At 68.7% G+C, this 57671-nt stretch carries 44 protein-coding genes and 1 pseudogene (2 of these 45 cut by a window edge); 22 read left to right on the forward strand and 23 right to left on the reverse strand.

Annotation, left to right across the window (positions count from 1 at the left end; genetic code table 11):
- The 5 genes from K8640_RS35060 to K8640_RS35080 form a co-directional block, all read right to left on the reverse strand.
- Nucleotide 1 carries a 1-nt sliver of a WD40 repeat domain-containing protein gene (locus K8640_RS35060; RefSeq protein ID WP_223751057.1) on the reverse strand. The gene continues 965 nt to the left of window position 1, outside the view, so only 1 of the gene's 966 nt is visible here; its start codon straddles the left edge of the window (only 1 of its three bases is visible, at nt 1); its stop codon lies off the left edge, out of view.
- A 60-nt stretch (nt 2-61) separates the two neighbouring features.
- Nucleotides 62-2470: a hypothetical protein gene (locus K8640_RS35065; RefSeq protein ID WP_223751058.1), complete on the reverse strand. Its 2409-nt coding sequence runs from the start codon at nt 2468-2470 to the stop codon at nt 62-64.
- Between the two features lie 41 nt (nt 2471-2511).
- Nucleotides 2512-4059, reverse strand: a complete 1548-nt coding sequence (locus K8640_RS35070; RefSeq protein WP_223751059.1) for a hypothetical protein — start codon at nt 4057-4059, stop codon at nt 2512-2514.
- 84 nt (nt 4060-4143) lie between these two features.
- Nucleotides 4144-4971, reverse strand: a complete 828-nt coding sequence (locus tag K8640_RS35075) for a hypothetical protein (RefSeq protein WP_223751060.1) — start codon at nt 4969-4971, stop codon at nt 4144-4146.
- Nucleotides 4972-5997: 1026 nt separating this feature from the next.
- A complete protein-coding gene (locus K8640_RS35080) occupies nt 5998-7740 on the reverse strand; it encodes an amidohydrolase family protein (RefSeq protein ID WP_223751061.1) in 1743 nt (580 codons plus the stop codon).
- A gap of 207 nt (nt 7741-7947) precedes the next feature.
- Here K8640_RS35080 and K8640_RS35085 point away from each other — a divergent pair, with 207 nt between their 5' ends.
- On the forward strand, nt 7948-8265 hold the full coding sequence (locus K8640_RS35085; RefSeq protein ID WP_223751062.1) for a hypothetical protein: 318 nt from the start codon (nt 7948-7950) through the stop codon (nt 8263-8265).
- 83 nt (nt 8266-8348) lie between these two features.
- Nucleotides 8349-9089 carry a peptidoglycan-binding protein gene (locus K8640_RS35090; protein ID WP_223751063.1) on the forward strand — a complete coding sequence of 247 codons (741 nt, stop codon included), beginning with the start codon at nt 8349-8351 and terminating at the stop codon, nt 9087-9089.
- Nucleotides 9090-9918: 829 nt separating this feature from the next.
- Here K8640_RS35090 and K8640_RS35095 read toward each other — a convergent pair.
- On the reverse strand, nt 9919-10461 hold the full coding sequence (locus K8640_RS35095) for a biotin transporter BioY (protein WP_223751064.1): 543 nt from the start codon (nt 10459-10461) through the stop codon (nt 9919-9921).
- 335 nt (nt 10462-10796) lie between these two features.
- On the opposite strand from K8640_RS35095, the gene K8640_RS35100 reads away from it, so the two are divergent.
- The 4 genes from K8640_RS35100 to K8640_RS35115 all read left to right on the forward strand — a co-directional run bounded on the left by K8640_RS35100 (nt 10797) and on the right by K8640_RS35115 (nt 14595).
- The gene (locus K8640_RS35100; protein WP_223751065.1) at nt 10797-12248 is read left to right on the forward strand and encodes a hypothetical protein; all 1452 of its coding nucleotides are present in this window, start codon (nt 10797-10799) and stop codon (nt 12246-12248) included.
- A complete protein-coding gene (locus tag K8640_RS35105; protein WP_223751066.1) occupies nt 12245-12625 on the forward strand; it encodes a hypothetical protein in 381 nt (126 codons plus the stop codon). The genes K8640_RS35100 and K8640_RS35105 overlap by 4 nt, the downstream gene beginning before the upstream one ends.
- A 63-nt stretch (nt 12626-12688) precedes the next feature.
- On the forward strand, nt 12689-13438 hold the full coding sequence (locus K8640_RS35110) for an RNA methyltransferase (protein ID WP_223751067.1): 750 nt from the start codon (nt 12689-12691) through the stop codon (nt 13436-13438).
- Nucleotides 13439-13557: 119 nt separating this feature from the next.
- Nucleotides 13558-14595 (forward strand): hypothetical protein, encoded by a 1038-nt coding sequence (locus K8640_RS35115; protein ID WP_223751068.1) that lies wholly within the window; start codon nt 13558-13560, stop codon nt 14593-14595.
- A gap of 56 nt (nt 14596-14651) precedes the next feature.
- On the opposite strand, the gene K8640_RS35120 is transcribed toward K8640_RS35115, so the two are convergent.
- On the reverse strand, nt 14652-15548 hold the full coding sequence (locus tag K8640_RS35120) for an RluA family pseudouridine synthase (protein ID WP_223751069.1): 897 nt from the start codon (nt 15546-15548) through the stop codon (nt 14652-14654).
- 175 nt (nt 15549-15723) lie between these two features.
- Between K8640_RS35120 and K8640_RS35125 the strand changes: the two genes are divergently transcribed.
- Together K8640_RS35125 and K8640_RS35130 are read left to right on the forward strand one after the other, a co-directional pair.
- On the forward strand, nt 15724-16341 hold the full coding sequence (locus tag K8640_RS35125; RefSeq protein ID WP_223751070.1) for a hypothetical protein: 618 nt from the start codon (nt 15724-15726) through the stop codon (nt 16339-16341).
- Between the two features lie 73 nt (nt 16342-16414).
- Nucleotides 16415-17311: a type VI secretion system accessory protein TagJ gene (locus K8640_RS35130; RefSeq protein ID WP_223751071.1), complete on the forward strand. Its 897-nt coding sequence runs from the start codon at nt 16415-16417 to the stop codon at nt 17309-17311.
- 13 nt (nt 17312-17324) lie between these two features.
- On the opposite strand, the gene K8640_RS35135 is transcribed toward K8640_RS35130, so the two are convergent.
- The 6 genes from K8640_RS35135 to K8640_RS35160 form a co-directional block, all read right to left on the reverse strand.
- The gene (locus tag K8640_RS35135; protein WP_223751072.1) at nt 17325-20288 is read right to left on the reverse strand and encodes a Vps62-related protein; all 2964 of its coding nucleotides are present in this window, start codon (nt 20286-20288) and stop codon (nt 17325-17327) included.
- A gap of 127 nt (nt 20289-20415) precedes the next feature.
- Complete coding sequence (locus K8640_RS35140; RefSeq protein ID WP_223751073.1) at nt 20416-23394, reverse strand: Vps62-related protein; 2979 nt, start codon at nt 23392-23394, stop codon at nt 20416-20418.
- A gap of 169 nt (nt 23395-23563) precedes the next feature.
- Entirely contained in the window at nt 23564-24838 is a 1275-nt protein-coding gene (locus K8640_RS35145; protein WP_223751074.1) for an endonuclease/exonuclease/phosphatase family protein, read from the reverse strand.
- Nucleotides 24839-25068: 230 nt separating this feature from the next.
- On the reverse strand, nt 25069-25305 hold the full coding sequence (locus tag K8640_RS35150; RefSeq protein WP_223751075.1) for a hypothetical protein: 237 nt from the start codon (nt 25303-25305) through the stop codon (nt 25069-25071).
- 141 nt (nt 25306-25446) lie between these two features.
- A complete protein-coding gene (locus tag K8640_RS35155) occupies nt 25447-26235 on the reverse strand; it encodes a DUF4336 domain-containing protein (RefSeq protein WP_223751076.1) in 789 nt (262 codons plus the stop codon).
- Nucleotides 26236-26278: 43 nt separating this feature from the next.
- On the reverse strand, nt 26279-26653 hold the full coding sequence (locus K8640_RS35160) for a hypothetical protein (RefSeq protein ID WP_223751077.1): 375 nt from the start codon (nt 26651-26653) through the stop codon (nt 26279-26281).
- Between the two features lie 135 nt (nt 26654-26788).
- Here K8640_RS35160 and K8640_RS35165 point away from each other — a divergent pair, with 135 nt between their 5' ends.
- Nucleotides 26789-27607, forward strand: coding sequence for a hypothetical protein (locus tag K8640_RS35165; RefSeq protein WP_223751078.1), 819 nt, complete (start codon nt 26789-26791; stop codon nt 27605-27607).
- A gap of 2 nt (nt 27608-27609) precedes the next feature.
- On the opposite strand, the gene K8640_RS35170 is transcribed toward K8640_RS35165, so the two are convergent.
- The gene (locus tag K8640_RS35170) at nt 27610-28410 is read right to left on the reverse strand and encodes a hypothetical protein (RefSeq protein ID WP_223751079.1); all 801 of its coding nucleotides are present in this window, start codon (nt 28408-28410) and stop codon (nt 27610-27612) included.
- A 118-nt stretch (nt 28411-28528) separates the two neighbouring features.
- On the opposite strand from K8640_RS35170, the gene K8640_RS35175 reads away from it, so the two are divergent.
- From K8640_RS35175 to K8640_RS35190, 4 genes are all read left to right on the forward strand, one after another.
- Nucleotides 28529-29545: an AraC family transcriptional regulator gene (locus K8640_RS35175; protein WP_223751080.1), complete on the forward strand. Its 1017-nt coding sequence runs from the start codon at nt 28529-28531 to the stop codon at nt 29543-29545.
- A 154-nt stretch (nt 29546-29699) separates the two neighbouring features.
- On the forward strand, nt 29700-30521 hold the full coding sequence (locus K8640_RS42980; RefSeq protein WP_223784336.1) for a serine aminopeptidase domain-containing protein: 822 nt from the start codon (nt 29700-29702) through the stop codon (nt 30519-30521).
- Nucleotides 30518-31489, forward strand: a complete 972-nt coding sequence (locus K8640_RS35185; protein WP_223751081.1) for a hypothetical protein — start codon at nt 30518-30520, stop codon at nt 31487-31489. Before K8640_RS42980 ends, K8640_RS35185 begins: the two co-directional genes overlap by 4 nt.
- Nucleotides 31490-31836: 347 nt before the next feature.
- Nucleotides 31837-33501: a hypothetical protein gene (locus K8640_RS35190; RefSeq protein ID WP_223751082.1), complete on the forward strand. Its 1665-nt coding sequence runs from the start codon at nt 31837-31839 to the stop codon at nt 33499-33501.
- A gap of 63 nt (nt 33502-33564) precedes the next feature.
- Here K8640_RS35190 and xdhB read toward each other — a convergent pair whose 3' ends face one another.
- The 3 genes from xdhB to K8640_RS35205 all read right to left on the reverse strand — a co-directional run bounded on the left by xdhB (nt 33565) and on the right by K8640_RS35205 (nt 39203).
- Nucleotides 33565-37377 carry a xanthine dehydrogenase molybdopterin binding subunit gene (gene xdhB / locus K8640_RS35195; protein ID WP_223751083.1) on the reverse strand — a complete coding sequence of 1271 codons (3813 nt, stop codon included), beginning with the start codon at nt 37375-37377 and terminating at the stop codon, nt 33565-33567.
- 5 nt (nt 37378-37382) lie between these two features.
- Nucleotides 37383-38216 (reverse strand): xanthine dehydrogenase accessory protein XdhC, encoded by an 834-nt coding sequence (xdhC, locus tag K8640_RS35200; RefSeq protein WP_223751084.1) that lies wholly within the window; start codon nt 38214-38216, stop codon nt 37383-37385.
- Nucleotides 38217-38318: 102 nt separating this feature from the next.
- Complete coding sequence (locus tag K8640_RS35205; protein WP_223751085.1) at nt 38319-39203, reverse strand: LysR family transcriptional regulator; 885 nt, start codon at nt 39201-39203, stop codon at nt 38319-38321.
- A 256-nt stretch (nt 39204-39459) separates the two neighbouring features.
- On the opposite strand from K8640_RS35205, the gene K8640_RS35210 reads away from it, so the two are divergent.
- Nucleotides 39460-40581 carry an MFS transporter gene (locus K8640_RS35210; RefSeq protein WP_223751086.1) on the forward strand — a complete coding sequence of 374 codons (1122 nt, stop codon included), beginning with the start codon at nt 39460-39462 and terminating at the stop codon, nt 40579-40581.
- A 15-nt stretch (nt 40582-40596) separates the two neighbouring features.
- Here the strand turns inward: K8640_RS35210 and K8640_RS35215 are convergent, their stop codons facing one another.
- The 3 genes from K8640_RS35215 to K8640_RS35225 all read right to left on the reverse strand — a co-directional run bounded on the left by K8640_RS35215 (nt 40597) and on the right by K8640_RS35225 (nt 43562).
- Nucleotides 40597-41916 carry a DUF418 domain-containing protein gene (locus tag K8640_RS35215; RefSeq protein WP_223751087.1) on the reverse strand — a complete coding sequence of 440 codons (1320 nt, stop codon included), beginning with the start codon at nt 41914-41916 and terminating at the stop codon, nt 40597-40599.
- 90 nt (nt 41917-42006) lie between these two features.
- On the reverse strand, nt 42007-42639 hold the full coding sequence (gene nth, locus K8640_RS35220; RefSeq protein WP_223751088.1) for an endonuclease III: 633 nt from the start codon (nt 42637-42639) through the stop codon (nt 42007-42009).
- Between the two features lie 47 nt (nt 42640-42686).
- The gene (locus tag K8640_RS35225) at nt 42687-43562 is read right to left on the reverse strand and encodes a DUF1003 domain-containing protein (RefSeq protein WP_046717925.1); all 876 of its coding nucleotides are present in this window, start codon (nt 43560-43562) and stop codon (nt 42687-42689) included.
- Nucleotides 43563-43849: 287 nt separating this feature from the next.
- On the opposite strand from K8640_RS35225, the gene K8640_RS35230 reads away from it, so the two are divergent.
- The gene (locus tag K8640_RS35230) at nt 43850-45112 is read left to right on the forward strand and encodes a serpin family protein (RefSeq protein ID WP_223751089.1); all 1263 of its coding nucleotides are present in this window, start codon (nt 43850-43852) and stop codon (nt 45110-45112) included.
- Nucleotides 45113-45290: 178 nt separating this feature from the next.
- On the opposite strand, the gene K8640_RS35235 is transcribed toward K8640_RS35230, so the two are convergent.
- On the reverse strand, nt 45291-47345 hold the full coding sequence (locus tag K8640_RS35235; RefSeq protein ID WP_223751090.1) for a LamG domain-containing protein: 2055 nt from the start codon (nt 47343-47345) through the stop codon (nt 45291-45293).
- Nucleotides 47346-47697: 352 nt separating this feature from the next.
- Here K8640_RS35235 and K8640_RS35240 point away from each other — a divergent pair, with 352 nt between their 5' ends.
- Nucleotides 47698-48603, forward strand: coding sequence for a type 1 glutamine amidotransferase domain-containing protein (locus K8640_RS35240; RefSeq protein ID WP_223751091.1), 906 nt, complete (start codon nt 47698-47700; stop codon nt 48601-48603).
- A gap of 34 nt (nt 48604-48637) precedes the next feature.
- Nucleotides 48638-49519 (forward strand): helix-turn-helix transcriptional regulator, encoded by an 882-nt coding sequence (locus K8640_RS35245; RefSeq protein ID WP_223751092.1) that lies wholly within the window; start codon nt 48638-48640, stop codon nt 49517-49519.
- 16 nt (nt 49520-49535) lie between these two features.
- Here the strand turns inward: K8640_RS35245 and K8640_RS35250 are convergent.
- Nucleotides 49536-49928: pseudogene (locus K8640_RS35250) on the reverse strand (lectin ESA-2); the annotation flags it as partial.
- Nucleotides 49929-50294: 366 nt separating this feature from the next.
- Here K8640_RS35250 and K8640_RS35255 point away from each other — a divergent pair.
- A complete protein-coding gene (locus tag K8640_RS35255) occupies nt 50295-50918 on the forward strand; it encodes a hypothetical protein (RefSeq protein ID WP_223751094.1) in 624 nt (207 codons plus the stop codon).
- Nucleotides 50919-51009: 91 nt separating this feature from the next.
- A complete protein-coding gene (locus tag K8640_RS35260) occupies nt 51010-51903 on the forward strand; it encodes a 1,4-dihydroxy-2-naphthoyl-CoA synthase (protein WP_046713424.1) in 894 nt (297 codons plus the stop codon).
- Between the two features lie 58 nt (nt 51904-51961).
- Here the strand turns inward: K8640_RS35260 and K8640_RS35265 are convergent, their stop codons facing one another.
- Nucleotides 51962-52372, reverse strand: a complete 411-nt coding sequence (locus K8640_RS35265; protein ID WP_141330773.1) for a VOC family protein — start codon at nt 52370-52372, stop codon at nt 51962-51964.
- Between the two features lie 64 nt (nt 52373-52436).
- Between K8640_RS35265 and K8640_RS35270 the strand changes: the two genes are divergently transcribed.
- The 3 genes from K8640_RS35270 to K8640_RS35280 form a co-directional block, all read left to right on the forward strand.
- The gene (locus K8640_RS35270; protein ID WP_223751095.1) at nt 52437-53387 is read left to right on the forward strand and encodes a hypothetical protein; all 951 of its coding nucleotides are present in this window, start codon (nt 52437-52439) and stop codon (nt 53385-53387) included.
- A gap of 154 nt (nt 53388-53541) precedes the next feature.
- Nucleotides 53542-56859, forward strand: a complete 3318-nt coding sequence (locus tag K8640_RS35275; RefSeq protein WP_223751096.1) for a C45 family autoproteolytic acyltransferase/hydolase — start codon at nt 53542-53544, stop codon at nt 56857-56859.
- Between the two features lie 535 nt (nt 56860-57394).
- Nucleotides 57395-57671, forward strand: the beginning of a protein-coding gene (locus tag K8640_RS35280) for a M13 family metallopeptidase (RefSeq protein ID WP_223751097.1). 1928 nt of this gene lie beyond the right edge of the window; only the first 277 of its 2205 coding nucleotides appear in the window; it begins with the start codon at nt 57395-57397; its stop codon lies off the right edge, out of view.

A 57671-nucleotide genomic window follows, 5' to 3' on the forward strand; every position in this document is an offset into this window, starting at 1 on the left:
TGGTCGCAAAGCCCGGGCCAGCTGAAAGCTGGCCCGGGTCCATCAAGAGGCACAGCAGAAACTACGGGATGATCTCAATATGCACAGCGTAGCTCCAGGGCTTGAGCAGGGCCTCAAGCTCTGCTCCCATCTCCTTGACTTGGAGGACGTGAATGCCCGTCTGCTTGCTGAACCACTGCGCCATATAGTTCTTGGCCTCGCTCGGGCCCAGCGGAGACAGCATGCCGTCGTCCGCGATCTTCACCACCGTGTCGCTGTTGCCGTAGGTCCCCTGGCTCTCGACGATCTCCTTCTTGACCTGCGGGTACGGATTCTTGGGAGTGCCTACCATGTCGATGCGGATAAGGGAGTGGTCCGGGTGCATCCAGATCTCCTGCCCGCGATCGAGCACTGGTAAGTTGCTCCACCCGACAATCTTATCGTTCATGTCGCGAACGGGAGATCCAAAACCGCTGGACCGCAGCATTTCCTGAACCTCCGCCCGGCTCCGCTTGTAGACGGACGGCAGTCCCTGGGCGGCAAGTCCCTTGGTCTTTGCCAACTCCACCCACACTGCGTCCACCTTGAGCATCGTCCGCTCGGAGGCGGCCTGGAGCCCGCGCCCCTTGAGATACGGCGCAAGCACCTTCACGGCTTCGTCCTTCATCGTCTTGTCCAGCAGCTTGAGGATCTGCTGGCCGGTGATGCCATCCAGGTGCTCGAGGACTCCCTCGCTCAGCCTTGCGACCAGGGCCTGCCGCTGCTCCTTGGTGAGGTCGGAGCAGCTGTCGATGAAGCCGCCAATCTTGGCCATGGGGACCGCGCCCAGGCCGATGCCTACTGTGTTCCCGACGATCCGCCAGAACTGCCCGCTGCCGATGATCAGACCCATGCCCGAGGCCATGCGGTCACTCACCGAGAGCTCGGCACCCCACGGATTGCAGAGCTCCTTACCAGTGACGACCTCGCACAGGTCCACGAAGTCTCCCGCCGGACTGAGCGAGATTGCGACGGTGGCCGCAATCTTCGCGGCCGTGGCGGCGCCATCCAGCAGGCGGTTGAGCGTGGTGGGAATTGTCGGGTCTTCCGCCGCGACGCCTTCGTTCATTGCCTGGTAGCCGCCGTGGAGCGCTTCCAGGCTATCGAGCACCAGGTTCTGCTGCGCTGTCGCCGTGCCTTGCCAGAGGTTGAGGTTGTTCTTGAGCGCGTATGCCTGGGCGGACGTGTCACCGCGTTGTTCCAGCATTGCGACGAAGGCCTTGGTGGTCTCTCGCACGGGGGTGTCGCGGAACCAGTCGCCCTCCCCCATGTACACTTGAATTTCCGCCAGCACAGACTGCTGGGCGTTGAGGAAGGCGCCCCACTCCTCCGTGGACACACCCACTCGCGACTTCAGCCCCCGCTCGAAGACGTCCTGGTTGAAGCGCCACAGGCGCACCACGGACAGGAATCCCTGACGGTCCACCACCACGCCACTGCTGACCGTCCGGTGCAGTTCCACGATGATCTGATCCGCGAATGCCCGGTACGGGTCATTGTTTGGGTCGAACGGGTCTCCAGAGCTGACGTCCGGCGCCTCCACCTCGCTCACCTGTTCATCGTTCAGGTCTGGTGAGTAGGTGTCCGGATTGTCCAGATCCACGCCGCCGGTGGGCTGTGTAGGCAGGGTGTAGCGGTCCAGCAAGTCCACCTGTCCGCGGAAATCCGCGACGATGCGGTCAATCTCCGCGCGCAGCTCGCTGATGCTCGTCTTCAGGTCCTTGAGGAACTGGACCAGTCGCTCACGGACTGAGGAGGGGACGGTGTTGTACTTCTCAATGAGTGTCCGCAGCTCGGCATCGGTGATGGAGTCCAGCGAGCGGCTCATCAACTGCTTGAGCTCATCTTGGAGGGCCGTGAGCTGGGCGGCCTGCGCTCGTGCCGAGTCGAGGGAGTCGCTGAGGCGGCTTAGCCGGTCCAACTCGCGGATCAGCTCCACCTCGAGCGAGGCCAGGCTGGAGGCCAGGGTGGGGTTGATCTCGCTCAGCTGCAGCGCGACGTTGGCCACGCCGGTGAAGGGCTTGCCATCACGGACAATGTAGAAGAGGCGCCGCTCCTGCAGGCCGGCCGAGTTCAGGTTGACGATGTTCTCGGCGAGGGTGCAGTAGTCGTTGCCGCCCTGAGTGTAGACGTTGAAGAAGAAGTCGTTGGAGCCCCAGCGCAGCAGGCTGCCACCGAAGTCCGCCCGGAAACGGTTGAACTCGTCCCTGTTCGGCCGGCGGACGAAGGCCCCCGCGACGGTGTATGTCGGGATGGGGATGCCATTGACCTGGAAGAAGGCGTCTCCCTCGTTGACGATGGATGCGGAGGCACAGCTCTGCTGACTGACGTACGACACGGCCTGCCAGTCGATGCGGTACTGACGTGCCAGGCTTTGCGCCGAGGCCTGCCATGGTGTGACACCAAGCGCGGCCACGACGAGGGTCGCGCACAAGGTCCAGATGCGTTTCATGAAAGGAGTTCTCCAGAGGCTTTGGAACGGACGGGGAAGGCTCACAGGGCCTCTGACGAGCGGACTGCTACGTCATGGGCCGTCACGGCAGCGCGCAGGTTGTTGGCGGCGAGGTGCTGCTCGACCTCTGTGAGCATCGCGCCATCGACTCCGGCATTTCTCATCATGGAGATGTTGAGCCGGAGGGTATTGGGGATGGTGCTGGTGACGTAGGTGCGTGACTTGGAGTACTGCAGCGTCAGCGCATTGCAGCCCGTACCCATCCAGGGCGTGGAGGTGATGCGGGCGCAGACGGGCTGGAACTGCAGGACACCTTCGTGCTCCAGAAGCTTGCCAGCCATGTAGTGCAGACGGAGCTTCGTGCTGCGCGGGGGCAGCTTGCCGACTTGGGTGACGCGGGCGTTCATCTCGGCCAGGAACTTCTGCGATGCGTCCAGGGTCGCCGCGTCCGTCATCGTCCGGCGGGTAGCGGCGTCAGCCGCCTGGGCTACCAGCGCCTCCCGGCGGCGCGTCATGCCAGTGAGGGTCTTCTGGACGATGTCGCTCACGCGCTGATATCGCGAGTCCGCATAGGACACCACGCTCTCCAGGACACGGACGGACGTGGTGACGAGTTGGGGGCGCGCGAGGGTGTTCGCCTGCATGAATGCGACATAGGGGCGCAACTCCTCTTCCAGGACGGAGTCCTCGTGGGCGAACTGGCGGGACATCCGGACGGCGTCGAGTCGCATCTGCTGGGGGGCGGCGCTCTCCGCGCGGCTGAGCTGCACCAGCTCCATCTGCACATCGCCTAGTGTCACCAGGGTGGCCGCCGAGGCCCGCTGCACCAGCTCTTGGAGCTGCGCCAGGATGACCGGTTCGTTCGTCCGGTATACGGCGAACTGCTGCACCAGGACGGAATAGGCGGGCTGGAGCGCGTCTACCCGCGCTTTGTGTGCGTCCAGGGTCTGTTGGACCTTGGCGAGCATCTCCCGCGAGTCGGCCGCCGCGGCCTCAGCGCCCCGGTTCTCCTCGGCTGCCTTCAACTTCAGGATGTCGGACAGGCCGGTGTCCAGGATCTGATTGTTGCTCTTGCGCAGCGCCTCCAGGTCATCGGAGTTGTCGAGCCACGTACCCCCGGAGACGTTCTTCATCTTCTGGATGCTCAGCTCGTAGGAGCGCATGGTGACGTCCGGGGAGCTTGCCGTTCGGTAGAACGTCATGATGCGCTCGGTTTGGGCCCGGTACTCCGCTTGGCTGTCGATGGTGGTGGCTTCGGCCCAGAGCACGGGGGGCCACCCCATGCAGCTCTGCCAGGAGGTAGGAGTGAAGATGGTGCACTTGTTCTTGATCTGCTCCACCAATACCTTGTTGTAGATGCTGGCGACGTCCTCGGTAGCCTGACAGACGATAGAGCTGTCGGGGTTCTCGTGGCGCTTGCCACAGAGTCGCACCGTGCCGAGTGGCTGGCGCTGCGTGGCGGTGGGCAGGGCTTCGACGCCGGCTGTCGGCTCGCCGAATGGGGTTTGTTCCGGGCTGCAGGCGCCCAGCAGCAGCGCAGTGGCGGCAGCAAGGCCGGATCTTCGGATGGGATTGTGTCTGGACATCATGAGAATGGGATGCCTCACGGGCCGGCATGCGCCGGCCCGTCTCGGGATGGGTGGTGATTAAACGGGATTGCGCGGGGGCCGCCGTCAGGGTGTGAGCCACGGGGCCAACTGCGTCCGGCCCAGGTTCAGCTTCGCCTCGGCTGCGGCGTACTGCTGGGCCGCCACCTGGTAGTCGGCCTGATACTGGGCCTGGGCGCCCGCGTCAGAGCGCGCCGCCAGCTTGTCGATGATGGGCTTTGCCTCGGCGCCGAGGAAGTCCCGCAGCGTCTTGGGCGTACCGTCCGCGTTCGTGTAGTCACCTGCATCGCCGAGCGTTCCCAGGGCGAAGTAGAAGTTGGCGAGCGTCTCCCGCTCCGCGTCGTTCAGCGTGTCATCACAGCCCATGGTCGTCTTGAAGATGATAGGCGCCGCGTCCTTCGCCTGCGCGCGCAGGTCATTCATGGACTCGGTGGTGAGCGCGGTGAAGAAGAGATTGGACAGTTCCTGCATGAAATCGAAGGCGGCGCTGTATTCGACGAGGTAGGCGAGGTTGTCCCGAGCGACCTTCCTGGCATTCGCCTCGTCCTGGAGTTGCTGGAGGATCGCATTGGCTTGTGCGGTGCTGTCCACGTCCACTTGGTTCCACTGGATGTCCAGGGAGATGCGGCAGGTTTCATTGAAAGCGGCGTACTGCGTCCACGTGGAAGAGTCCTTCAGCTCGATGGAGCTGAGGTGCTGGCGGGCCAGCCCCCGGACCACATGCTGCGGCGTGGACATGAAGACATACTTCTGGCCGGCCTCGTCCTTCGGAGTCAGCGTCACCTCAAGCGGGTATTGCGTGGAGCAGTTGCCCGTCATCACGCGATTGAATGCGGTGCGCATGGGGACGGCGGTGGCGAAGGTGTCACCGACGAGCGTCTGGGTGGAAATCACACAGCGTGTGAGTCGCCCCGACGCAAGGGTGCACCGGGCAGGCGAGACGAGGTCCACGGTGGTGCTGGAGGCAAGGGCGGAGCCTCCCCCCAATGAACAGACAAGGAGCGTTCCGAGCAATGCTGGTCGAGTCATGGTGTTCGTCTTTCGATGCGTTGGGCAGGGCCTATCCCTCGCGCAGGGTGGACAGTCCCGTAACGTGGGATGAGGAGGTTTTTTCGGGCGTGGATGAGCAATGTCAGGCAGCGCCCTGGATGGGGTGGCTCAGGTGTAGAACAGTTAAGGAGTTCGGGAACCTCTTGAGCGGGACGAACGGGTCAGGCTTGGGGCAGGGGCAGGTCGCTGACTCCCCTCAACCCCCCTTCACGGGTTCGGCCGAGGTGGGCGGCTTCCAGGCCGGCTGCGCCGCCGCTGTTGGGATGGTGAGGAATACGACTCGACAAGAAAGGCGCCGCCCTTTCCGCGTATCGGAGTCGGAGGCTCGAGGCATGGTGAGCTTTCGTGGCTAGCGAGAACATCGTCTCGCGAAGCGCCTGGCCGCTGGCCGAACCTGCCCGGCTCCTGCCGGTAGAGGACTCAGCCGTCGCCAGATGCGGTCGCGGTGTCCAGGTGTTTGCAATGGACGGGCCGAGCACTCCTAAGGGGCGCCTTCCACGTCACCGGCGAACAGTCCGTCCACGCGGTGGGACGTACATCCTGCCGGACAGATGTGGGCGCAGCCTCACGCTGACTTCTACAGGCCAGTTTGGACGCGAATCGCTCACCACGTTCGTTGCGCGGCACGCGGGCCGTCAGGCGAGCCGCTGTCGGGGCGGGCGCCGAGAACAGGTCCCCGCGATGGCTTTCTGCTCGGCGAAGCGGAGGTTTCTGTAGACGATCAGCCCCGCGACGCATGCTGCCGCCGATTTGGAACGAAGGGAGTTCCGAGGCCTGCGGCATGGTCTCGACGTGGCCGCAGCTGCCCCTTCGTTGAGCACGCTGAGCTGATTGTTGAGCGGGCTTGTCGCAGCGATTTGGCAGGAGGAGTCAGGCGTTGGCGTGCAGCACGCCGCCGAAGCCCCGCTCACGGCCGAGCGCCGGGGACACCGCGCCGTCACTCACCGCCTCGCGGCCGGAGATGAGCACGCTCTTCACGGCGGCGTCGTTGCGGCGCACCAGGCGCACGAAGCCGCCGAAGTTCTCCATGGGCGCCTCCGCGATGGCGTCGAGCTTCGCGTCCAGGCCCTCGGGATTGACGATGACCAGGTCCGCGCGCTTGCCCTCGGCGAGCACGCCCGCGTCCATGCCCAGCCACTCGCCAATCTCACCCGTGAGCCGGTGCACCGCGCGCTCCACCGTCATGAACGACTCGCCGCGCTTGTCGGCCTCGCGCACCAGGCGCAAGAGGCGCAGCGGGAAGTTGTAGTGAGCCATGTTGCGCAGGTGCGCGCCCGCATCCGAGAAGCCGATGAGGATGTCCGGGTGCTTGCAGATGTACTCCAGCTCCTGCAACCGGTCGTTCGCCATCACCGTGTACCAGCGCAGCGCGTCCCCGTGCGTGGCGATGAGGTCCAGGAACACGTCCACCGCGTCGCGGTCCTGCTCCTTCGCCACCTGCGCGAAGGACTTGCCCACCACGCTTTTGTCCGGGCACTCGAGGATCTGCGATTGATTGAAGTCGCGGTGGAAGGCGCGCGGCAGGAAGCGGTTGGTCCACTGGCTTCGGAATTGCGCGCGGTAGACGGGGTCCTTGAGCAGGCCCGCGCGGGAAGCGGCGTCCTGCAGGTGCAGCGCCGCGGCGCCCGCGCCGAACTCCTCGAAGACGACCAGGTCGATGCCGTCCGCCCACAGGTCGAAGATCTCGGGCAGGGCCTGCCAGCGGAAGTTGGCGCCCAAGAGCGTGTTGGCCGCGCGCGAGAGCACGCCAATGAGCCGGTGGATGCCACGGCTGGCGCGCGGGTCCATCATGGAGATGACCGTGGTCTTCAGCGTCTTGCGCCACAGGCCCATGCTCTCCAGCAGGAACAGCACCACGTTCACCTTGGTGCTGATGTTGGGCACGCCCTGGAAGACGCGGCCGCGCTCGCGCAAGAGCTTCGTGAGCCGGCGGTACTCACTCCAGCGCGCGTAGGTGGAGGGCAGGGGGCGGCTGCGGATGTCGCGCGAGCCGCCCATCTTGTCCCACTTGAGCGTCATGATGGACAGGCCCAGGTAGCCCAGGTCCAGGCCGTCGCGCACGAGCGACTCCATGCGGCGCAGCTCGTCCTCGCTGGGGCGCACGGTGGCATCCAGGCTGCGGTGCAGTCCCATGGCGTGGGCGCGCAGCGCGGAGTGTCCCAGGAACGACGCGACATGAGGACCCAGCGGGAGCTGGTCCAGGTGCTCCATGTAGCCGCCCAGCGTGTCCCAGGACTTGCGCTCCTCGAGCAGCGAGCGGACGGTGTCGTAGGGGATGGCCTCGACGCGGCAGAACATGTCCGCCAGGTCCTCGGGCTTGCCCACCGCGAGGCTCAGCGAGCAGCTGCCCACGACGACGGTGGTGACGCCGTGGCGCACGGACTCGGAGAGCGACGGGGCCAGCTCGACTTCGGCGTCGTAGTGGGTGTGGAAGTCGATGAAGCCCGGCGTCACCCAGTGTCCCGTGGCGTCGATGACCCGGGTGCCTGGAGCGCGCTCGATGGGGCCCTCGGAGAGTCGCGCCACCTTGCCTGCCTGGATGCCCACGTGGAGCTTGCGGGGTGGGTTGCCCAGACCATCGAACACGAGTCCGTTCTCGACGATGAGGTCCATGGCGGGAGCCTAGGTCCGCTGTTCTGTCGAGTTCCAGGAAGAAGCCGTGCCGGGGATGGATGTGCTTGCGCGCGGGCGCACTGCGTCATGGTGATGGATTGCCCCTGGGACGAGGGAGAGGGGGCTCGGCTGAGTGCCCGCTGTCAGGGGTGGGGGTGCCTAGCTTGGTCGGCGGAAGAAACGAACGCGACGAGCACGGGAGGCGAGATGGCACGGACACGATGGAAGTGGCTCACGCTGCTGGGCTTGGGGACGTCCCTGGTGGCCTTCGCGGGGTGCGAGGACGGGGAGGTGCGCGAGAACTCGCGGCAGGTGGGGCGTGAGGTGGGCAAGGCCGCGAAGGACGTGCGCGAGGGCACGCGCGAGGCGGCGAAGGACATGAAGACGGCCGCCGAGGAGGCCTCGCAGGGCTTCAAGGAAGGCATGGGCGGCGCCGGCGAGGCGGGTGAGGTGGAAGAGACTCCGGACGCGCGGGAACGTTCGCTGGAAGACCACGAGCTGCCCGCCGAAACGCCTGCTCGCTGACGTTGCGGGAGGCTCGGTGGCGTCATGGCTTCGCGGGGTGACAGGATGTGCCCCGCGGCCACGAGCTGGCGCGCGGGTGTCCCATGAGCGAAGTCGAGTTGGGCAAGGTGTTGCGCCGGGGTGAGGAGTCCTCCGGTGTGCGGCGCATCCAGGAATGGCTGACGTTGAGCGGGTTCGCGGTCGCCATCGACGGGGACTTCGGTCCGGCGACGGAGGCCGCGCTCAAGCGCTTCCAGGCGAAGGTGGGGCTGCCCGTCTCGGGCGTCGCGGATGCGGCGACGTTCGAGCGGCTGACGGGGCCGCTGCGCGCGGCGCTGGCCACGATTCCGCCGGCGGGGCGCACGTTGGGGGCGCTGACGGTGGCGTACGCGGCGCAGCACCTGCGGCAACTGCCGCGCGAGGTGGGCGGACGCAACCGGGGGCCGTGGGTGCGGCTGTACCTGGATGGGAACGAGGGTGCGTCCTTCTGCTGGTCCGCGGGGTTCGCGACCTTCTGTCTGAACCAGGCCGCGAGGACGCTGGGGACGCCGATGCCGCTGGAGCGCACGTTCTCCAGTGACCTGCTGGCGGCGCAGGGCAGGGCGCGCGAGCGCTTCGTGTCGAGCCTGAGCGCTCCGCCGGACCGCGCGCGAATCCGCCCTGGGAGTCTGTTCCTGCGAAGGCGCACGCCGGGAGACTGGTCCCACTCGGGCATCGTCACCGAGGTGGATGAGGAGACCTTCCAGACCATCGAGGCGAACACCAACGACGAAGGCGCGCACGAGGGCTACGAGGTCTGCGCGCGCACCCGGGGCTTCAAGAACGTGGACTTCGTCGTGGTGTGATGGACTCGCCTCGCGGAGAGGAGATGGCGCGGCCTATGGGGATGAAAGGACGTTGAGCAATGCTCTCCGTTGTCCTGGCAATTGCATTCTCGGTCTCGGCTTCAGCTCAGACTGGTTCGGACGCTGCGCGGCGCGAGAACCTGCGGCTGTGTCTTGATGGAGGCTATCCGAGTCTTTGTCGCAGGTCCTTGTTGACTCAGTCAGAGGTCGCTCTGGCCGACATGGCTGAGCGGCGCCAGAACCTGAAGACCTGTCTCAATGGTCGCTACCCAAGCCTTTGTCGGAGAGCTTTGCTGACTTCTTCCGAGCAAGTTCAGGTCGACGTAGCCGAGCGGCGTGAGAACCTCAAGACCTGCCTCAATGGCAGCTACCCGAGTCTTTGTCGGAGAGCTTTGCTGACTCCTGCCGAACACGTTCAGGTCGACGAGGCTGAGCGGCGCAAGAATCTAAAGACTTGTGTTGATGGAAGGTATCCAAGTCTCTGTCGCAAAGTTCTATTGTCGCAGTCTGAGCGCATTCAGGTGGAGGCGGCGGAACGGCGCGAGAATCTAAAGACGTGTCTTGATGGGAGGTATCCGAGCCTTTGTCGTAAGGAGTTGCTGACGCAAGCGGAGCAGGTTTTGGTCGTCGCAGCAGAGAAACAGGCGAATCTGGATACTCGCACGGTGACGCCCCGACAATATCAAGAAAGCGACGGGAGTCAGCGGAGCGGGTCGTCTCGTAGCCGAGGATACGGGAGCGGCGGATGTGGAAGTCGTGGCGGTCCTGGGTGGCGCAGGCCAGATGGAAAGTGCGCAAGCTGGCGTGACTGAGCCTGTCGAGGCTCAAATCAGGTTTGACGCCCGCGGGCGAACCGCCAGGCGAAGTGCGTGAGCACCCCGGCGATGAGCGCCTTGAGCAGCCCGCCGGGGAGGAAGGGCACGAAGCCCTTCTGGAAGGCCGTCGCGAGGTCGAGCGACTTCGCCACGCTCAGCCAGCACATCCCGATGACCAGGACGAGCAGCTGTCCCGCGAGGAACAGGGGCACCGCCGTCCACAGTCGCCGGTCGTAACCACGCCGGGCCGCGAGTCCCACGAGGAAGGCCGTGGGGATGAAGCCCACCAGATAGCCGCCCGTTGGTCCGAGCAGGGCACCCCAGCCGCTCGACGCCTTGGCGAAGAAGGGCAGGCCCACCGCCCCCAGCAGCAGATAGGCGAGCTGTCCCAGCAGCCCGCGTCGAGGCCCGAGCGCGGCGGCGGTGAGGACGACGGCGAGCGTCTGTCCCGTGACGGGCACCGGTGAACCCGGCACCGAGATGGCGACCTGCGCGAACAACGCAGTGCAGAGCGCGGCGCCGAGGATGACCGCGACCTCCTGGACTCGAGTCCGCACGAGGCGGTCCGCCAGGACGTGACCAGACGGGACGTGGGCGCTCACCACGGACCTGTCCACGAGCAGTGCGTGCGGCGTGATGACCTGGAGGGGCGTGAAGACACGGGCGGATGCTCGGCGAGGAGGCAGGGCGTTGCAAGGCGATGACCACGGCCTTCGACCGAGCACCGGCTGCCCCAGCCGGTCCTCGCCCACCGCTGAGCCTTCGGCGAAGAGACGGAGTATCGACCCGACGAATGTCGCTTGGGCGACGCTCCCGAGGCGATGACCCCTTTGGCTCCAGGGGCCTGCCTGACAGGCTCCGGATGGATTCAACCACGCGGAGGACATGCCCCATGGGGATGGAAGTCCGGCCCCTGCCGGAGGTGGAACCGTCGACGCCAGCTCCGAAGGGTTCGGCGCCCGAGGTCGAGCAGACGCCCTCCGCCTCGATGTCGGCCGGCAGCCGCCTGCTCGCGGTGCTCGGGAGCTGGCGCGCGCGGCTGGCGCTGATGAGCGTCTGGGGCGTATTGCTCTTCGTGGCCTTCCAGCCCGGGCTGCTCTCCAGCGACTCGCTCGACATGCTGGCGCAGGGGCGTGCGGGTCGCTACTCGGATTGGCACTCTCCCTTCTTCTCGTTCGTGTTGGGGAAGTCCTTCGCGCTGACGGGGTCGACCTGGCCGGTGCTGGCCCTCCAGCTCCTGGTGCTGTCGCTGGGCCCTGTCCTCCTGCTCGGGCGTGTCTCCGGAAGACGCGGGCTGGGGGCGCTCGCGCTGCTCGTCGTGTACTGCCTGCTGCCGAGCACCTGGGCCGTCGGGGTGACGCTCTGGAAGGACGTGTTCAACGCGGTAATGCTGCTGGGGACGGTGGTGCTGCTCACCCGAGGGCGTCCGGGTTGGGCCTTCGCCTGCCTGGTCTTCGCGACCCTGACGCGGCACAACGCCATCGTCGCCAGTGTGTTGCTGGTGCCCATGGTGGTGGCGCGCGTCCCCGCGCTGATGAAGGAGCGGGCTCGCCCGTTCATCGCCGGTGGCATCCTGCTCGGAATCCTGGCGTGCGCCCCGGGCTTCGTCGAGCGAGCCATGGGCGCGCAGAAGTCGTGGATCGCCGGCGCGCTGCTGGTGTTCGACGTGGTGGGCGTCTACGTGCGCGAGCCCTCGGCGATGGATGGCTCGCCGCTCGTGGAGCGGTGGCAATGGACTCCGGAGCAACTGAGCGGACTGTATGACCCCCGGTCCATCACTCCGCTTCTATGGGGAGAACCGGCGCGTGGCTCCATCTCCACGACGCAGGTGCTCGAAGCAAGGGATGCCCTGACACGCGAGTGGCTCCGGGTCGTGCGCACGCATCCAGGCGCGTATCTGCGGCACCGCTTGTCGACGTACTCCGCGAGCCTCGGCCTGGGAGACTCCTCCGACAGCTACTATCGGGACATCGGGAGCTTCCACCGCGTCATCGATCCCAACGACCTGGGCTTGACGCTGCGAACCCACACCGCGGTCCATCGGGCTCTGTCGGCGATGCGCGAGGCGTTCCCGTGGGTCGCGGCCAGTGGCGCACCGTGGCTGGCGTTGACGCTGGCGCTGGCGGTCGTGGGCTGGCGTCGTCGCGCGTTGGATGGTGGGTTGATGTTCTGCGTGGCCGCCTCGGGCGCCTGCTATGCGTTGGCGTATCTCCCCGTCAGCGTGAGCGCCGAGTACCGCTTCTATTGCTGGACAGCCATCTCCGCGTTCGTCGCGAGCGCGCTGTGGCTGGCCCGGTCTTCCTCGGACAGCGTAAAGGCTCCTGCGCTAGGGTCTCGCTCATGACATTGTCCGCTCTTCTCCAGAAGGCTGCACTCACCGCGGTCGTCGCCTGCGGTGTGGCCTGTGGCGAGTTCGACCCCGAATCGGCCCGGACCATCTCCCAGGGTGTCTACGGGCTCACCGAGTATGTCGACGACGTGTGCTCCTCTTCCTGCGACCCCGAGCCGCGGTCGATGGAGTTGAGCATTCGCACGCAGTCCGACGGTGAGCTGGTGACCTCGGTGAAGTCGGACGGCGACGGGTTCTACGAGGCCGAGCTGGCCTCGGGGGACTACGTCATCTGCACGAGCTTCGAGCGCTGCACGGACTTCAGCGTCGAGTCCGGGCAAGCCGTTCGTCTCGACTACGAGATGTCCGTGGGACCAGGCTGGAAGAAATAGACCTGGGAACGCGCCCGTGCGGATGTCCGCGACGGGTCCACACGTGGCGGGTAAGGTGGCCGCATGGCTCTCACCTCCCACCTGCGCGTCGTGCTGCACCAGACCCAGGGCCCGGACAACCTCGGCGCCGTGGCGCGCCTGGCCGCGAACTTCGGTGTGGCGGAGCTGGTGCTCTCCGACCCCCAGCTCCAGGAGATGGACGGCGCGCGCCGCATGGCCGTGCACGCCGGCCACATCCTCGAGTCCGCGCGCATCTACCCCACGCTCCCCGAGGCCCTCGAGGACGTGGTCTTCGCCATGGGCACCACCTCGCGCCAGAACCTGCGCGGCATGTCGACCCTCTCCCCTGAGGACGCCGTGGCGCTGCTGTCGCTGCACGCGCAGCGGGGCAAGGTGGCCCTGGTGCTCGGCGGCGAGAAGCGCGGCATGTCCGACGAGGACCTGAGCCACTGCCAGCAGGCCCTGGTCATCCCCACCCGGCCCGAGCAGCCCTCCATGAACCTGGCCCAGGCGGCCGCCGTCCTGCTCTACCTCTGCGCGCGAGAGCAGGTGGAGCAGACCACGCCCGGCGCCGTGGAAGGTGCCCCGCTGCGACTGGTGCAGGCCCTCCAGGCCTGGATGCGACAGGTCCTCCTGAAGGTGGGCTTCCTCAACACGCAGGCCCCGGACGCGCTGCTCGCGGAGATGATGCACTCGCTCACCCGCGCGGCGCTGTCCCGGCGCGAGGTGGAGATGTGGCTCACCGCCTTCAAGCACCTCTCCCGCAGCGTCGGGCTCCCGAAGCTCGATTCAGATTCCAAGAAGGAGAGTTGAGCCCACGTCTGTGAATGCGGTGGGCCGGGCCTCGTCGGAAGCGGCCCGGGGGTACTGGAAAACCCCCTGAAGGGCGCCTAGAAGCACGCCCCTCATTCACGACGAGGCACACCCACCGTATGAATCGAAAGAACGCGCTCGGCACCCTGCTCGCGCTGGGACTGCTGACCACCCTGACCGCTCACGCCGAGGTGGTGTTCGCCCAGGCCAACCTCCTGCTCAACAAGAACCAGCTCTCCGCGGTGAACTACCGGGGCAGGGGGCTGTCGCTTCCGGTGGGCACGAAGGTGCAGGTCCTCGAGCGGGATGACGACGAGGTCCGCTGCCGCGTGGTCGACTCCGGCGCCGAGTTCCGGTTCGTCTCGCACAAGAGCCTGGGCAAGACGGCGCTGGCGCTGTTCCCCGGCTTCTTCTCCGCCAAGGACCCCGCGGCGCGCATCGCGGCGCTCACGCCCGAGGAGCAGAAGCAGGTCAAGGCGGGCACGCTCGCCAAGGGCATGTCGCGGGACGCGGTGCTGCTGACGGTGGGCCCGCCGCCGCCGCACCGGACGCTGTCGCTCGAGAGCACGAAGTGGACCTACTGGAGCTCGAAGTTCTCCACCTTCGAGGTCATCTTCGACGCGGACGGCAAGGTCGTCTCGTACGGCGGTGAGCCCGAGCCCGCGCCGGCCGCCGAGCCGGCTCCCGCGCCGGCGCCGAAGTTCTTCCACGCGACGGCGAACTTCCACTTCCAGGACGACACGGTGTCGTGGGTGAACTACCTCAAGGGCCCCATCCTCCCGTTCAACACGAAGGTGGAGGTGCTGGACAAGGGCAGCTCGAAGGTGAAGTTCAAGGTCGTGGAGACGGGCAAGGAGTTCGTGTTCGAGAATGACTCGCGCTCCGGCGCGGACACGTGGACGCTGTTCCAGGCCTCGTTCGCCGCCGAGGACCAGGCCGGCAAGCTCGCCGAGCTGTCGCCGGAGGACCGCAAGAAGGTCTCCGCGTCGGAGGTGGTGATTGGGATGTCGCGCGCCGCCGTGCGCATGGCCTGGGGCCCGCCGCCTCCGCACGAGACGGCGTCCTTCAACTCCACCACCTGGACCTACTGGAAGTCGTCGCTCGCCAAGGTGCGCGTGACGTTCGACCAGGATGACAAGGTCAAGTCCATCGACTAGCGGTCCGCTGTCACCACGGCTGTCCTGGTGGAGTCTCGTCCCGGGACGGCCGTGCCTCACCCGCCGAGCCGCAGCGCGGGCGGCAACGGCGCCTGGAATTGGAGGCGCTCGCCCGAGCCCGGATGCGTGAAGGCGAGGGACTCGGCGTGCAGCAGGTAGCCGCCGTCTCCGGGCAGGCCCGGGTGCTCCGCGTGTGGCAGTCCCCCGGCGACGAAGAGCGGGTCTCCCACGAGCGGGTGGCCGATGAAGGCCAGGTGGATGCGGATCTGCTCCGAGCGCCCCGTGTGGATGTCGACCTCGAAGAGCGTGTCCTCCGCGCGTCGCTCCAGCACCCTCGCCGTGCTGTGTGAGGGCTTCCCCGTCGCACAGGCGCCGTGCACCTCTCCCAGTCTGGGGTGCGGCACCAGCCCGATGGGCGCGCGGATGTCGTAGGTCTCCTCGACGGCGAGGCCTTGCGCGAGCGCGCGATAGCGCTTGTTCACGCGGCCCTCGCGCCAGTCGCTCGACAGGCGCACCGCGGCGTCGCGCGTCCGGGTGAAGAGCACCAGGCCCGACGTCGCGCGTCCCAGCCGGTGCATGGGGACCGCCTCGGGCCAGCGCTCCTGGACGCGGGAGAGCAGGGTGTTCTTGAGGAACCCGCCTGAGGGCAGCGTCGGCAGTCCGCTCGGCTTCACCACGATGACCAGCTCCGCGTCCTCGTGCACCACGTCGAACGACTGTGGCGCGTCCGGCTCCTCCCAGGGCGGGCGGTGCCAGCACAGCCACTGCCCCGCCTTCAGGGGCTCCGAGCCATCCGCCACGCGGTCATCGAGGCGCACCTCGCCGCGCTCGAAGCGCCGGCGCCACTCCTCCTCCGTCGAGTGCCGGTACTTGTTCGTGAGGTGGGCGAGCGCGCTGCGGCCGGGCTGACGCCCGAGCTTCTCGCGGTACACATAGCCATCGTTGAGCAGCACCCGGGCACCCTATACCGCGCGAGCCCGAGGCGGGAGCCGCTCGTCCCAGGGAGCCGGGTGGGCGAGGGGCCGGACGTGGCCCGAAAATCCGCGGGAAATCCCCGCTGTAACCATGTGGGCGCTTCTGGCGAAGAAGGGGTGTCTGTCCCTCATTGCGCTCGGAAGGAAGTGACCCGTGAACATGCTGAGCAAGGTGGAGAATCGCTCGTCGGTGCGGCAGCAGCAGGGCCCGAAGACGGATGACGCGCAGCGCGCGGACGAAGCACGCAAGCGGGCCGAGGCGGAGGTTCGCGCGGCGAACGCGGCGAAGGAGGCGGAGAAGCAGGCCCGTCGCCAGGCGGAGGCCGCCCAGAAGGCCGAAGCGGAGGCCTCCCGCGCGCGTGAGGAGGCGGAGAAGAAGGCGAAGGCGCCGGGACAGACGCCCGAGCAGCAGGAGCTGTCGAGGCAGGCCCTGAAGGAAGCCCAGGCCGCGGAGAAGGTCGCCGAGGCGACGCTGACCGACGCGAAGAAGCAGCTCCAGGCCGCCTCCGCCAAGACGACCGAGGCCACGCGCCGCGCCGAGGAGGCCAAGAAGAAGGCGAACGACGCGGCCGAGCGCGCCGGGCAGACGCCGCCGTACGGCAAGCAGCAGGCGATGACCCACGAGATGTCCACCTTCGAGGACGCTCCGCCGAACCAGGAGATGGAGAAGATGATGGGCCGCACGCAGCCCGCGAGCGGCATGCAGTCCATGCCCGCCTCGGACCTTCCCATGATGAAGCCCTCGGAGGGCATGCGCTCGATGAGCGTCTGAGTCCGGCTCCCGCATTCCCACGCCCTCGACGCGCACGCTATGGTCGCCGCGCGGCGAACGGGGGACATGAGCCATGGCGCAGATCGAGCAGCACCTCGCGAAGGGTGACTTCCAGGCGGCACTCCAGTTGATCGACGCGGAGCTGTCCTCCGCGCCATCCGCGGACCGGTGGCTGATGGCGTTCAACGTGCGAGTGCGCCTGGAGGACTTCGACGGAGCCCTGCGCGCCCTCGACGCCCTGGTGAAGCTGGACCCTGGCATCTCCGATGGAGCGACGTTCCTGGGCCACTGCGCCAACCTGGAGCGCCTGCACTCCCTGCGCAGGAAGGACCCCGCCCTGGCCAACGAGCGAGGCGCGCTGCAGGCGCCGCAGCCGTTCTCCCGCGCCTACCTCCAGGCCGCCGTCTCCCACGCGAAGGGCGACTTCTCCGACGCGGCCCGCGTCCTGAAGGACATCGCGGGCGCCGCACCCAAGGTCCCTGGAACGCTGACACGCACCAACGGCGCCCGCGTCCGCTTCACCGATATGATCGACTCAGATGACCTGACCGGACCGCACCTGCCGTGCTTCCAGGCCGGCACCGTGCTGGACATCCCCTACAACGAGCTCGCCTCCATCCAGTTCGAGCGGCCGCGCAGCTCCATGGATGCCGTGTGGGTCCCCGCCGTCTTCCAGACGCTCACGGGGCAGCAGTTCGAGACCCGCGTGCCCTCGCGGTATCCGGGCTCCGGTCTGCACGGCAACGCCGCCGTGCGCCTGGGAGAGATGACCCTCTGGGAGCACGAGCCCCACGGTTATGCCGTGGCGTTCGGCCAGCGGGACTTCAACCTCGCGCACGAGGACGGCGGCCTCGGCCTGGTGGGGCTCCTCCAGGTGGCTCGCATCGACTTCGACGCGGGGCGCCGGCCCACGGCCGAAGAGCCTCGGCCGAAGGAGAAGAAGTCCTTCTGGTCGAAGCTCTTCGGGTGAGCCGGCGCGCTGGCTACTCCATTGTCATGGCGCTCGGGTGCGCGAAGCCCTTCTTCAGCGGAGCGGTGGGGCCTCCGTTGAGGATGCACTCGCCGGAGCGCTCCGAGACGATGTTGTCGCAGCCCGCCTTGTCATTGCCCCAGTCCGACGTGATGTTGAGCCACGCCAGCGAGCCGGTGAAAGTCCCCATCGGCTGCCAGTGGAAGATGACCGGCCGGTCCCACGCGTTCCAGCTCACGCCATGGCCCGTCATGTCATCCAGCGTGCCGTTGTTGGGGAGGTACTCGTACGTGTGCTTGCCCGGGGTTGCGTAGAGCGCGTGGGAGCCCTGCGCCGCGTAGGCCGTGGGACGGAAGCCCGACAGCGCCATGTCCTTGTGCCCGAACTCGAAGAGCCCGCCGTGCGAGTGCTGGCTCATGTAGACATACGCGGGCCGCCCGTCGATGAACCGCACGGTGAGGTGCTCCCAGTCCCCCACGTGGTTGCCGAAGGTGGACTTGCCCACGCCCAGACAGCCGCCTCCGGTGTCGTAGCCGATGCAGACCTCCTTGCCCGCGTTGTACGGGTAGAACGTCCAGTAGATGAGGTCGGTGACGTTCGTGGGCATCCCCAGCGACGTGCGGCGGACCTTCTGGATGTAGACGGGCACGTGCGTCTGGTCCGGCCGCTGACCGTCGAGGAACGCGGGGTCCGTACACGACGGGCACCCGAGCGACTGGTTCGTCTTCAGGTGGGTCCCGGTGTCGTGCACGTTCGCGAGGAAGAACTCCACCGAGGAGGGCATGTAGTACTCCCCCGGGTGGAGGTAGATGCGCGGCGCGTACTGGAACGCGGCCAGCTCGTCGACCAGCCCGCCTTGCAGCTCCGGATTGGCGAGCATGCTCTTGTTGAGCGCCCAGAAGCGCGAGGCGTCCGCGCCGCCGTAGCCTCCCTGGCCCACCATGACGGGGACCGTCAGCGCGCGATGGTCCACGCCGCCCGTCTGGAAGACGGAGCCGTCATTGTGTCCCCCCGAGCCCTGGTCGTTCCAGATCCAGCTCGAGGTGCCCGGAAGGACATACTCCGAGCGGACGCAGCGGATGAGGTCGGTGGAAGGCTTGTCGTAACCCAGCTGGGCCACTGAACCCAGACACGTGTAGCCCGGGGGCGCCACGGGGTGCCAGAAGCCGACGTCGTGGCTGCCGCCCGTGCCACGGTCATTCCAGACGAACGTGTAGTCGACCGGACGCGCCAGCACGTCCCCCTCGCCCTTGACCACGAAGGTCATCCTCGGCGCCGGGTTGTGGTCCGGCATGGCGACATCGCCCAGGGAGTAGTAGCCGGGCAGCTGGCTGAGGTTGGGACGCCAGACGGAGACGTCGTTGTCCGCGTGGGTCCCGAAGTCGTCGTAGATCCAATCGAACCCACTGGTCGCCTGGACCCAGAGCCGGAGCGGGGCTCGCAGGCGCGCCTTGTCGGAGCGGAGCGTGAACTCCCCCGCGCGTCCCACCAGCGTCGTCGCGGCGACCAGCTTGTACGTGCCGGGGTTGAGGTAATACGAGATGCGCGCGACAGGGCCCCCGTCCCGGTTGTTGACCTCCGCGAGCACCCGGTTGCTGGTGTCCAGCAGGTAGAGATAGGGGCCGACGTTGGCCTCCAGCTCGAACGTCACGACGTCCGGCGCTCCGGTGTAGTCGACGATGAACTGGCGGTTGTCGAGGCTGCTCGGGAACTGGCCGCCGGACGGCGTCCAGCGTCCGTGCAGGGTGTTGTGGTCATTCCGCTCGGTGGTGGACTCGACGATGATGCTGGACGTCTGCGCCTGGAACGGCTGTCCGGCGAGGTCCGTGTCCTGGGTGAGCACGAGCCGTTCGCCCTGGAAGCCGCCGTGCCAGAACAGGGTGACGCGGTAGCCCTCGGGCACGCGGATGGAGCGCAGCGTGTCGTTGCCGAGGGTCAACTGGCTCAGGTCGTAGCGGCCCGCGAGCAGCGTCTGCTGCGCTCCCTGGAAGCCATTGCCCGTGTAGAGGATGACCGGCGCCTCCACCTTGAGGCTCGACGCCTTCAAGTCGATCGCCTGGCCCGTCAGGTCCGTGTCCGACGTGAGGGTGGCCGGTGTGCCCTTGAAGGCCCGGTCCGGATAGAGCGTGAGCAGCCAGCCTCGCGGCACGCGCACCGAGTGGATGGCGTCCTCGCCCACCGACAGCTCGGCGGCGTCGTAGAACCCGGGCTGGAGCGTCTGGGGCAGGGCGGTGGACGTGCTCGCGGGGTAGACGCCGACCGTGGGCGTCCACGCCGTCGCGGCGCCAGCGTAGAACAGGGGGAGGCTTCCGCCGTCGAACCCGTTGGAGTCCGCGGGGCCGATCCAGCCGCAGTAGCCACCGCCTCGCAGCGCGACGACCTGGTCTCCCCAGGAGTAGACGCTCGCGCCGTGCTGGGCGTAGCCCTTCACCGCGAAGGCCTCGGTGGCCACCTTGAACGCGGTGCCCCGGAGGTCGATGTTGGCCCGGCCCGAGTCCGCCCAATCGCAGGACATCGCGTTGGCGAACGGCATGGAGGTGACGGGCTGGCCACCATGGAAGACCTGTCCGGTGGAGGTCGCGAAGGTCGTGTCCGTCGTGTCCACGTGCAGGGTGTGCGGATTGATGCGCAGCCTCGAGTAGACGGTGCGAACCGTGGTGCCAGGGGTCGCGCCTCCCGCGGTGTACTGGGCGAAGTTGGCGAGCTGTCCCTTCTCACGCGGCGTGAGGTACTCACGCGGCGTCCCCGCCATGTCATGGCACCAGGCCATCCACGGCCGCGCGGGGTCTCCCATGAAGTGCAGGGCGTACTCGCCATCTCCCGCGGTGGGACGGGCCGCGCGAATCTCCTGACAGGACTTCTCCCTCACGGGCCCCAGCGGCTGCTCCACCACCTGCAGCGCGTCCAGCTCCCCGGGCCCTGGCTCCTCCGGGGTCACCTCGTCGGGTGACACCGGCTGACAACCGATACAGAGCACGACGAGGGCGCTCCACCGCTTCCATCCAAGACGCCGAGGCATTCTTGCAAGACCGTCCTTTCATCCAAGGAGTGATGTCTCCTTCGACGAAAGGACGGCGGGGTGGAGCGCGTGTTATTTCCGGCGACTATTGCATCGACAGGTTGCCCGGCTGGGTGAACGGTCGGGCCATGGGGGCCTTGGGGCCCGGGTTGAGGATGCAGTCGCTCACGTAGATCAGGTTCGGGTTGCCGCAGCCGGCCTTGTCATTGCCCCAGTCCACGGTGAGGTTGAACCGCTCCAGCCCGGGCGTGGTGTACGTCCCCGCCGGCTGCCAGGGGAAGATGACGGCGTTGCTCCAGCCATCCCAGGCGAGGCCTGGCCCCGTGTCATCGTGGTAGTACTCGCTGAAGTTGGCCTGGGCGTAGGTATATCGACCAGGGGCTGGATACAGGCCATGGGAGCCCTGGGCCGCGTAGACCTCGGGGTGGAGGTCCACCAGCGCCAGGTCCTTGCTGGCGAAGTGGGTGGGCGGACGTCCCGCGCGCTGGCTCATGGCCAGCTGGGTCGGTCGGCCGTCGACGAACCGCAGGGTGAGGTGCTCCCAATCCCCCACGTGGTTGTCGAAGGTCGTGTATTGCATGCAGGTGCGAAGGAGGTGATGCCACTGTGTGCAGATGGGCTTGCCACGGTTGTAGGGATAGAACAGCCAATAGACGACGTCCGTGGTGTTGGTAGGCAGGCCCGCCTGGGTGCGCGGGATGATCTGCGCGTAGACGGGGACGCTGTGCTGGTCCGGGCGCTTGCCCTGGAGGAACGGCAGGTTCGTGCACTCGGGGCAGGCGAGCGCGTCACGGGTCCTCAGCCGCGTGCCGTCGTCCACCATGTTCGGCACGAAGTCATTCATCCCGGCGGGAAAGTACGTCTCGTTCGGGTGGAGCCGGATGCGCGGGGCGTAGCGGAGCACCGTGAGGTCGTCGACGAAGCCGCCCTGCAGCTCCGGGTTGGCGAGCGCGCTGTTGTTGAGGGCCCAGAACCGCGAGCCATCCGGACCGTCGTAGTTCCCCTGGCCGACGAAGGTGGACGTCGCCAGCGTGCGGTGGTCCCTGGGGTCCGCCTGCCACAGCGCGATGTCTCCACTCGCCTTGCCGGAGCCCTTGTCGTTCCAGACCCAGCTGGCGCCCGCGGGCAGCACGTACTCATCCTTGACGCAGCGGATGCGGTCCGTGGGAGGCGCGTTGTAGCCCAGCTCCACGACGGAACCCAGACAGGTGTAGCCAGGGGGAGGCACGGGTTGCCAGAAGGCGGCATCGTGGTTGCCTCCCGTGCCGCCGTCCTCCCAGATCCGGTTGTAATAGAGCGGCCGGGCGAGCAGGTCTCCCTCGCCGGAGACCGCGAACGTCATCCGCGGTGCCTGTCCATGGCCGGGCATGGCGATGTCGCCCAGCGAGTAGTAGCCGGGGTGCTGGCTGAGGTCGGGACGCCAGACGGAGACATCGTCATGGGAGCCCGTGCCGCTGTCGTCGTAGGCCCACGTGAAGGTGTTCACCGTCCTCACCCAGAGCTTCTGGGGATAGCTCAGGCGCGCCTTGTCCGAGCGGACCGTGAAGTCCGCCGTCCGCCCCGCCTGGGCGGTGGCGGCCACCAGCTTGTACGTGCCCGGGCTCAGGAAGTACGCGAGGCGCGCGCGGCCGTCTCCCAGCGTCTCCCCGCCCTCCAGGAGCACCTGCCCGTTGGCATCCAGGAGGTAGAGGTAGGGGTCGACGCCGGCCTCCAGCTCGAAGCTCACGACATCGGGGCGGCCCGTGTAGTCGACGGTGAAGGCGCGGTTGCGAGTGCTGCCCTTGTCCTGTCCTCCCGAGGAGAGCCAGCGGCCGTGGACGATGTTGTTGTGCCGGGCGGTGGTGGACTCGACGATGATGCTGGAGGTCTGCGCGTCGAACTCGTGGCCCGACAGGTCGGTGTTCTCGGTGAGGATGAGCCGACCGCCCTGGAAGCCGCCATGCCAGTAGAGCGTGACCTGGAAGCCCTCCGGCACCTCGATTGAGCGCAGGGCGTCGTTGCCGATGGTGAGCTGCGACAGATCGTAGCGGCCGGCGCGCAGCGTCTGACGGGCGCCTTGATAGCCGTGGCCGGCGTGGAGCGTGACCTCGGCCTTCACCTCGATGCCGCGGGCCTGGCGGTACCATGGGTTGCCGACGATTTCGGCGTCGCCGCCGAGGAAGTGCCTGGTGCCGGTGAAGCCCGGGCCGGCATGGAGCACGACGCTCCAGCCTCGTGGGACATGGACGGCGCCGAGGCCCTGGGGGCCCAGGTTCAGGTCCTGGGTGAGGTAGTAGCCGGGCTGCAGCGGCTTCGCGGTGGCCTCCGAGCCGTCCACGGGATAGACGCGGGCGACGGGCGTCCAGGGGCTGTCGGCCAGGGTGTAGAACAGGGGCAGCTTCCCGCCGGTGAGCCCGTCGGCGTTGAGCGGGGCGTTCGAGCCGCAGTAACCGCCGCCCTTCAGCGAGACGACCTGGTCGGCGAAGCTGTAGACCTGGGAGCCGACCTGTCCCCAGCCGGTGACGACGAACGCCTCCGGGGCGACCCGGAACGGCGTGCCTCGCAGGTCGATGTTGGCCCGGCCGGAGTCAGCCCAATCGCAGGACATCGCCGTGGCGAAGGGCATGGAGGTGACGGGCAGGCCGGCGTGAGCAAGCTCACCGGTGCTGGTCGCGAAGGTCGTGTCGGAGGTGTCCACCTCCAGGGTGTAGGGATTGATGCGGAGCCTGGAGTACCGGCTGCGCACGGTGGTGCCCGGTGAGGCGACGCCCGCGGTGTATTGGGAGAAGTTGGAGAAGAGGGTGCGCTCCTGGAGGGGCAGGTACTCCTTGGGTACTCCTGTCATCCCGTGGCAGTAGACGCGCCACGGCCAGGCCGGGTCCCCCAGCACATACAGCGTGTACTCCCCATCCGGAGCCGAGGGCCGGGCCTGCTGGATGTCCAGACATGACTCCTCCCTGGGGGAGGCGAGCTCCCGCTGGAGGGAGGCGAGGCTGATCTCCGCCCCTTCTTCCAGGACTTCACCCTGACAGCCCATCGCGAGTGTTGTGAGGCACCCCAGCAGCTTCCTGCCAATCCGACCCATTGCTTTGACCTCTCCCAGCGTGAATTCCGCGAGCAGGAGACGGGATGGGGGCCTGGGTTGTTATTTTCGTTGGGGACTTCCTGAATTTTCGGGCCGCGGTGTCCTTGATGATGAGTGACGGTGAGGGCGGACTCGAACCCCGAGGTTCGAATCCGCCGTCCCGAAACCCTCACGTCGCCTTCGTGGGTGCCGGCTTCCCATTCTGGCCCTTCGCCGGGCGCGGCGTGTAGTGCGCCACGACGGGCTGGTGGTCCGAGGACTCCGTGCTCCGGTCCACCTCGAAGAGGACAGGCTCCAGCTCCGGGCTCGCGTAGAAGTTGTCGAAGCGCTTGCCCGTGGCCGGCACCACGCCGGACTCGTCCGGCAGGGACGTGAGCGTCGCGCTGTCCGCGATGTCCTGCAATCGCAGCCAGTGCTCGCTGCCGCGCTGCACCTTGCCCGAGCGCAGCTCCGCGCAGGCCTGCTTCGGCGTCATCATCGCTCCGCCGGGCAGGCGCACCCGCGTCACGGCCGCGTGGGCAATCGTCTCCGGCAGCCCCTGCTCCAACACGTGCAGCTCGTGCCGCAGTCGCGGGTCAGAGATGTTGCCCACGCCCTTGTCGCCCACGCTCGTGTTCGGCTCGCCGTAGCGCACGGCGTACTCCTCCACCGTGTCCGTGTCGTCGTACGTCCTCAGGTGCGCCATCAGCCAGGAGCCGCCCGTCTTGATGGCGGTGTTGGCGTTGAAGTCACCCAGCGCCACCGCGTGGGGGGCCTCCCGGTGACGCACCAGCAGGTTCAGCTGGCGCATGTTGTGCGCGTTGATGCCGGAGTCCCCCAGCGTGTGGTGCACGTTGTAGAGAACGACGGGCAGCCCCGCGACCTCCAGCCGGACCATGAGCGCGCCCCGGTCCTCGGGAATCTCGCACGGGTCCCCGCCTCGTCGCTGGATGGCGGCGGCGCGCTCGGCGTCGGAGATGACGTAGGTGAAGTGGGCCGCGTCCGCGAGCGGATGCCGGGTGAGGAAGGCCTTGCCGTTGACCAGCCGAGTGCCGTGGAGCCCGTCGCTGCCGTGGTACGCCAGGTGGAAGCCGTAGCGCGCCGCCAGCAGCACGGAGATGGGGACGTTGGCCTCCTGCAGGCCGATGACGTCGGGCATGCGGCCCTCGGCCTCCAGCTCGTCGAAGTACGCCAGCAGCGCGGCGCGGCGCTGGCCCCCGAGCAGGATGTTGTACGTCATCACCGTGAGCCCCGGGCCCGTGGCGGGGCGGGGCTCGGGGTGACGGACGATGATGGCGCGCCCGTCGCCGAGCTGGCGCTCCGTGGCGGGCAGCTTGAGGGCATCGAGCGTCGGCAGGACGAGCGTCGAGTCCCTCCGCGGATGCGGCTCATCAATCGGGGTGGCCATCCGGCCGAGCAGGGGGCCCACGCCGGGCAGGTGCTCCAGGACCTCGGGCACCTTCATACGGCCTCCCGGGATGCGCGCGGGGCGCGGGGCAGCGAGTCGAGCTGGCGAGCGACGGTATCCACCAATCCTCCTGAGTGCCCCTCAAGTTCGGTGCGGATCCTCCGACTGGCCAGGGGCAAGCCCCCCCGAAACGCGGGGTTGTCTTCCTCGCCGGGACGGAGAGCAGGCGGGCAGGAGGGCACCACCTTCCTTCCCGGGACTCGGGGCAGGGGACCGGGGACAGGTCCTCAGCAGCAGGTGCGGCGATACGAGCGCAGGCGCGACGTGCACACCGCCTGGCAATCGGCCTCGCCCTCGCAGGCGTCCCAGCAGGTGCCGAAGGTCCCGTCGCAGTCATCGCAGCACGCGGCCGCGAGCCGCTCCATCTGCTCCACCTCGACCCGCGGAGGCGCGTCCTCGGCCGCCACGGCGGCTCCGGCCCCACAGCAGACTCCGACGAACAGCGCCACGAGCATCGTTCTCATGTGTCCCCCCACGGCCTGGGCTCGATCCGGACCGTCGTTGTCCCACGGCGACGGCGGGTCGACCCCTGAGGAGACGGCGCTTGTCCGATATCTTCGGTCGCCTCGTACCGCGGGGCAGGTGTGCGGCGCCCGGGCGACGGCTCAACGCACCCAGGCGAAGGCGCGCTCCAACCGGGGCAGGGCATCGTCGAGGTAGCTGCGACCGTGCCCCACGACGACGCGCTGGGGCCGCCACGCGAGCATCCGCTGATAGCAGGCGCGCGCGGCGGCCTTGCGTCCCCAGGCCGTGAACTGGACCTCCCTGGGCGTCTGTCCCGGCCACATCGCCCCGCCGAGCGTGAGCATCCAGCGGAAGCGCGGCTGGACGCGCTCGTGCTCCAGCGCGATGACCATGTCCGCGACGAGCAAGGTCGACGAGTCCCGATGGAAGAACACGACCTCTTCGATGAAGCGGCTGCCTCGGAAGATGAGCTGGTCCAGGTCCTCCGCCCAGACCCCCGGCGCGCCGTCGGCGAGGTCCGCGTCGAACGGCGCCTCGAGCTTCTGCGAGCGCGCGCGCTCACGCACTCCCGGAGACGCCCAGGCCGTCGCGGCGGGGTAGCGCGCCTTCCACGCGGCGATGGAGACGTAGTGCAGCCGGTTGGGTGAGACCAGGTGCTCGACGGGGCCGAGCGCGTCGACCTCCGCGAACAGCTCGGGCGTGGGCGCGATGGGGGACCACAGCCACAGTCCCCCCGAGCGCAGGCGGATGATGACCATGCGCGTGGGGAAGGGCAGGGTGATGGGCCCCACCTTCATCTCGATGACGGGCCCGTCCACGCACCAGAGCCCCTCCGCCACCGGCTTGAGCGTGCACAACGGCACATAGGGCCGGAGGCCGTGGGACCACTCATCCTGTTCGTCGGCGTGCTCGCGGCTCCCAGCGCTCATGGCCGCGAAGCCTACCGTCCGGGGCCAGGGCCGTCGAAGGTGCTCAGCGCGAGCGCACCGTGCACGAGGTCTTGATGAAGTCCACGTCGTCGTAATACGCGCAGGTGAAGTACACGTTGACGTCGGGCCTGTCGGCGCAGTCCCGGCGCCCCGTCTGCGAGATGAGGTCCGCGTCCAGGTTCACGCACTCGCAGCTGTGGCAGCTTGCCTCCTTCTTCAGACACACGTGGCTCGTCGTCGCGGTGACGATGGTGCCGCAGTACTCCGTGGCGCGCTTGCAGCGCGTGTCCCCACACTCGACGGTCTCCGGGAAGGACGTGTTGCCGCCGTCCTCCTTCCCATCGTCCCCCTTCGAGTCACTCCCACAGCCCACCACCAGCATGGAGAGAAGCACCAGGTACTTCGCCATCGCCTTCATGTCGTCCTCCCGAGGAGTCACGGGGGCGGCAGCGCCCCCTCTTGTCGAGAGGAGACAGGCCGCGAGACACCGTTGCAGGAAATCGACAGCCCCCCACGCGCTCGGAGGCCATACCGCGCCATCGGAATATTCGTTATGTTCCAGACAATGACGCGGTGGCGACTGCTGGTGATGTGTCTCTTCGGGGCGACGGCGTGCGCGACGACACCGACGACCCCTGCGGCGCCTCCCTCGTGCGAGCCGGGGGCGTTGCTGCCCTGCGCGGAGTGGGGGCGGAAGCTCCTGCGCGAGGGCGACCGCTATCGCGCCACGGAGGCCTTCGCCAAGGCGTGTGAGGAAGGCGACCTGTCCGCGTGCATGACGGAGGGCGAGCTGCGCAAGGAGGCCGGTGACTACAACGGCGCCGAGCGTCCGCTGCGCAAGGTCTACGACACGGGCCAGGAGTCCGCCGCCATCGCGCTGGCGGAGGTGCACGAGGCCCGTGGCGGCCCCAGGGACCTCCAGCTCGCGTCGGACTTCCGACACGAGGCCCTCGCGCTGAACAAGCCGGCCACGGAGGTGGTCTTCGCCCTGCGCGTGACGACCGAGGCGGGCGCCGCGACGGAGCTGTCCTTCAACCTGCAGCCCATGGCCTTCCACCACCGGCGCCTGGGCTTCGGGTTCAACACCGTGCTGGGCCCTCCCGACCTGTTCGAGCTCAACGGCTTCGGTGGTTACCAGCACTACGTGTCGCCCTGGCTCATCCCCTACGCGCGGTTGATGATGGGGGCCCGCTCGGTGGCCGGGGGCAGCGCGCTGAACGTCGGCGGCGAGGCCGGGGCCAAGGTCGCCTGGGAGGACATCGGCCACATCAACATGGCCGCGGGCGTCTCCATGGCCAGCGGTGGCTACTTCTCCGTGGGCCTGGGCCTCAATGGCATCATCGTCCTGGCGATCCTGCTGCAGATCCGCTGAACTCACTTCGAGGGCATCCCCAGCACGTAGGAGATGGCCGCCTTGCCCGGCGCCTTCACCTCGCCGACCTCCCAGGTGTAGCCCTCCTTCGCGAGGGACTCGGTCATCGCGGCGAGCTCACGCGGATGGTGCACCCGCAGCGCGGACACCAGCCCGTCCCAGAAGATGAGCAGCGGCGCCACCGGCACCCCGTACGTGAGCAGCAGGCGCAGCGGCGTCATGGGCCGCACCAGCGGGGTGAAGAGCAGCACCAGCACCGGCACCAGCAGCATGGACAGCACCCCGACCGGCGTGCGGCGCACCGTCTCGAACGCTGCGATGGGGACCCCCTTCGCTTGCGCGTCCGCGAGCACCTGCCGGGCCTCCTCGGGGCGGAAGTGGTGCAGCGCGCTGAACAGCGTCCGCATGCCGCGCAGGTCCGAGGGCACCTGGAGCGCGTCCACCGAGCGCGCCAGGTAGGTGACGCCCTCGCCGCGCGCCCGCTCGGCGGCCTCCGCGTTGGGATACTTGTCCGACAGGAGCACGCGCGCTTCCACGCCGTGCTTCTCCGCCAGCAGGCGCTTGAGCCGGGGCAGCGGTCCGCGTCCCCCCGAGCCCAGATCCAAGAGCGCGTCGCTCCCGGAGGACTCCAGGCCTCGCGCGAGCACCTCCGTGGCGCCGTCGAAGAGTCCCAGGCGCGAGCTGACGGTGTGCAGGTAGTCGGTCGCCAGGTCCCTCAGGGCGTGGGGGAACCAGTCCTGGTCGATGAACTCGAAGAGGTGCAGCCGGGGCACGCGGGCGCGAGCGGTGACGGTGTCGTTCATGCGCCAAGGGTGCCGTCCCGAGCGCCCGGCCGCTGTGACAGCCCGCGCCAGAACGGCTTGCCGCGCGCGCCAGCCGGCGACTACCGTCCGCCGTGTGCCGAAGCCGTCCTCCAGTGGCGTGCCGTCACTCTCCGCCCGACTGGCGCGCCAGGCCCTGCGCATCGCGAGTCGGATGGGGCTGCCCGTGGAGACGCTGCTGCGGCGCGCGGTGGGCCTGAGCCTGGAGGACCTGGACGACCCGGAGCTGCGCGTCCCCTACGCGGTCCTCGACGACCTGCTGGAAGAGATGGAGTCCCTGTCCGGCGACGCCAACCTGGGGCTGCACCTCGCCCGCGTGGACATGGTGGACCTGGACGACCCGGCCACCTTCGTGGTGCTCACCAGCGCCACGCTGCGCGACTCGATGGAGCGCGGCGTCCGCTACCAGCGCGTGTGGGGCGACGGCGAGCGCTTCCGGATGGAGGACACCGCGCGCGGCGTGCGCATGCGCTTCACGCCCGTGGGCGCGTGGCGGCCCGCGCACCGGCACCTGGTGGAGGCCGCGCTGAGCCAGTTCGTCACCGGCGTGCGCGCCTTCACCGGCGAGGACGTGCACCCGCTGCGCGTGCGCTTCGCCCACCCGGCGCCCCAGGACGTGTCCGAGCACCAGGCCCTGTTCCAGGCGCCGCTGGAGTTCGACGCGCCCTTCAGCGACATCGAGTTCTCCCACGAGGACGCCAGCCGCCCCTTCGTCCACGCGGACACGCTGCTGCACGCCATGTTCGAGCGGCTGGCCCAGCGCGCCCTGGAGAAGCTCCCGGCGCTGAGCACCACGGCGGACCGCGTGCGCGAGCAGGTACGGCAGGCCCTCTCGGGTGGGGACGCGTCCTTCCAGGCCGTGGCCCGGGCGCTGCGCGTGCCTCCGCGCACCCTCCAGCGTCGTCTGGCCGAGGAGGGCCACTCGTACGCGGGCATCGTCGACACCCTGCGACGTGAGCTGTCCGGCATCTACCTGCGACGTCGCATGTCCATCGCGGAGGTCTCCTTCCTGCTGGGCTACGCCGAGCCCGCCGCCTTCCACCGCGCCTTCAAGCGCTGGTGGGGCCAGAGCCCCGAGCGCTTCCGCCGCGAGCAACAGGACTCCTCTTCTTCCTGATTTGCACGTGTTACGGCGTGTCAACGGGTCCGCCGGGACTGCGCGCGACATGTCTGGGAATGCTGGAGCGGCCGAGCGGACAAGGACCGTTTGACTCGCTTGGCGGCGCGTTCCTAGCATCCGGGGATATCGCAGCGGGGGACTCTCCACTCACATGCCGGCTTTGACTGAGTCACCTGGGTTCCTGACCCAGGGGGAGGACTCGCTCTATTACGTCCACCATCGGGCCCGGGCGGAGCGTCGCGCGGCGGTGTTGCTCGCGGGGCCGTTGGGATTGGAGCGCGCGCATGGCTACGTGGTGTGGGTGCGGTGGGCCCGCTACCTGGCGGAGCGGGGCGTGGAGGTGCTGCGATTGGACTACCGGGGCTCGGGGGAGAGCACGGGCCGCTTCGATGAGATGACCTTCCCGCGCTGGGAGGAGGACGTGCGCACGGGCCTGGAGCACCTGCGCGCGGCGAGCCCCGGGGTGCCGGTGTTCGTGCATGGCTTGCGGCTGGGGGCGCTGCTGGCGGCGCGGGTGTTCCGGACGGACGCGGTGAATGGGTTGTTGATGTGGGAGCCGCCGGAGTCGGGGCGGGCGCACCTGATGGAGGTGCTGCGGCGCAAGGTGGCGGCGGACAACCTGGAGGGGACGGGGGGACAGGCGCGCTCGCGTGAGGACTACGTGGCGCGGATGGAGGCGGGGCAGGTGGTGGAGGTGGAGGGGCTGCCCTGGTCGCGGGCGCTGTGGCGCAGCGCGGAGGGCTATGAGCTGGCATTGCCGGAGGCGCACGAGGCGCGGCCCTGGCGGGTGGTGCACCTGGATGGCAGGCCGGCGGAGCGGTTCGTCGCGCCGGGGCGGAGCGGCTCGGTGCGTGCGCCGCGGCCGTTCTTCTGGACCACGAGCAACCGGCTGCTGCCGGAGCTGACGGAGCTGTACGCGGATGGCATGGGCTTCATCGCGGGCGGCGGGGCGCGCGCGGAGGTGCGGTCATGAGGGAGCTGGTGCAGTTGGACGTGAAGGGGCATCGGCTCTGGGGGACGTACCATCCGCCCGCTCCGGGGACTCGGCGCTCGGTGGGGGTGCTGTTCCTGAATCCGGGGCATGTGCCGCGCTCGGGGCATGGCGGGCTGTCGGTGCTCGCGGCGGACCGGCTCGCGTCGAAGGGCTTCGCGTGCTTCCGCGTCGACCTGCCGGGGTTGGGGGACTCGGCGGGGGAGCTGCCGGAGACGACGGCGGAGCTGTACCAGCACGTGTGTCAGGGCGGCTTCGTGGAGGTGGCGAGCGCGGTGCGAGAGGAATTGCAGCGTCGGTTCGGCTTGCGCGGCCTGTTGATGGGGGGGCTGTGTGGGGCGGCGACGACGGCGCTCTACCTGGCGGACCAGGAGCCCGAGGGCGTGCCGGGGCTGTTCATGTTCGAGCCGGAGTTCTACCTGTCCGAGCAGGAGGCGAGCGCGGTGGGGGAGGGGGACGTGACTGAGGCGGCTCCGGGGCGGCTCAAGCGGGTGACGTCGAAGCTGTTCTCGTACTGGGGATGGATGCGGATGCTCACGCGCGAGAACGAGTACGCGCGGCTGTTCAAGTACGTGCCGTTCCCGCGTCAGAAGTTGTTGGACCTGTTGATGGACTGGGATTCGTTGCCGGCGGTGGCGAACGTGCCGTTGGTGCGAGCGTGGCAGCGCGTGGTGCGGCGCGGGCAGCCGGTGTTGGTGATGACGGCGGAGGGCAAGCTGCGCGACGTGTTCTTCGACCGCATCCACCGCTCGGCGCTGGCGGACCTGCCGCATCCGAACCTGTCGCGCGTCCGACTGCGGGGCACCAATCACATCTTCACGACGGGGGGCGCCATCGAGGCGTGCGTGGCGGAACTGGCCCGCTGGGCGAGCGCGAGCTTTCCCGAGTCCGCCGCGGTGCCCGAGGGTGTTGACGCCGCGCGTCCGGGGCTGGAGCGGGTGGCTGGCTGAGATTGTCAGGCCATTTCCTGACGTCGGACAGGTGACCCGAGGATGAGCGGTCCGTGCCCCTCGCGCGGTGGTTCTTTCACTGTGCAAGGAGTGGAAGGCGAGAGGTCTCCTATTACTTCAAGGTGATGGACGCCGCTGACGAGTGGTCCTTCGAGACCGATTGTCGGTACACCAACAGCCGGTGGCTCTGCCTCGCGTAGCCTGCTCCGCGTCTGGCTGGAGGTGGACGCTTCTGTCCGCCTCGGCGACGCCGAGAGGGACGTCGATTTGAGCGAGGGGTGGCCCCTGCGCCATGCTCTGGCTTCGCCGTGGCGGGATGCGCCGCCAGGGTGAACGGGGGACATGCAATGAAAGACAACGAGCTGCTCGAGGCGCGCGCGGAGCCGACGTCCCCTCCTGCTCCGGGAGGGCTGCGCGGCTGGTGGTCGCGGTGGCGCGCGGAGCGACGTGCGCCGAAGCGCGCCGCCCCGAAGAAGCCTGGGGTGGTCCGTCGCGGCTGGACGCAGCACGTGGCGGGTGTCGTGGACGTGGCGCTGGTCGTCCTCGCGCTCGCCATCGTCGCCGTGGCGGGTCAGCACGCCGCGGCGACGGCCCCGGACGTCCCGGGCGGGTGGCGGCTGCCGGTGTTCCTCATCCTGTTGCCGTTCGGTTTGACCTATACGTCGTTGCTCTCGGCGCGCTCGCGGCTGACGCGGACCCGGTTCGAATTGGCGCATCCACCGGGCAACTACAGCCCGACGGACCAGCGCATCCTCTTGAGCGTCCAGAAGTCGTGGAGCTACGAGCGGCTGCTCTTCCGGGCCGCGCTGGGCAAGGTGGGGCTCCACGCTCAAATCTATGGGCTGGTCACCACGCTGACGCTGGGGCTCACCTACCTCATCTGCTTCCCGCTCCCGAAGCCGACAGCGGACGGGTACACGATGGTGCCGCTGGTGGCCGTGGCCGCCGCGTCCGCCGCGACGGTGTCGTTCGCCATCCACTTCGGGCGCATCGTCGTGCGGCTGGCGAGCCAGGACTTCAACGCGCGGATGTACTCGTGGGCGACCCGTTCGATGTTGCTCTCGCTGTGCGCGACCGTGGTGGCGGCCATGTTCCTGACGCCCAAGGCGGGCTCCGAAGCGCCGCTGGTGCAGTGGTTCGACCGGGCGGTGCTCTTGGGCGCCACGGTGGCGGCGCTCGGGGACCAGGTGCTCGAGTTCGTCGTGGCCAAGGCCGCATCGCTGTTCGGCATCGCGGTGCGAAACCCCGCGGGCGTGGCGGACCTGGAGGAGATCGCCGGGCTCACCCGGGACGACGTGGCCCGGCTCGCGGAGGAGGGCATCGAGTCGACGCATGGGCTGGCCTATGTGCCCACGGCGCGGCTGTTCTTCTCGACCAATCACAGCCTCCAGCGACTGGTGGACTGGCAGGACCAGGCGCTGCTGCTCCAGTGGGTGGGCAGCGCGCGAGCGAAGTCACTCGCGGACCGGCTGCTGGTGCGCGGGGCCATCGACCTGTGGGGCACGGTGGTGGCCCTGGACGCGGCCCCGGATGACGCACGTCGTGCCGCCCTGGCGCAGGCGCTGGGGATGGACGAGTCGCAGGTGTCGTCCATCGTGAAGCTGGTCGAGCACGACCAGGTGGTGCGGCGGCTCCACGCACACTACGTGTCCACCGCGTGGGTGAACCCGGGGACGGAGCCCGTGCCGGTGCTGAACGTGTCGCTGATGAACGGCGTGGGGCCCGAGGACCTGGAGCGCATCGTCGCGAACGCGCTGGTGCAGCGGCCAGGGCTCAACGAGGCGGACGAGGCCCGGGTGCGCGCCGTCGTCGAGCAGGCGCTCCAGTCCGCCGCGGACAGCCGTCCAGGGCTCTTCGCTCGGCCGGAGTTCGGGCAGGTGATGACGGAGTGTCTGAAGGATGCGCTCGCGCAGCAGCCGCCCTCGGCGCCGGTGGACCTGGAGGCGCTCGCCCGCGTCCTCCAGGAGTCGGTGCGCACGGCTCCGGCGGACGTGCCGCCGACCCGGAGCTGAGCCCTCGTTCGCTCGACGCGCCGCTGTGGCTGCTCCAGGTTGGACATTGTCTTCAACGGTCCATCATGCGGCGACGCGTCCGTCCTCCGCCTTGTCTCGCGACAGGCGCTTCTGGATGGCCAGGAACAGGGCCTCGTGCGTCGCGGGGGCGGCGAGCTCCACGTCACCCCCTGGCTGGCCGAACGCGCCCACGGCGTCGCGCAGCGCCTCGCGCACCGACAGCGCGAGCATCAGCGGCGGCTCGCCCACGGCCTTGCTGCCGTGGATGGTGTTGTGCTGCGTCGCCCGCTCCAGCAGCTTCACCCGGAAGTCCACGGGCGCGTCGCTGAACGCCGGCACCGGGTACGTGCTGGCCGAGTGCGTGAGCAGCCGGCCCTTCGCGTCCCACCGCAGGTCCTCGCCCGTGAGCCACCCCAGGCCCTGCACGAAGCCGCCCTCAATCTGTCCCCGATCCACGCCCGGGTTGAGCGAGTCGCCCACGTCCTCCAGCACGTCCACCCGGAGCACGCGCTTCATGCCCGTGAGGCCGTCCACCTCCACCTCCGTCACCGCCGCGCCATACGCGAAGTAGAGGAACGGCTTCCCCTTGCCCTTCGCCTTGTCGTAGCCGATGCCCGGCGTCCGGTAGTACCCCGTCACCGACAGGCCCACGCGCGCCAGATACGCCGCGTCCACCACGGCCGCGAACGCCGCTGACACCTCGGGCGCGCCCTTCACGCCCACGCGGCCGCCCTCGAACACCAGCGACTCCGGCGCCACCCCGCGCCCGTGCTTCTCCGACAGGAGCTTCGCCGCCACCGGCGCCAGCCGCTCGCGGAGGCTCACGCACGCCTCGCGCACCGCCGCGCCGTTCAAGTCCGAGCCGCTCGACGCCGCCGTCGCGGACGTGTTGGGCACCTTGTCCGTCACCGTCTTCGCCAGCCGGATGGCGTCCGCGGGCAGGCCCAGCTCACGCATGGCCACGCCTTGAATCTTCGTGTGCAGGCCCTGGCCCATCTCCGTGCCGCCGTGCGACACCATCACCGAGCCGTCCCGATACACGTGCACCAGCGCGCCCGCTTGATTCAGGAAGGTCGCGGTGAACGAGATGCCGAACTTCATCGGCGTCATCGCAAGCCCCCGCTTGATGTTCGGTGAACTCGCGTTGAACGCGTCCACCTCCGCGCGCCGACGCGACAGCTCCGAGGACTCCTTCAGCTCACGCCACAGCCCCGGCAGCCGCTCGTCCTCCAGCTCCTGTCCGTAGTGCGTGGTGTTCGTCTCACCCGTGCCCCGGTAGAAGTTGCGCTCGCGCACGTCCTCCGCGGACAGACCCACCGCGCGCGCCACCCTCGCGAGGACCTCCTCGCCCACCAGCATGCCCTGCGGACCGCCGAAGCCCCGGAACGCCGTGTTGGAGACCAGGTGTGTCTTCGCCACCCGCCCCGTGTAGCTCGTGGCCGGGATGTAATAGGCGTTGTCCAGGTGGAAGAGGGCGCGGTCCGTAATCGACTCGGACAGATCCAGCGACCAGCCGCCGTTCGATACCAGCACGGCCTTCAGCGCCAGCAGCTTGCCCTGCTCGTCGAAGCCCACTTCGTATGTGGCATGGAACGGGTGCCGCTTGCCCGTCACCACCATGTCCACGTCCCGGTCCAACATCCATCGCACCGGTCGGCCCGTGTGCCACGACGCCAGCGCCACCAGCGCCGCGGGCGCGTTGCCTTGCGTCTCCTTGCCACCGAAGCCGCCGCCCATGCGCGGCGACTGCACCACCACGCGGCTGCGCGGCAGGTGCAGCACGTGCGAAATCACCGCCTGCACCTCGGACGGGTGCTGCGTGGAGGACACCACCGTGATGTCCCCATCGTCGCCCTTCTCGGCGTAGGCCGCGTGCGTCTCCAGGTAGAAGTGCTCCTGGCCGCCAATCGACACGGTGCCGGACAGCCTGCGAGGGCTCGCCGCGAGCGCCGCGTCCACGTCACCCCGGCGGATGATGTGCGGCTCCGTGTGGTAGCTGCCCTGGGCGATGGCGTCCTCCACCGTGAGGACCGCGGGCAGGGGCTCGTACTCGACCACCACCTGACGCGCGGCCTCGCGGCATGCGTCCACCGACTCGCCCACCACGAGCGCGACAATCTGCCCGTGGAACAGCACCTCGTCCCTGGCGAGCAACGGCTCGTCGTGGCGGATGGGCCCGGTGTCGTTCATCCCCGGGATGTCCTCGGCGAGCAGCACCGTCACCACGCCGGGCAGGGCCCGTGCGGCCGTCGCGTCCCGGCGCAGGATTCGCGCGTGCGCATGCGGCGAGCACACCGGCCACACCTCCAGCATCGGCCTCGACTGCGCCACGTCGTCCACGTACTTCGCCGCGCCCGTGACATGGCCCAGCGCGCTCTCGTGGCGCAGGACGCGCGTGGCGTCCGTGGGCACCTCGCCGTCACCCCCGACAAAGCCCGGCGCCGCGTCCAGCGAGGGACTGCGCTCACCCGTGAAGAACTTCTCGAACAGGCTCACGATGAGCCCGCGTCGGTACTCCGCGCTCCCGCGCAAGTCGCTGATGGGGGACAGCTCCGCGCCGAGCACCGGCAGCACCTGGTCCACGGTCTCCCGCGTCCACGGCTTGCCGACCAGCAGCTCCTCGGTGCGACGCGCGCGAATCGGAGTCGCCGCGACGCCGCCGTAGCCCAGCCGCGCCGACCGCACCACGTCGCCCGAGTCCACGTCCACGCAGAAGCCCGCCGCGACGATGCTGATGTCCAGCTCACGCCGCTTGGACACCTTGAAGGAGTCCGAACGCCGCGTCAGCCCGCTGTCCGCCGAAGGGCCGTGGGGGATGACGATGGCGCGCACCACCTCGTCCGGCTGGAGCGCCGTCTTGCGGTACGCGAGGAAGAACTCCGACAGCGCCACCGTCCGCTTGCCGCGCACCGACGCCAGCACCAGCCGCGCATCCAGCGCGAGCAGCACGGGCGCCAGGTCGCCGATGGGCGACGCCGTCACCAGATTCCCGGAGAGCGTGGCCCGCTGGCGGATCTGCCGCGACGCGAAGACGTTGAGCATCTTCGTCACCTCGGGCAGCGCCGTGCCGAGCGCGTCCTCCAGGTCGACGAGCGTCGCCGCTCCGCCCACGTGCCATCCATCCGCTTCCCGACGGACGTCGCGCAGCCCCTCCACCGCCTCGGTGGAGATGAGGAAGGGGTAGCGCTTGGACTTCTTGGTGATGTCCACGCCCAGCTCGGTGGCGCCCGCGACGAGCATCGCCTCCGGGTGCGCGGCCTTCAGCGCGAGCAGCTCCTCCCACGACGTGGGCCGCAGGAACTTCTGTCCCTTCGCCTCGTAGCTCACGGACGACAGGGCCGCCGCGGGACCGCCGAGCGGCGTGCCGGGAATCGCGGTCAACCCCACCGCGGCGTCGCGCGCGGCGAGCGCCTCCATCATCGCGTCGCGGATGGGGCGGTAGCCGGTACAGCGGCAGATGTTCCCACACAGCTGGTCCGCCACCGCCACCGGGCTACAGACGGCCGGACGCGAGTACGCCTCCGCCATCGACACGACGAAGCCCGGCGTGCAGAAGCCACATTGCGAGCCGTAGTGCTTCACCATGGCCTGCTGCACGGGGTGGGGCTTCTCCCTCGAGCCCACGCCCTCCACCGTGACGATTTCACGGCCGGCCACCATGGGGACCAGGGTGATGCAGGCGTTGAACGCGCGCAGGTTGCGGTGGCCCTGCGCGTCGCGGTCCACCATGGCCACCGTGCACGCACCGCAGTCACCCTCGGCGCAGCCCTGCTTTGTCCCCGTGGCGCCCCGGGCGCGCAGGAAGTCGAGCAGCGTGGTGTTGGGGGACACGTCGTCGACGCGGACGACGCTCCCGTTGAGCCGGAACTCGAACATGGTGCTCATTCTCCAGACGAGACCCCGCGCAGGCGGGGCGGCTCCGAGACGGACGGCTCGGGGCGGGTTTCGACGAAAGGCTGGTGGTGGAGCTGGAGCAGGCCCGCGGCGATGCTCACCGCGACCTCCTGGGGCGACTTGCCGCCCAGCTCCAACCCCATGGGGCACTGCACCCGGCTCAAGAGGCTCGCGGGCACGCCGCGCGCCTCCAGGCGCTGCCGGAACCGCGCCCACTTGGTCTTGCTGCCGATGAGACCCAGGTAGCGCGCGGGCTTCTCCAGCGCGGCGGCGACGATGTCCTGGTCCAGGTCATGTCGGTGCGTCATCACCGCGACATAGGTGCGACGGGCGTCCCACGTGGCGCGGGCGAAGAAGTCCTCCCACGGCTCGTCGTGGCGCGTCACGGACGCGGGGATGCGCTCGCCCTGGAGCCACTCGGGGCGCTCGTCCACCAGGTGCACCCGGAAGGGGGTGCCCTCCAGGATGCGACACACCGCCTGGCCCACGTGGCCGGCGCCGAACAGGTACAGCCGAGGCCCGTGGTTGACGGGCTCCACGAAGACGTCCACCACGCCTCCACAACACTGGCCGAGCTTCGCGCCCAGCGGGTAGCGGTACGTGCGGGACTCGCCGCGCTCCAGGCACCCGCGCGCGTCGGCGAGCACCAACTGCTCCAGGTGTCCGCCGCCCACGGTGCCGTGGAACACGCCGTCCCCGCGCACCAGCAGCTTCGCGCCGGGCTCGGCGGGGGTGCTTCCCTGACACATTGTTACGGTGGCCACGGCGAAGGGCGCACCCTCGCGCGCCCACTCGCCCAACTGGCGGACCCAATCCCACATGGTCCCCCAGACTCTGCCACACCCTGTGTCCGGTGGGGATGGGTCTGCGTGCATCCTGTGTGGAATGGATGGCGGCCCGGCGGGCGGGCGGGCCCGGAAGTCTCAGGTCTCGAACAGGTGCGCCGCCATGAAGTCCACGAACACCCGCAGCTTGGGGGACAGGTAGCGGCTGGAGGGCCACAGCACCCGGAACGTGCCCTGGTGGTGGAGGTGGCTGTCGAGCACCTTCACCAGGGTGCCCTGCGCGAACTGCCGGCGCAGGGCGAAGTCCGGCAGGCAGGTGATGCCCAGGCCCTGCTCTGCCAGGTGGATGAGCGGCTCGATGGTGCTCGCCACCACCGTGGTGGGCAGCTCGACTTCCTTCTTGCGCCCCTTGCGGAACGGCCAGCGCTCCAGCTTGCCGGTGGTGGCGAAGCGGTGGTGCAGACACGCGTGCTGCTTCAGGTCCTCGGGCCTGCGGGGTGTGCCCCGGCGCGCGAGATAGTCCGGCGAGGCGACGAGGACCAGCCGGAACGTCCCCAGCACCCGCGCCATCAGCCGCGAGTCGCTGATGCTTCCGCCGCGCACCACGCCGTCGAAGCCCTCGTCGATGACGTCGACGAGCCGGTCCGAGAAGTCCAGGTCCAGCTCGATGTCCGGATATGCGCGCATGAACGCGCTCAGGGTCGGCAGCATCAACATGCCCACCAGGGGCATGCTGATGCGCAGCTTGCCGCGCGGAGCCTCCTGCGTGCGCGCGAGCTCCAGCTCCGCGGCCTCGATTTCACAGAAGATGCGCCGGCAGCGCTCCAGGAAGAGCGAGCCCTCCGGCGTCAGGGTGATGGTGCGTGTCGAGCGGTGGAAGAGCCTGACGGAGAGCCGCTCCTCCAGCCGCGACACCGCCTTGCCGATGGCCGACGACGACACCCCGAGCTGTCGTCCCGCCACGGTGAAGCTGCGCGCCTCCGCCGCCTGAACGAAGGCCTGCAGTGAGCCGAGACTGTCCATCCACCGCGCTCCGATTCCGGACATCCATGTCCGATGTGTTCCGAACTCTAGCGTGATGGTCCGCGAGCCCGCCCGAAATTACCTTGCCCGCCAACACCTCACGGTCGACGCGCACGGGCCCACCTCGCCTCTTCGGCACGAGGGCCTCCGTGTATCGACCTCATCCCCACAGGCCATGACCACCTCCTCGCTTCCTGTCGATGCCACCCCGCGGACCGAACCCGCGCTCCCTCTCGGAGGGCTCCTCGCGCTGGCGATGGCGGCCTTCATCACCGTGCTCACCGAGGCGCTCCCCGCGGGGCTGCTGCCCCGGATGAGCGTGGACCTGGGCGTCTCCGAGTCCCTGGCCGGACAGCTCGTCACGCTGTACGCGCTCGGCACGTTGCTGACGGCGATTCCCCTCACTGCGGCGACGCAGGGGTGGCGCCGCAGGCCGTTGCTCCTCGGCGCCATCCTGGGCTTCGCCGTCGTCAACACCGTCACGGCGGTGTCGTCCAGCTTCGCGGTGACGCTGGCGGCGCGCTTCCTGGCGGGGGTGTTCGCGGGGCTGCTCTGGGCGCTCGTCGCCAGCTACGCGGCGCGCATGGTGTCCGAGCGACAGAAGGGCCGGGCGATGGCCATCGCGATGGTGGGCATCCCGCTGGCGCTGTCCCTGGGGATTCCGGCGGGCACGTTCCTGGGCGCGGCCGTCGGCTGGCGCGTCACCTTCGGAATCATGAGTGGCCTGACGCTGGTGCTCGTGGGCTGGGTGTTCGCGCGCGTGCCGGACTTCCCCGGGCAGCCCGAGGACCAGCGGCTGTCGCTCGCCCGCGTGTTCCTGATGCCCGGCATCCGCCCCGTGCTGTTCGTCACGCTGGCGTTCGTGCTCGCGCACAACGTGCTCTACACGTACATCGCCCCGTTCCTGGGGGCGGTGGGGATGGCGGGGGACATCGACGTGGTGCTGCTCGTCTTCGGCGTGGCGGCGCTCGCCTCCATCTGGGGCGTGGGCGTGCTCATCGACCGGTGGCTGCGGGAGCTGGTGCTCGTGAGCACGGCGCTCTTCATCGGGGTGGCGGTGGTGCTCACGGTGTCGAGCGGGCTTCCCGCCGTGGTCCACGCGGGCGTCGCCGTCTGGGGGCTGGCCTATGGCGGCGTGGCCACGCTCTTCCAGACGGCCTCGGCGAAGACGGCCGGGGAGGCCTCCGACGTCGCGCAGTCCATGGTCGTCACGGTGTGGAACATCGCCATCGCGGGAGGAGGGCTTGTGGGCGGCGTGCTGCTCGACACGCTGGGGACGCGCTCGTTCCCGTGGATGCTGATGCTCCTCCTGGTGCCCACGCTGCTCGTGGCCTGGAGGGCGCGGGAGCACGGCTTCCCACCCGTGCCCCGGCGCTGAATCACGGCGCGCGGCTCAGGTCGCCATCGCCGCGCCGGATGCCCCGGCGCTCTTGCGCATCGGCTGGGCCTTGCCGTACGTCAGCGAGCGCCACACCCACTCCATGGGCCCGAAGCGGAAGCGCGACAGCCACAGGTGGCTGAAGACGATCTGCACGGCGAAGACGCCCAGGCAGTAGAGGATGCACAGGCTGGGCGCCAGCTTCCCGAACAGCCCCAGGCCGTAGCCGTAGAACACGAGCACGCTGATGACGGACTGGCTCAGGTAGTTCGTCAGGGCCATGCGACCCACGGGCGCCAGCACCGACAAGATGCGCTGGAAGGTCGAGCGCTGGAAGAGCAGGGTGATGGCCAGCACGTACGTCGCCGCGAAGCCAATCTCCCCCATCGTCCGGATGGGGGTCAGCGCGAACGGCAGCCACGCGGGCAGCGCGTCCGGGTCCAGGATCTTCCGGATGACCAGCTGCTGCACCACGGCGCCCACGCCTCCGCCCACCACACCCATCGCCAGCGCTCCGTAGAGCAGCCGGCGGAAGAGTGGCAGGTGCTGGGCGGCGTCATGGAAGAGGCGCCGGCGGCCCACGTAGAAGCCCAGGAGGAAGCGGCCCATGAGCCCCACTGAGTGGAGGACCATGATGTGCAGGAACTCGACCCGGTGGAACGTCGCGCCCGCCTTGACGACATCCCACCAGCTGCCGTCCGTGAAGCTGGGGAACAGGGCGACCTTCAGCGCCGCCGAACGTTCGCTCTGCGCCTTCGCGAGCGCGGCGGCGGCCTCGGGGGTGGCGGCGAGCAGCTGCGGGAGCTTGAGGACGAAGGTGGTGAGCAGCGGGCCCACCACCAGCAGCGCTATCGCCCATCCCAGAATCGTGCGGTCGTCCCGCTTCCGGAACAACAACAGCCAGAAGCCGAGCAACGCGTAGTTGCTCAGGATGTCTCCGTACCAGATGAGGTACAGGTGGCTGAGCCCCAGCGCCAGCATCACCACGAGCCGGCGGATGTAGAGCCGGGTGATGTCCGAGCCCCGGGCGTCCGCACGCCCCATCTGCACCGCGAAGCCCAGGCCGAACAGGAACGAGAAGATGGTGATGAACCGGCCGCCCACCAGGATGCCGAAGGCCGGCATGATGATGCGGTCGATGAGCGAGCCTTGGGTGAACTGCGCCTCGAGCTGCTCCTTGGGGAGGAACGCCCGACCGCTGAACCACATGAAGGTGTTGGAGATGAACACGCCGCAGAGCGCGAAGCCTCGCAGCGTGTCGAGCAACGCCAGGCGCTCGCCTGAGTCTACCGGGCGGGCGTCGGTGGGGGTGGCCGACGAAGGAGCAGGGGTCATGTCTTGCGTAGATACGCTCGAACCCCCGTTTCATTGTCTGTATTCCGTGCTTGCGGCGGATACGGCGCTGACCCGGCAAGCCGGGTGGGCCTATACGCCGATGCGTGGGCAGATGTCCTTCACGATGCACGTCTCACATCTGGGATTCTTGGCCGTGCAGGTGTAGCGGCCGTGCAGGACGGTGGCGGGGCCGAAGAAGGTCCAGGTGTCCTGGGGGACGAGCTTCATCAGGTCCTGCTCAATCGCCTCGGGCTTGTCGTGCTTCGTCAGGCCCATGCGCTGGCTGACGCGGGCGACGTGGGTGTCGACGATGATGCCGGAGGGGATGTCGAACGCGGTGTTGAGCACCACGTTGGCCGTCTTCCGGGCCACGCCGGGGAGCTTCACCAACTCTTCCACGGTGCGGGGTACCTCGCCGCCGAACTGCTCCAGGAGCGCCCGGCTCATGGCCTGCACGGATTTGGTCTTCTGCTTGTAGAAGCCGGTGGGCTTGAGGTCCTCCTCCAACTGGGCGGTGTCTGCGTCGGCGAAGGCCTGGGGGCCGGGGTACTTGGGGAAGACGGTGGCGGTGACGCGGTTGACGCGCTCGTCGGTGCACTGGGCCGCGAGGATGGTGGCGACGAGCAGTTCGAAGGGGGTGGACCAGTCAAGCTCGTAGCGTGCGTCGGGGTGCTGCTCGCGCAGGCGCTCGAGGAGGAGGGCGGCTTTCTCGGCGGGTTTCATGGGGTGTGTGAGCGCCACCCTACCTGAGGCATCTGACATCCGGGGCTTCAGCCGTTGAAGGTGCGCGGGGGGACGGGGGCTGGGGTGGAGCGCCCGCGCTCCACGGCGTCCAGGCGGGCCATGGTCTGCGCGTACAGGTGGTCCAGCTTGGTGTGCAGGTGTGTCACTTCCAGGCCGGCGCGGATGTTGGCCTCGTACTCGACGTCCGAGCGGATGCGGTCCTTGGCGGCCTGGCGGCTCTGGCTGATGAGGACGAAGCAGGACAGGAAGATGGCCTCCAGGCTGACCACCATGGTGAGCAGGCCGAAGGGGAACGGGTCGAAGGCGTGGAAGCCGGGGATGAAGTCCAGGTTGATGGAGATCCACACCGCGAACCAGGCGGCGTGCAGGAGCATGAAGGTGAAGGTGCCGCTGAAGGCGGAGAGGCCGTCCGCGAGCCGCTGGATGGGGGTGAGCCGCTCTTCCACGGTCTCGTTGGGGCTGAGGGTGGGGCGGCTGTGGAGCATCTTGTCCGCCTCTCGCAGGCGCCGGCCGATGGCGGTGAGCACGTCCATGGCGCTGGAGGGGTGGCGTTGGAAGAGCAGTTGGAGGTCGGCCCGGTCGACCTTGAGGGCGTGGGTGTCCTGGATGGCGCGGGCGTCGGCGCTGCGCGGGTCTCCGTCGAGCAGGGACAGCTCGCCGAAGAAGTCACCGCGGCGGGCGGTCTCGAAGACGATGACCTGGCCGGTGGTGTCCTCGACCGATATCTGCACCTCGCCAGCGCTGACGATGTAGATGGCGCCGCCGGGGTCTCCGCGGGAGAAGACCTTCTCTCCGGCGGAGAGGCGGACCTCCTCGAGCTGGGCGGCGAGCAGCTCGCGCTCCTCGTCGTCGAGGGCGGCGAAGAGGGGGACTTCCTTGAGCAGGGCGACGTCGGCGGGCATGACGCGGAGGTCCTCGCGGAAGGGATGCGCCCCGTACGCTGGCACCTTCCGGGCCCGCCGCCCAGCGTCCCCGTGTCACGGGGATGTCGAACCCCGGGCCCGTGACGGGGCGCTGGTGAAAAGGTGGGGCGGGTCCTCGGAAATCCGAGGGCAGGCGGGAAGGGGACAAGGCCAAACATCTGAAGTTCCAGGCCCGTGGCATGTGCATGGCCCTTGCTTTCGGAGGCGAACCTTCTTGCTCCCGAAAGGTCTGGTTCATGGCTTCATCGACGTCGCTGAAAGCTTGCATGTTCGCGGTGGTGTGGGGACTGGCGGGCTGCCATTCCGACGAGCAATCCCCGGCCGAGCGGGAGCCGCCTCCACCGGGGGCGCTCGTCGCCTCGGAGAAGGAGCGGGTGAGGTCTCCCTCCGTCTCCGACACGGACTTCGCCGCGCTGGTCGCCGGCAACACCGACTTCGGCGTGGCGCTCTACCGTCGGCTCGCCGAGCCTGGAGAGAACGCCGCCGTGTCTCCCCTCAGCATCACCCGGGCCTTCAGCCTGGTGTACGCCGGAGCACGCGGCGAAACCCAGGCGCAGATGGCACGGACGCTGGGCTTCACGCTGCCCGCGGAGCAGCTGCACCCGGCGCTCAATCGGCTGGACCTGGCGCTCCAGGAGCAGGTGGGGCAGGCGCATGGCGACAAGGGGCCGGCGCCGACGTTCCGCGCGGTGAATGCCCTCTGGGGACAGCAGGGCTATCGCTTCGAGCCCGCCTACCTGGACGTGCTCGCCGAGCACCACGGCGCGGGCTTGCGCACGGTGGACTTCGCCGCGGACCCGGACGGCGTACGCCGCGCCATCAACGACTGGGTCTCCGGCATGACGGCTGACCGCATCCGGAATCTGATTCCCCAGGGGGAGGTGCGCGCCGACACGCGACTGGTCCTGGCCAATGCCCTCCACTTCAAGGGGGCCTGGCGTACGCCGTTCCCTGCCCAGGCCACGAGCCCGAAGACCTTCCATGGCCTGACGGGTGGCACGACGCAGGTCCCGATGATGCACACCTCGTGGTCGTTCCCCTTCGCGCGTGGAGAGGGCTATGACGCCATCGCGCTTCCCTATGTGGGCCGCGCCTTTCGCATGCTCGTCATCGTCCCCGACGCGGGTCGCTTCCAGGAGGTGGAGCAGCGCCTGTCCGCCGCGTTCCTGGACACCGTGCGAGCGAACCTGAGCGAGCGGCACATGCTGCTGCGCTTCCCTCGCTTCGAGGTGAGGCAGTCGGCCGCCCTGGGGGATGCGCTGAGCTCGCTGGGAATGGAGGATGCCTTCTCCGACCGCGCGGACCTGTCTGGCATCACCAGCGAGGAGCGACTGATGCTCACTGGCGCGCAACATCAGGCCTTCATCGCCGTGGACGAGGCGGGCACCGAGGCCGCCGCCGCGACCGCCGTCGAGATCGGGCCCGTGTCGCTTCCTCCCGAAGTCCACGTGGACCGCCCGTTCGTGTTCGTCATCGAGGAGGTGGCGACGAGGAGCGTGCTCTTCCTGGGTCGGGTCGTGAGCCCCTGAGGCGACGAGGCGCACCGGTTCGACCCATCCGATGACACATGACGGGCTCCGGGATGAAGCTCCGGAGCCCGTATGTGGACGTGAATGGATGAGCGTGAACGCCCGCCGCCAGACACGTCAGAAGCGCTCATGTGTGCCAATCCCTGCCCCGAATCTTCTCGGGATGCAAGGTGCAAGGTCAGCAGCAGTTGCTTGGCTTCCGCGCGATGACGGCGATGAGGACGGCGATGTTGATGAGCAGTTGTGCCAGCACGACGGCCAGGTAGGCGCCCCCGGACGTGAAGAGGCCCACGACCATGAGGATGAGCGACGCGCAGTTGAGGGCGATGGAGACCCAGTTCCCCATCAGCATGTCACCCAAAACCTTGCCGAGTGTCCCTGCGACGTAGAGTGCCTTGATGACCTTGATGACGGTGCTGCCACTGGTCGCGCCCTTGGCCGCCTCGCCGATGGCCTTGAGCAGGGGCGTGCTCTCGCCGACGACCTTGCTCAAGGAGGAGACGGCTCGGCTCGCGGAGAAGCCCAGGCCCACGACGGTCAGGAACAGGCAGAGGGACGTCGCGGCGACGGAGACGACCCAGCCGATGCACTCCGTGTCGACGGCCAATTCCATCCGTCCGCACTCGACGGGGCCCTTGGCGGTGTGGTGGTAGAAGACATACGCGGCGCCCTCCACCTTGCCGGCGATGGCGCCCACCGGCATGCCTCCGGGGCCGTTGCCCTTCGACAGTCCAAGATAGAGATTGTTCCGGAACAGCGAGCGCAGGCGATCCTTCAGCGCCCCGGGAACCGAGGCGAGCACCGGCTCGTAGGCGGCGATGATGGCTTGGATCTGGTCGGGCGAGAGCGGGCTGTTCGCGGGGTAGGGCACCTCGTCGCGGGACCAGCGCACAGCGGGTTCGAGCCGCGCGGACGAAGGCTCCACCGCCAGCTGGGTCGAGGCGGTCCCGGGAGGAGGCGTGGACTCCGACGGAGGGGTGCTCACCGTGGCGGGGAAGGCCGTGTTGAGGAGCACCGGCGGATTCCCTGTCACCTGGTTGGTGAGCATGATGCTGCTCCAGGCGTAGTACGCGACGCAGCCCTCCGCGTCCGCGGGCGATTGCGACATGTACTGCTGGACCTCGTTGGCGGAGATGGCGCGGGACCAGAGCGCGGCCGCCTGGAGGTATCCCTGGAGGTCGCTGAGGGTGGACCCGGCGGTGTCCGGGCTGTACGTCGCGCCGAACAGCCACACCGGGTTCGCCAACACCGGCAGGGTGCACGGGATGGTCAGGTCATGCGAGCCGTCGAGGTAGATGAGGACCGTGGAGTTGCTGTACGTGGCCGCCAGGTGATGCCAGGTGCCCGGGGGCAAATGGATGCTGTTCCCCCAGCCGCTGGAGCCTCCCGCCGTATCCAGCTTGAACTCGAGGTTGAAGCCTCCACCATTCCACTGCACGCCCAGGGAGCAGCCGTAGCCGCTGTCCCGGTCCCTGCATGAGAACAGGGTTCGGGACGACTCCTGGAAGTCGGAGGGCGCGTCGAGGTTGAACCAGCCCTGCACGCTGAAGGGGGCTCCGTCCGCCGCCACCGTGAGCGCGTCGCGGGGCGAGGGCTGGACACCCGTGTTGATCAGTCGCAGCGCCGGGGCGACCATCAACACCTGGGCGCCGCCCTGGAAGGTGGCCGCGTTGTGATGATTGCCGGAGACGTCGTTGCTCGAGCCGTCGACGAAGCTGTAACACGCGGCGAGGTGGGTGCTCGGCGAGGGGATGTCCCACGTGGGGAGGCGCTCGCCCTCGGGCAGCGCCGTGGACCAGAACGCGACGTTGATGAACTGCGCGTCCACCGTGCTCCCCAGGCTGAACGGGGCGTTGGTCGTGGTGGGGCCGGAGATGAAGCCCTCGATGACCGGCGTGCCATTCGCCCACAAGGTGTAGCTGCCCTGGGTGGTTCCCTGCGACTCGAAGACCAGCAGGAGGTACTGCCATTGGCCTGGCAGCAGTTCGATCTCCGCGCACTGTGGCGTGTTCATCCCAGGGAGCTGCAGGGTGGGGAGCAGCCCATGCAGTCCGATGGAATAGGAGGTGCCGGACCGCAGCAACACCCCGTCATAAGCGGGCGCTCGGGGGTTCAACCAGAAGCCGATGGAGTAGGAACTGCTCCCGCTCAGGTCGATGGGGCTCGACGTTCCGAGTTGGATGCTCTGTCCGAAGTGGACGTCCGCGGCGCCGTACTGGTAGGTGGGTCTCATGGCGCGGAGCGCATAGCAATGGGTGCGCCAGCTCGGCCCATCGAGGAGCTCGCCCGGTGAGGTCCTGGTTCGGGGGCAGGTGAGCCGACCTGGCGCGTCCGGTCGCAACGCAGTTGCGTCTCGCCGGGCCGCATTCGCGCACGAGGGCGAGAGGTATTCGAGACCCACCGGGCTCGTCTGCCGCTGGAGGCGCGTCAGACCTCCTCGAAACTTGCTCCCGTGACCAATAGATCACCTCTTCCGAGGCAAAGTCCCCGCCGGATGGAGCTCACAGCTGATTGGCGCGTTCGTTCAAGCCCGGGTGACCTGGCCTCCCTATCCTGGTGATGACGCTGTCACCAGGAGGGCTTGCATGGATGTGTTTCGTTGGTCTCGCGCGGGGCGGCTCGTGCTCGTCGCGCTGACGAGTCTGGTGGGTTGCTGGGGTTGTGCTTCATCTCCGACCCGGGCCGTGGTCTTTCCCTCGGAGCCCCTTGCTCCGGCGGAGGTACGTGCTCCGGGCGCCGTGCTCATGGTCCTCTCGGCGGCCTCCGAGCAGAAGCTCGCGGATGGGAGTGTTCGTCAGACGGGCGTCTTCCTGAACGAGTTCTACGAACCCTACAAGGTGCTCGTCGACGCGGGATATCAGGTCGTGCTCGCGACTCCCGGTGGCCGTGTTCCTTCGTTCGACCCGGAGGGGATGGACCCGAAGTACTGGAAGGAGCACCCCGAGGCGCTCGAGGCGGCCAAGGCGATGGTGACTCGATTGGATGCGCCGGTCTCCATCTCCGACGTCCGGGGCCGTGCGGAGGAATTCCAGGCGCTCCTCGTGCCAGGAGGGCAGGGCGTCATGGTGGACCTGCTCCACGATGCGGAGCTGCACGGGCTGTTGATCGACTTCGGCGCCTCGGGTCGGCCCGTGGGACTCGTCTGCCACGCCCCGGCGCTGCTCTCGCGACTGCCTCCGGATGCGAGCCCCTTCGCGGGGCGACGCGTCACCTCGGTGTCGGGATTCGAGGAGTGGTACATCGAGACCTTCGTCATGGGGGCGCGCGCGGAGGTTCGTGGCATCGGCGACCAGCTCGATGACGCGGGCTACCTCCATGAGACGGCTTTCCCTGGTCGCTCGCGGGCCGTGCGCGATTGCAACCTGGTGACGAGCCAGAACCCGTTCTCCGGGGCGGACTTCAATGCGAGCTTCCTGGCGGCGCTCGGTGATTGGCGCAACGGGGGCCGTTGTGCGCAAGAATCCGGCGGGACGGAGAAGGCCACCCGCTGACGAGGGCTCGCGGACCATGGAGGACCAAGGCGTCATGACGAGCCCGGCCTTGCGCCGGGTGCTCGAGGCCACGGTGGCCCGTTCCTACCCGGAGATCGCCACCGGTGGGCGCGACAAGGTCGCCATCCTCCAGGCCGTCCTGGACGCGCATGGCTGGCGCCCGGTGCTGGAACTGGGTCTCACGCTTCGGACCCTGTCCGCACATCCGGTCCTGCGTGCGCTCGGGGCCGGGGCGACTCCCTGGCACACCATGGAGCGGTGGCAGACGCTCGAGCGGTTCCTGCACTCGCGTCACCGCACCCGGTTCGTCGAGCGCGACGTGAGCCTCACGCGGATGACCCTCCAGCACGTGGCCATTGATGGGGGCAGGATTCGCGCGGTCAATGACCTGTTCATCTGGGGCGTGCTGATCGCCGTCTTGGAGTCCGCGGGCTTCACGGGGCTCACCGTGTCGCTCGCGTCGACGGAAGGACGCTCCGTCGTCATCCATGGAGGGCGGGGCCCCAAGGTGCTACCGGCGAAGACCGATGTGGCGACCTTCGCCTGGAAGTCACCGCGGGACGTTCCTGTTCGCGAGAGTCCAGCTCCAGGCGAGGAGTCGCGGTCGGTCCGGGACCGGCTCCAGAAGCTGATGAGCGTGGACCTGCTGCATCCATGGACCTTGGAGGAGTGCGCGCAGCGACTCATCCTCTCCCGCCGAGGACTTCAGCGAGCCCTGCAGGAGGAGGGGACGACGTTCTCCGCCACCCTGCAGCGCACGCGGGTCGAGGCCGCGCATGCGCTGCTCGGTGAGCCGGAGCTCACCTTGACGGATGTGGCGTTCTGCACGGGCTTCGCCGACCAGGCCCATTTCTCGCGGACGTTCCGCAAGTTCAACGAGGTCCCGCCATCCGCGCTGCGAGGGCTCCTGCGATAGCTGGCGGTCAGCCCTGGTCGCCGCGGAAGCCGATGGGCCCTTCGCCGTTGTAGGTCATGGTCCCCGTGAGGGATTGGCCGCCGTTGGGCGAGGTCAGGTCCAGGTTGATGACGTTCTGCCCCTGGCGCGAGCCGAGGACGAAGGTGCCGCCTGGATTCCACGGGGCGGTCGGCCCGCCCCACTGGTTCTCGACGGCGTAGTTGTTCGGACTGGTGAGGGTGGCGCGGAAGCCGATGGGGCCCTCTCCGCTGTAGGTCATGGAGCCCGTCAGCGTCTTTCCTCCATCACTGGAGGAGACCTTCATGGCGACGACGTTCTGCTTCTCCCGACCACCAATCGTCCACGTGCCACCCGGATTCCAAGGAGCCGACGAGCCGCCCCATTGGTTCTGCACCTTGTATGAAGACATACCTGGCACTCCTGTGTTTGTGGGTTGAGGGCCCAAAGACAGGCTTTGTCCAACGTCAATCCGGGTGGAAGGCGCCTGGAGTCGTCTCTGGGGTGCGCGGAGGATAAACAGACCGAATTCGAAGGTGATGTGAAAAACACCGAGTGTGGAGGGCTGATCACTGGGTATGCGATTGGGACTAGCCCTCCGGTCCCGGGTCTCTGGGAGGAAACTGGCAGCGGCATCTGTCCCTGCAGGTGTGCAGCAGAGAGGGCGTCGTCAGGTTTCGAACCAGGCTGCCGTGAGTCGCTCGTTCGATTTCCCGGGGACGAGAGGGCTTCGTGCCGCTGTGCGAGCGCCCCGGGGCGCTTCATGATGGCTTCGTTGGTGGCTGGAGGCTCGCGGAAGATGGGATACTGCATCTATCATGTCGCCTTCGAGGGCCCTGCTCCCTCGTTCGAGACGCTTCGGGACCTGGTGGCGGCGCGGTTGGGAACGCCCGTCGACCTCATCGAGACTCCGCCGGGTTTCTGGGTTGGCATGGGGAAGCCCAACGGGGGACTGAGTGGGTTCTCGCTTCTCCGTCATGAGGGCGCGTTGGAGCCCGAGTGGGATTCCGAGTCGCCCGACGATGCGCTCCTCTTTCGCATCCTGGAGGAGTTCGGAGGCCGGAGGGCGCTCGTCAATTCCCCGGCGCCTCGCCGGGTGAGATGGCGCTTCTATTTCACCGGGACGCCGCCGACCCCTGAGCAGGTCGAAGCGCGGTTCGAGGAGGTCACGGGCATTGTTCCCGAGCGACGGCCCAGTGAGCGCGCCTATGAGTTCCCCGTGAGCCACTCACTCGAGGCCCCCATGCTTCTGGGGCCCGGACATGGCGTCTCACTCTTCCTCAAGTCCTACGGAATCTCTCTGACGACCGGGTTCGACCTGACGCTCTTGACCGAAGTGCTCGCCGTCCTGGAATCGCTCGGTGGACGTCAGCTCGACCATGACGACCCCGCAATCTCGTGACGCGTGAGACGGGCGCGCTCCACGATGGACGCTCCCGGCGGGCCGGCGTAGGGTCCGCGCCGGTTCCACCCTTTCTCCCGAGTGAGCACCCATGGTCTCGGCCATCTTCAATCCGGCCCGCTGGAAGCCCGTCGAGGGCCCCAAGTTCAAGGACATCACCTTCCACCGCGCGGTGGACCAGGGCACCGTCCGCATCGCGTTCAACCGCCCCGAGGTGCGCAACGCCTTCCGCCCCCGCACCGTCGACGAGCTGTCCCGCGCCCTCGAGGCCACCCGCTTCATGACCGACGTCGGCTGCGTCCTCATCACCGGCAACGGCCCGTCCCCCAAGGACGGCGGCTGGGCCTTCTGCTCCGGCGGTGACCAGCGCATCCGCGGCAAGGACGGCTACAAGTACGAAGGCGAAGAGGGCGAGTCCGACCCCGCCCGCCTCGGCCGCCTCCACATCCTCGAGGTCCAGCGGCAGATCCGCTTCCTCCCCAAGGCCGTCATCGCCGTCGTCCCCGGCTGGGCCGTCGGCGGCGGGCACAGCCTCCATGTCGTCTGCGACATGACCATCGCCAGCCAGGAACACGCCGTCTTCAAGCAGACCGACGCGGACGTCGCCAGCTTCGACGGCGGCTACGGCTCCGCGCTGCTCGCCCGACAGATCGGCCAGAAGCGCGCCCGGGAGATCTTCTTCGTCGGCGCCAACTACTCCGCCCAGGAGGCCTTCCAGATGGGCATGGTCAACGCCGTGGTCCCCCACGAGAAGCTCGAGGACTTCGCCCTCGAGTGGGCCGCGGAGATCAACACCAAGAGCCCCACCGCCATCAAGATGCTCAAGTACGCCTTCAACCTGCCCGATGACGGAATGGTCGGCCAGCAGCTCTTCGCCGGCGAGGCCACCCGCCTGGCCTACGGCACCGACGAAGCCCAGGAAGGCCGCGACGCCTTCGTCCAGAAGCGCAAGCGCGACTTCAAGCGCTTCCCCTGGTCCTACTGACTCCTCGCGCCTCGACCCGCTTCGGTGTCTCCCGGAGCGGGTCGCGCGCGTTCCCTGCCTACGCCGTGACGACCACCGAATCGGCCGAGCGCTTCGAGGGACCGTGGAACACGGCCTCGATGTTGTTCCCATCCGGGTCCAGCATGAACGCCGCGTAGTACCCCGGGTGGTACGGCCGCTCACCCGGCGCGCCGTTGTCCTTCCCGCCCGCCGCCAGCGCCGCCTCGTAGATGCGGTGCACCGTCTCGCGGTCCTTCGCCTGGAAGGCCAGGTGCACGCTGGAGGTCTTCGTCGAGCCCGGGTCCACCGGCGACACGAACAGCTCGTCCGCGAAGAAGTGCCCCGGCCCGTGCGCGCCGATGGGGATGCCCAGCACTCCCAGGATGGCCTGATAGAACCGCCGACTTGCCTCCAGGTCACGGGTGCGCAGGTGCACGTGGTCGAACATCCGGCCGCGATGGAATTCCATGGTTGCTCTCCGCCGATTTGTGCACCCCTAATGGGGTACGCGTGTGAGGAGGCGCGAGGCTGCCATGAAACCCCACTTCCTGACGTTCTTCTGTGAGCTGGCACCGGGCCCGCTCGGCGAACTGTTCGACACTGAAGGCGTCCTCGAGGACCTGCGCGAGATGCGCGCGGGCGTGAGCCTGGGGCTCGTGGATCTGACCGGCGAGCGCGCCCAGGTGGTCCGCCGCCTCAACCGCGAGGGCATTCCCGTCACCGCGTGGCTCCTGCTCCCTCCCGAGCAGGGCTACTGGTTCCACGCCGGCAACCTCGTGCAGGCCCGCGCGCGCTACGAGGCCTTCCGCACCTGGTCCTCCCAGCACGACCTCGAGTGGGCGAGCGTGGGCCTGGACATCGAGCCCGACATCGAGGAGCTGCGCCGCTGGGCCCGCGCGCCCCTGAGAAGCCTCCCGGGAATGCTGTCGCGCCTCATCCTGCGCGGAGGCCGCTCGCGCGACGCCAAGGCCGGCTACCGCGCGCTCGTCGAGCGCATCCGCGCGGATGGCCACAAGGTGGACACGTACCAGTTCCCCTTCATCGTCGACGAGCGCCAGGCGCGCTCCTCCGTCCTGCGCCGCGTGGCGGGCATGCTCGACGTGCCCACGGACCGCGAGGTGCTGATGCTCTACACCAGCTTCGTGCGCCCCCAGGGCCCCGCGCTGCTGTGGAGCTACGCGCCCGGCTCCACCTCCATCGCCGTGGGCAGCACGGGCGGCGGCGTGGAGCTGCCGGGGCTGCTCGCGTCAGCTCCGCTGGATTGGACCGAGCTGTCGAGAGACCTGCGACTGGCGGTGCGGTGGACGCACGACCTGCACGTGTTCAGCCTGGAGGGCTGCGTGAAGCAGGGCTTCCTGCCCCGGCTGCGCGACTTCAACTGGGACGCGCCCGTGGAGCCGCCCTGGGTGGACTCCCGGCGCGTGGACGCCGTGCGCCGGGCCGCGCGCAGCGTGCTCGGCGTGTCGGGCCGCCTGCTGCGCTGAAGCGAGCAGGGCAGCGCACATCCGGCGGGCGGGAAGGCGCCTCGCGTCAATGTGCGGCGGCGGACGGGAAGGGTTGACGCTCGGGGCGCACGGCAGTGTCATGCGCCCCGACTCCCCGAGCTTCAAGCCCCCGCAGGCTCGGGATGGGAACGCCATGACCGACTCCTGTCCGACGACGAAGCTCCTCGGCGCGCTCGTGCTCTCCACGAGCCTGCTCACGGCCGCCCCCGCCGTGGCCGCCGCGCCCGTCAACTCCACGACCGTCCCCAACGGAGGCTTCGAGACCGCGGGCGGCGCCTCGTCCGTGCCCGCGTTCTGGACGGCCCGGGGCTCGGGCAAGGTGTCCTCGAACGGCGCGAGCAAGGCGGAGGGCTCGCGCGGCCTGCTCATCGAGAGCCCGCAGGGCGGCGGAGAGACCACCGTCGAGTCCGGCGAGCTGAAGCTCCAGGTCGGCCAGCTCTACCGGCTGAGCGCGTGGGTTCGCACCCAGGGCGTCCAGGCGGACCCGCTCGCGCGTTATCCCACGCCCCACGGCGCGTGCGTCTCGATGAAGAGCTTCCCCTTCACCAACTGCACGCCCGCCACCAGCGCGGACGCGGGGGGCCGCGCCTCCGTCGTCTTCTTCGCCACCCAGGCCACGGACCGCGTGCAGCTCCACCTGGGCCGCAACGGCAAGGCCACCGGCTCCGTCTGGTACGACGACGTGCGCGTCGAGCCCGTGGAGGACATCAACGCGTACGTGCCGCTGGAGTCCGTGAGATGGGCGGGCAAGGGCTTCCGCTACGACGACGGCGGGTGGATCTACGTCCACATCGAGGGCGACCCGTACGAGCGCGGCCACCAGTTCGGTGAGCTCGTGCCGCAGGAGATCGTCCGCTACATGGAGAAGCTCGGCGTCCAGAAGGACAAGGCCGACCCGGCGAAGGGCTGGAGCCACCAGCGGCTGCTCGCGGACTCGCTCTTCCTGCGCAAGTTCGACCCCGAGTACCTGGAGGAGATGAAGGGCATCGCGGACGGCGCGAACAAGGCCGGGGCGAAGTTCAAGGACCGCCCGCTGGACCTCATCGACATCGTCACGCTCAACACCGCCGTGGACGCGGGCCAGCTCGAGGAGGCCAACCGCGCCACCTCCACCTCGCTGTCCGGCCGCACCTTCCTCAAGGCAGAGGACGAGGCCGAGCGCGGAGGGAAGGGGGACCACTGCTCGTCCTTCGTCGCCACCAGGTCCGCCACCAAGGATGGCCGCGCCATCATGGGGCAGATCTTCATGTGGAACGGCTACACCGGCGTCCACTGGGACGTGGTGCTGGACGTGCAGCCCACGCGCGGCCACCGCTTCGTGATGCAGACCTTCCCGGGCGGCATCCACAGCGGCGCGGACTGGTTCATCAACGCCGCGGGCATCGTCATCGGCGAGACGACGGTGGGCCAGACGCCGTTCGACCCGAACGGCACGCCGCAGAGCAACCGCATCCGCAAGGCCGCGCAGTACGCGTCCTCCATCGACGACGTCGCGCGCATCATGAAGGACCAGAACAACGGTCTGTACACCAACGACTGGACGCTCGCGGACACGAAGACGGACGAGGGCGCGTGCCTGTTGCTCGGCACGAAGAAGACGCGCCTGTGGCGCACCGGCAGCAAGGGCAACGCCGCCGACACGCCGGGCAACCTCAAGGACTTCATCTGGGCGAACAACAACAACCGCGACCTGGAGGTCCGCAAGGAGTCCGTCTCCAACCCGGACAACGCCCCCGCGGACCTGGCCTTCAACACGTGGAACCGCGACATCGCCTTCTGGGAGTACTACCAGCAGCATGGCAAGAAGGGCTTCGACCTGGACTCGGCCATCCGCATGCTGGCCTCCAGCCCCATCAACCGGCCCCACGCGTGCGACGGGAAGATCACCACGTCCGAGATGGCCGAGAAGATGATGTTCCTGGCCCACTACGGGAAGACGACGCTGCGCGAGAAGATGATCGGCAGCCGCTTCATGCCGGACCTGCCCGGCGCCACACCGCACCTGTCCCTGGGCTACACGACGTTCAGCCCGCTCTACGTCTCCGCGAAGCTCAAGCAGGCGCAGAAGACGTGGAAGGCGCCCGAGGAGCCGCAGGCCCTCAAGCGTGACTTCTCCCGCGTGAAGGACGCCGTCGGCTTCGACGAAAAGCTCCTGTGGTCCAACACGCTCTTCCCCGCGACGGATGGCGAGAACTGGCTGGTCAGCGGCACCGCCGCGTACTGGAAGCTGCTCAAGGACGTCTCCGGGCAGGAGGGCAAGCAGGACAAGGCGTTCGAGGCGCAGCGCGACGTGCTCGCGGACCTCAATGACCGCTTCCTCTTCACCACCTCGCGCGAGGCGGATGTCGCGCCGGCCACCGCGAAGACGGAGTACGGGCGCTACGGCACGTACCTGGTGCCTCGGGTCAAGGGCACCTTCGCGCTGCACCAGCTCCGCCTGCTCGTGGGCAACGAGGGCTTCAGCAAGGTGATGAACGCCGTGCACGCGAAGTACGCGAACAAGGACATCACCACCGCGGACTTCAAGCGTCTGGCGCAGGAGGCATCGGGCAAGGACGTGAGCGCCTTCGTCGGTCAGTGGCTGGAGCGCACGGGCCTGCCGCAGCCTCGCTTCAAGGCGAGCGCGGCGCAGGTGAAGGACGGCTACGAGGTGACGCTGAAGGTGGAGCAGCCGGGCCCCAAGCCCTGGCACTTCGTCACGCTGGTGGAGGTGCGCACCGCGAAGGGCTCCACGCTGGAGCGCATCGAGGTGAAGGCCGCCGCGAACGAGACCTTCGTCCTGAAGACGGCGGAGGCGCCGGTGCGCGTGGTGTTCAACGCGGGCAACGACGTGCCCGTGGTGCGTGAGCGCTTCCAGGTGCTGGGCAACCAGACGGACGCGTGGGAGCGGCTGCTGCTGGTGCACGGCACCGCGCGGCAGACGGAGTCCATGCGCACGCTGGCGCTGGGCTACCGCGAGGTGCTCGCGGATGTGTTCACCGAGCGGCTGGTCCCCATCGCTCCGGACGCCGAGGTGACGGACGCGCAGCTCGCGGACCGGGACCTGGTCCTCTTCGGTGGAGCGGAGGACAACGCGCTGCTCGCCCGGCTGGCCTCGGAGAAGAAGCTCCCGGTGGAACTGGGGCGGCGCTTCTTCCGATGGCAGGGGAAGACCTATGGCCGCCCGGATGACGGCATCGCGATGGCGCTGCCCAACCCGTGGAACCCGAAGCGCGCACTGTACCTCTACGTCGCCAACAGCGGCCTCCAGCTGTGGCAGATGACGCGGACCTATCAGCGCAACCTGCAGGGCTGGGCCGTGTTCCGCGGTGGGGACGTGGCCTCGAAGGGCTTCCACGACCTGGATGCCCTGTCCCAGGACGTCGCGGTGACGCCGGCTCCTGCCGCGCCCGCGACGCCGGCGCCCGCGACTCCCGCGCCCGTGCCGGCTCCGGTGATGGGGCAGCGCTGACGCATCGACCCCGAGGCGAGCCCTGGTGGAGGGCTCGTCGTCATGGGGGCGGTGGGCAGCGAACCCTGGTCGCCGTGGTGGACCGAGGGGCGAGCTCACCGGAAAGGCTCGGAGGGCGTCGAGACCAGGTGCGCCGTGGCGGACAAGGCGGCGAACCCTCCTGACGGGTTAGGGTCCGGGGCCGTCGGTGCCTGGTGCTTGTCCTCGAGGCGGACCGCCACGGGGGCAGGCGCCGTCGTGGAGGGGCGCTCTGGACGCCGTGGATGCGTCGACGGGCTCAGGTCGGCGCGTCCCGACGCGTCGCCTCACGGGAGCACTGTCCGCGCGCGGGCTCTCACGCTCGGAGCGACCCGCGAGGGGCTCGCTGGTCTGCTCTCACGGAGACCTGCGGGAGAGCCAGGAAAGAGGGGAATGGCCCGGATGGCACGACCCGAGGAATAGGGTGGCCGCCCGTGTGTTTTTCCCGCCTGCCTGGATGGACGCCGGCCCTTCGGGTCCGGCAGATTCCGGCGTCCCCCAATTCTCTCGGAGCCTCATGAGCCCCAAGAAGTTCATTGCCCACCGAGCCTGGGCCAGCAGCGCCCTCGGCACCCTCCTTCTGACTGGCTGCGCCAGCGCGCCCCAGCCCGCGCCCACCGCCGAGACGCCTCCGGCCGTCGAGGCCGCGCCCGCCGCCGAAGCGCCTCCCGTGGCCGAGGCCCCCGCCGCCGCTCCCGCGGCACCCGCCGCCGTGGCCGAGGCTCCCGCCGCGGCGCCCGTCGTCGAGGAGGTCTCCGAGGAGGCCGTGCGCCGGCTGGGCGTGGAGCTGAAGA

It is taken from the genome of Myxococcus sp. XM-1-1-1 (assembly GCF_020037095.1).
Lineage (GTDB): Bacteria > Myxococcota > Myxococcia > Myxococcales > Myxococcaceae > Myxococcus > Myxococcus fulvus.

Bases quoted from the DNA above. Each gene is read 5' to 3' on its own strand.
- K8640_RS35065 (WP_223751058.1), bottom strand. From the start codon at position 2,470: ATGAAACGCATCTGGACCTTGTGCGCGACCCTCGTCGTGGCCGCGCTT.
- K8640_RS35070 (WP_223751059.1), bottom strand. From the start codon at position 4,059: ATGATGTCCAGACACAATCCCATCCGAAGATCCGGCCTTGCTGCCGCC.
- K8640_RS35080 (WP_223751061.1), bottom strand. From the start codon at position 7,740: ATGGACCTCATCGTCGAGAACGGACTCGTGTTCGATGGTCTGGGCAAC.
- K8640_RS35085 (WP_223751062.1), top strand. From the start codon at position 7,948: ATGGCACGGACACGATGGAAGTGGCTCACGCTGCTGGGCTTGGGGACG.
- K8640_RS35090 (WP_223751063.1), top strand. From the start codon at position 8,349: ATGAGCGAAGTCGAGTTGGGCAAGGTGTTGCGCCGGGGTGAGGAGTCC.
- K8640_RS35100 (WP_223751065.1), top strand. From the start codon at position 10,797: ATGGGGATGGAAGTCCGGCCCCTGCCGGAGGTGGAACCGTCGACGCCA.
- K8640_RS35105 (WP_223751066.1), top strand. From the start codon at position 12,245: ATGACATTGTCCGCTCTTCTCCAGAAGGCTGCACTCACCGCGGTCGTC.
- K8640_RS35110 (WP_223751067.1), top strand. From the start codon at position 12,689: ATGGCTCTCACCTCCCACCTGCGCGTCGTGCTGCACCAGACCCAGGGC.
- K8640_RS35115 (WP_223751068.1), top strand. From the start codon at position 13,558: ATGAATCGAAAGAACGCGCTCGGCACCCTGCTCGCGCTGGGACTGCTG.
- K8640_RS35130 (WP_223751071.1), top strand. From the start codon at position 16,415: ATGGCGCAGATCGAGCAGCACCTCGCGAAGGGTGACTTCCAGGCGGCA.
- K8640_RS35140 (WP_223751073.1), bottom strand. From the start codon at position 23,394: ATGGGTCGGATTGGCAGGAAGCTGCTGGGGTGCCTCACAACACTCGCG.
- K8640_RS35145 (WP_223751074.1), bottom strand. From the start codon at position 24,838: ATGAAGGTGCCCGAGGTCCTGGAGCACCTGCCCGGCGTGGGCCCCCTG.
- K8640_RS35150 (WP_223751075.1), bottom strand. From the start codon at position 25,305: ATGAGAACGATGCTCGTGGCGCTGTTCGTCGGAGTCTGCTGTGGGGCC.
- K8640_RS35155 (WP_223751076.1), bottom strand. From the start codon at position 26,235: ATGAGCGCTGGGAGCCGCGAGCACGCCGACGAACAGGATGAGTGGTCC.
- K8640_RS35160 (WP_223751077.1), bottom strand. From the start codon at position 26,653: ATGAAGGCGATGGCGAAGTACCTGGTGCTTCTCTCCATGCTGGTGGTG.
- K8640_RS35165 (WP_223751078.1), top strand. From the start codon at position 26,789: ATGTTCCAGACAATGACGCGGTGGCGACTGCTGGTGATGTGTCTCTTC.
- K8640_RS35170 (WP_223751079.1), bottom strand. From the start codon at position 28,410: ATGAACGACACCGTCACCGCTCGCGCCCGCGTGCCCCGGCTGCACCTC.
- K8640_RS42980 (WP_223784336.1), top strand. From the start codon at position 29,700: ATGCCGGCTTTGACTGAGTCACCTGGGTTCCTGACCCAGGGGGAGGAC.
- K8640_RS35185 (WP_223751081.1), top strand. From the start codon at position 30,518: ATGAGGGAGCTGGTGCAGTTGGACGTGAAGGGGCATCGGCTCTGGGGG.
- K8640_RS35190 (WP_223751082.1), top strand. From the start codon at position 31,837: ATGAAAGACAACGAGCTGCTCGAGGCGCGCGCGGAGCCGACGTCCCCT.
- xdhB (WP_223751083.1), bottom strand. From the start codon at position 37,377: ATGTTCGAGTTCCGGCTCAACGGGAGCGTCGTCCGCGTCGACGACGTG.
- xdhC (WP_223751084.1), bottom strand. From the start codon at position 38,216: ATGTGGGATTGGGTCCGCCAGTTGGGCGAGTGGGCGCGCGAGGGTGCG.
- K8640_RS35205 (WP_223751085.1), bottom strand. From the start codon at position 39,203: ATGGACAGTCTCGGCTCACTGCAGGCCTTCGTTCAGGCGGCGGAGGCG.
- K8640_RS35210 (WP_223751086.1), top strand. From the start codon at position 39,460: ATGGCGGCCTTCATCACCGTGCTCACCGAGGCGCTCCCCGCGGGGCTG.
- K8640_RS35215 (WP_223751087.1), bottom strand. From the start codon at position 41,916: ATGACCCCTGCTCCTTCGTCGGCCACCCCCACCGACGCCCGCCCGGTA.
- nth (WP_223751088.1), bottom strand. From the start codon at position 42,639: ATGAAACCCGCCGAGAAAGCCGCCCTCCTCCTCGAGCGCCTGCGCGAG.
- K8640_RS35225 (WP_046717925.1), bottom strand. From the start codon at position 43,562: ATGCCCGCCGACGTCGCCCTGCTCAAGGAAGTCCCCCTCTTCGCCGCC.
- K8640_RS35230 (WP_223751089.1), top strand. From the start codon at position 43,850: ATGTTCGCGGTGGTGTGGGGACTGGCGGGCTGCCATTCCGACGAGCAA.
- K8640_RS35235 (WP_223751090.1), bottom strand. From the start codon at position 47,345: ATGAGACCCACCTACCAGTACGGCGCCGCGGACGTCCACTTCGGACAG.
- K8640_RS35240 (WP_223751091.1), top strand. From the start codon at position 47,698: ATGGATGTGTTTCGTTGGTCTCGCGCGGGGCGGCTCGTGCTCGTCGCG.
- K8640_RS35245 (WP_223751092.1), top strand. From the start codon at position 48,638: ATGACGAGCCCGGCCTTGCGCCGGGTGCTCGAGGCCACGGTGGCCCGT.
- K8640_RS35260 (WP_046713424.1), top strand. From the start codon at position 51,010: ATGGTCTCGGCCATCTTCAATCCGGCCCGCTGGAAGCCCGTCGAGGGC.
- K8640_RS35265 (WP_141330773.1), bottom strand. From the start codon at position 52,372: ATGGAATTCCATCGCGGCCGGATGTTCGACCACGTGCACCTGCGCACC.
- K8640_RS35270 (WP_223751095.1), top strand. From the start codon at position 52,437: ATGAAACCCCACTTCCTGACGTTCTTCTGTGAGCTGGCACCGGGCCCG.
- K8640_RS35275 (WP_223751096.1), top strand. From the start codon at position 53,542: ATGACCGACTCCTGTCCGACGACGAAGCTCCTCGGCGCGCTCGTGCTC.